At 36.1% G+C, this 57,346-nt stretch carries 66 protein-coding genes and 1 pseudogene (1 of these 67 cut by a window edge); 52 read left to right on the forward strand and 15 right to left on the reverse strand.

What is annotated here, in order from left to right:
• Positions 1-591 precede the first annotated feature (591 nt).
• Positions 592-2,136 (forward strand): sensor domain-containing diguanylate cyclase, encoded by a 1,545-nt coding sequence (locus tag FG383_RS12285; protein ID WP_142607687.1) that lies wholly within the window; start codon positions 592-594, stop codon positions 2,134-2,136.
• Positions 2,137-2,177: 41 nt separating this feature from the next.
• Here the strand turns inward: FG383_RS12285 and FG383_RS12290 are convergent, their stop codons facing one another.
• Positions 2,178-2,546: a hypothetical protein gene (locus FG383_RS12290; protein ID WP_142607688.1), complete on the reverse strand. Its 369-nt coding sequence runs from the start codon at positions 2,544-2,546 to the stop codon at positions 2,178-2,180.
• An 88-nt stretch (positions 2,547-2,634) separates the two neighbouring features.
• On the opposite strand from FG383_RS12290, the gene FG383_RS12295 reads away from it, so the two are divergent.
• Positions 2,635-3,081 (forward strand): OsmC family protein, encoded by a 447-nt coding sequence (locus tag FG383_RS12295; protein WP_142607689.1) that lies wholly within the window; start codon positions 2,635-2,637, stop codon positions 3,079-3,081.
• A 389-nt stretch (positions 3,082-3,470) separates the two neighbouring features.
• Here FG383_RS12295 and trhA read toward each other — a convergent pair whose 3' ends face one another.
• Positions 3,471-4,118, reverse strand: coding sequence for a PAQR family membrane homeostasis protein TrhA (trhA, locus tag FG383_RS12300; protein ID WP_142607690.1), 648 nt, complete (start codon positions 4,116-4,118; stop codon positions 3,471-3,473).
• Positions 4,119-4,251: 133 nt separating this feature from the next.
• Here trhA and FG383_RS12305 point away from each other — a divergent pair, with 133 nt between their 5' ends.
• The 6 genes from FG383_RS12305 to FG383_RS12330 all read left to right on the forward strand — a co-directional run bounded on the left by FG383_RS12305 (position 4,252) and on the right by FG383_RS12330 (position 8,475).
• Positions 4,252-4,821 (forward strand): DUF1836 domain-containing protein, encoded by a 570-nt coding sequence (locus tag FG383_RS12305; protein WP_142607691.1) that lies wholly within the window; start codon positions 4,252-4,254, stop codon positions 4,819-4,821.
• Entirely contained in the window at positions 4,818-6,329 is a 1,512-nt protein-coding gene (locus FG383_RS12310) for an amidohydrolase (protein WP_142607692.1), read from the forward strand. Before FG383_RS12305 ends, FG383_RS12310 begins: the two co-directional genes overlap by 4 nt.
• 63 nt (positions 6,330-6,392) lie before the next feature.
• On the forward strand, positions 6,393-6,701 hold the full coding sequence (locus FG383_RS12315) for a magnetosome magnetite crystal formation protein family (protein WP_142607693.1): 309 nt from the start codon (positions 6,393-6,395) through the stop codon (positions 6,699-6,701).
• Positions 6,702-6,728: 27 nt separating this feature from the next.
• Positions 6,729-7,550: a type II pantothenate kinase gene (gene coaW / locus FG383_RS12320; protein ID WP_142607694.1), complete on the forward strand. Its 822-nt coding sequence runs from the start codon at positions 6,729-6,731 to the stop codon at positions 7,548-7,550.
• 165 nt (positions 7,551-7,715) lie between these two features.
• Positions 7,716-7,916 carry a cold-shock protein gene (locus tag FG383_RS12325; RefSeq protein ID WP_053589685.1) on the forward strand — a complete coding sequence of 67 codons (201 nt, stop codon included), beginning with the start codon at positions 7,716-7,718 and terminating at the stop codon, positions 7,914-7,916.
• Positions 7,917-8,010: 94 nt separating this feature from the next.
• Positions 8,011-8,475, forward strand: coding sequence for an SRPBCC family protein (locus FG383_RS12330; RefSeq protein WP_142607695.1), 465 nt, complete (start codon positions 8,011-8,013; stop codon positions 8,473-8,475).
• Here FG383_RS12330 and FG383_RS12335 read toward each other — a convergent pair.
• Positions 8,472-8,870, reverse strand: coding sequence for a reverse transcriptase-like protein (locus FG383_RS12335; RefSeq protein WP_142607696.1), 399 nt, complete (start codon positions 8,868-8,870; stop codon positions 8,472-8,474). The two genes, FG383_RS12330 and FG383_RS12335, sit on opposite strands and share 4 nt — an antisense overlap.
• A 118-nt stretch (positions 8,871-8,988) precedes the next feature.
• Between FG383_RS12335 and FG383_RS12340 the strand changes: the two genes are divergently transcribed.
• The gene (locus FG383_RS12340) at positions 8,989-9,165 is read left to right on the forward strand and encodes a zinc-finger domain-containing protein (RefSeq protein ID WP_142607697.1); all 177 of its coding nucleotides are present in this window, start codon (positions 8,989-8,991) and stop codon (positions 9,163-9,165) included.
• Between the two features lie 38 nt (positions 9,166-9,203).
• Here FG383_RS12340 and FG383_RS12345 read toward each other — a convergent pair whose 3' ends face one another.
• Complete coding sequence (locus FG383_RS12345; protein ID WP_142607698.1) at positions 9,204-9,407, reverse strand: cold shock domain-containing protein; 204 nt, start codon at positions 9,405-9,407, stop codon at positions 9,204-9,206.
• Positions 9,408-9,719: 312 nt separating this feature from the next.
• On the opposite strand from FG383_RS12345, the gene FG383_RS12350 reads away from it, so the two are divergent.
• The 4 genes from FG383_RS12350 (at position 9,720) to FG383_RS12365 (ending at position 15,201) form a co-directional block, all read left to right on the forward strand.
• Entirely contained in the window at positions 9,720-11,399 is a 1,680-nt protein-coding gene (locus tag FG383_RS12350; protein WP_142607699.1) for a formate--tetrahydrofolate ligase, read from the forward strand.
• A gap of 143 nt (positions 11,400-11,542) precedes the next feature.
• The gene (locus FG383_RS12355; RefSeq protein WP_185907929.1) at positions 11,543-12,178 is read left to right on the forward strand and encodes an HD domain-containing protein; all 636 of its coding nucleotides are present in this window, start codon (positions 11,543-11,545) and stop codon (positions 12,176-12,178) included.
• Complete coding sequence (locus FG383_RS12360; protein ID WP_142607701.1) at positions 12,175-14,064, forward strand: ABC-F family ATP-binding cassette domain-containing protein; 1,890 nt, start codon at positions 12,175-12,177, stop codon at positions 14,062-14,064. The genes FG383_RS12355 and FG383_RS12360 overlap by 4 nt, the downstream gene beginning before the upstream one ends.
• A 24-nt stretch (positions 14,065-14,088) precedes the next feature.
• Positions 14,089-15,201 carry a conserved virulence factor C family protein gene (locus FG383_RS12365; RefSeq protein ID WP_142607702.1) on the forward strand — a complete coding sequence of 371 codons (1,113 nt, stop codon included), beginning with the start codon at positions 14,089-14,091 and terminating at the stop codon, positions 15,199-15,201.
• 241 nt (positions 15,202-15,442) lie between these two features.
• Here the strand turns inward: FG383_RS12365 and FG383_RS12370 are convergent, their stop codons facing one another.
• A complete protein-coding gene (locus FG383_RS12370) occupies positions 15,443-16,330 on the reverse strand; it encodes a LysR family transcriptional regulator (RefSeq protein ID WP_142607703.1) in 888 nt (295 codons plus the stop codon).
• Between the two features lie 127 nt (positions 16,331-16,457).
• On the opposite strand from FG383_RS12370, the gene FG383_RS12375 reads away from it, so the two are divergent.
• The 4 genes from FG383_RS12375 (at position 16,458) to FG383_RS20930 (ending at position 18,511) form a co-directional block, all read left to right on the forward strand.
• A complete protein-coding gene (locus tag FG383_RS12375) occupies positions 16,458-17,222 on the forward strand; it encodes an alpha/beta hydrolase (RefSeq protein WP_142607704.1) in 765 nt (254 codons plus the stop codon).
• A gap of 194 nt (positions 17,223-17,416) precedes the next feature.
• Complete coding sequence (locus FG383_RS12380; RefSeq protein ID WP_142607705.1) at positions 17,417-17,668, forward strand: hypothetical protein; 252 nt, start codon at positions 17,417-17,419, stop codon at positions 17,666-17,668.
• Positions 17,669-17,797: 129 nt separating this feature from the next.
• Positions 17,798-18,223 carry a hypothetical protein gene (locus FG383_RS12385; RefSeq protein ID WP_142607706.1) on the forward strand — a complete coding sequence of 142 codons (426 nt, stop codon included), beginning with the start codon at positions 17,798-17,800 and terminating at the stop codon, positions 18,221-18,223.
• A gap of 150 nt (positions 18,224-18,373) precedes the next feature.
• Positions 18,374-18,511 carry a hypothetical protein gene (locus FG383_RS20930; protein WP_185907930.1) on the forward strand — a complete coding sequence of 46 codons (138 nt, stop codon included), beginning with the start codon at positions 18,374-18,376 and terminating at the stop codon, positions 18,509-18,511.
• Positions 18,512-18,901: 390 nt separating this feature from the next.
• On the opposite strand, the gene FG383_RS12390 is transcribed toward FG383_RS20930, so the two are convergent.
• Positions 18,902-19,453 (reverse strand): BclA C-terminal domain-containing protein, encoded by a 552-nt coding sequence (locus tag FG383_RS12390; protein WP_425467647.1) that lies wholly within the window; start codon positions 19,451-19,453, stop codon positions 18,902-18,904.
• Positions 19,454-20,295: 842 nt separating this feature from the next.
• Here FG383_RS12390 and FG383_RS21655 point away from each other — a divergent pair.
• Positions 20,296-20,532 carry a RusA family crossover junction endodeoxyribonuclease gene (locus FG383_RS21655; protein ID WP_142607745.1) on the forward strand — a complete coding sequence of 79 codons (237 nt, stop codon included), beginning with the start codon at positions 20,296-20,298 and terminating at the stop codon, positions 20,530-20,532.
• A 105-nt stretch (positions 20,533-20,637) separates the two neighbouring features.
• On the opposite strand, the gene FG383_RS12400 is transcribed toward FG383_RS21655, so the two are convergent.
• Both FG383_RS12400 and FG383_RS12405 read right to left on the reverse strand, forming a co-directional pair.
• Positions 20,638-20,751, reverse strand: a complete 114-nt coding sequence (locus FG383_RS12400; RefSeq protein ID WP_142607707.1) for a YjcZ family sporulation protein — start codon at positions 20,749-20,751, stop codon at positions 20,638-20,640.
• 196 nt (positions 20,752-20,947) lie between these two features.
• Entirely contained in the window at positions 20,948-21,127 is a 180-nt protein-coding gene (locus tag FG383_RS12405; protein WP_142607708.1) for a hypothetical protein, read from the reverse strand.
• Between the two features lie 170 nt (positions 21,128-21,297).
• On the opposite strand from FG383_RS12405, the gene FG383_RS12410 reads away from it, so the two are divergent.
• Positions 21,298-22,080, forward strand: coding sequence for an alpha/beta fold hydrolase (locus FG383_RS12410; RefSeq protein ID WP_142607709.1), 783 nt, complete (start codon positions 21,298-21,300; stop codon positions 22,078-22,080).
• A 225-nt stretch (positions 22,081-22,305) separates the two neighbouring features.
• Here FG383_RS12410 and ku read toward each other — a convergent pair whose 3' ends face one another.
• Complete coding sequence (ku, locus tag FG383_RS12415) at positions 22,306-23,127, reverse strand: non-homologous end joining protein Ku (RefSeq protein WP_142607710.1); 822 nt, start codon at positions 23,125-23,127, stop codon at positions 22,306-22,308.
• A gap of 111 nt (positions 23,128-23,238) precedes the next feature.
• On the opposite strand from ku, the gene FG383_RS12420 reads away from it, so the two are divergent.
• The 4 genes from FG383_RS12420 to FG383_RS12435 all read left to right on the forward strand — a co-directional run bounded on the left by FG383_RS12420 (position 23,239) and on the right by FG383_RS12435 (position 27,349).
• Entirely contained in the window at positions 23,239-25,068 is a 1,830-nt protein-coding gene (locus tag FG383_RS12420) for a DNA ligase D (protein ID WP_142607711.1), read from the forward strand.
• Positions 25,069-25,291: 223 nt separating this feature from the next.
• The gene (locus FG383_RS12425) at positions 25,292-25,729 is read left to right on the forward strand and encodes a BrxA/BrxB family bacilliredoxin (protein ID WP_142607712.1); all 438 of its coding nucleotides are present in this window, start codon (positions 25,292-25,294) and stop codon (positions 25,727-25,729) included.
• Positions 25,726-26,505: a class I SAM-dependent methyltransferase gene (locus tag FG383_RS12430; RefSeq protein WP_142607713.1), complete on the forward strand. Its 780-nt coding sequence runs from the start codon at positions 25,726-25,728 to the stop codon at positions 26,503-26,505. Before FG383_RS12425 ends, FG383_RS12430 begins: the two co-directional genes overlap by 4 nt.
• 259 nt (positions 26,506-26,764) lie before the next feature.
• Entirely contained in the window at positions 26,765-27,349 is a 585-nt protein-coding gene (locus FG383_RS12435) for a YpjP family protein (RefSeq protein ID WP_142607714.1), read from the forward strand.
• Between the two features lie 915 nt (positions 27,350-28,264).
• Here the strand turns inward: FG383_RS12435 and FG383_RS12440 are convergent.
• The 3 genes from FG383_RS12440 to FG383_RS12450 all read right to left on the reverse strand — a co-directional run bounded on the left by FG383_RS12440 (position 28,265) and on the right by FG383_RS12450 (position 31,119).
• Positions 28,265-29,320: a hemolysin family protein gene (locus FG383_RS12440; RefSeq protein ID WP_142607715.1), complete on the reverse strand. Its 1,056-nt coding sequence runs from the start codon at positions 29,318-29,320 to the stop codon at positions 28,265-28,267.
• 69 nt (positions 29,321-29,389) lie between these two features.
• Positions 29,390-30,694, reverse strand: a complete 1,305-nt coding sequence (locus FG383_RS12445; protein ID WP_142607716.1) for a hemolysin family protein — start codon at positions 30,692-30,694, stop codon at positions 29,390-29,392.
• A gap of 38 nt (positions 30,695-30,732) precedes the next feature.
• Positions 30,733-31,119, reverse strand: a complete 387-nt coding sequence (locus FG383_RS12450) for a MerR family transcriptional regulator (protein WP_142607717.1) — start codon at positions 31,117-31,119, stop codon at positions 30,733-30,735.
• Positions 31,120-31,407: 288 nt separating this feature from the next.
• Here FG383_RS12450 and FG383_RS12455 point away from each other — a divergent pair, with 288 nt between their 5' ends.
• From FG383_RS12455 to FG383_RS12495, 10 genes and pseudogenes are all read left to right on the forward strand, one after another.
• Entirely contained in the window at positions 31,408-31,587 is a 180-nt protein-coding gene (locus FG383_RS12455) for a hypothetical protein (RefSeq protein ID WP_142607718.1), read from the forward strand.
• A gap of 57 nt (positions 31,588-31,644) precedes the next feature.
• Positions 31,645-31,989, forward strand: coding sequence for an ArsR/SmtB family transcription factor (locus FG383_RS12460; RefSeq protein ID WP_142607719.1), 345 nt, complete (start codon positions 31,645-31,647; stop codon positions 31,987-31,989).
• A 14-nt stretch (positions 31,990-32,003) separates the two neighbouring features.
• The gene (locus FG383_RS12465) at positions 32,004-33,299 is read left to right on the forward strand and encodes an arsenic transporter (protein ID WP_142607720.1); all 1,296 of its coding nucleotides are present in this window, start codon (positions 32,004-32,006) and stop codon (positions 33,297-33,299) included.
• A gap of 14 nt (positions 33,300-33,313) precedes the next feature.
• Positions 33,314-33,715: pseudogene (arsC, locus tag FG383_RS21340) on the forward strand (arsenate reductase (thioredoxin)); the annotation flags it as partial.
• Positions 33,716-33,733: 18 nt separating this feature from the next.
• Positions 33,734-34,006 (forward strand): helix-turn-helix domain-containing protein, encoded by a 273-nt coding sequence (locus FG383_RS21345; RefSeq protein ID WP_246096992.1) that lies wholly within the window; start codon positions 33,734-33,736, stop codon positions 34,004-34,006.
• 46 nt (positions 34,007-34,052) lie between these two features.
• The gene (gene arsC / locus FG383_RS12475; protein WP_142607721.1) at positions 34,053-34,472 is read left to right on the forward strand and encodes an arsenate reductase (thioredoxin); all 420 of its coding nucleotides are present in this window, start codon (positions 34,053-34,055) and stop codon (positions 34,470-34,472) included.
• A 91-nt stretch (positions 34,473-34,563) separates the two neighbouring features.
• Positions 34,564-34,926, forward strand: coding sequence for an arsenite efflux transporter metallochaperone ArsD (gene arsD / locus FG383_RS12480; RefSeq protein WP_142607722.1), 363 nt, complete (start codon positions 34,564-34,566; stop codon positions 34,924-34,926).
• Positions 34,927-34,946: 20 nt separating this feature from the next.
• On the forward strand, positions 34,947-36,716 hold the full coding sequence (gene arsA, locus FG383_RS12485) for an arsenical pump-driving ATPase (RefSeq protein ID WP_142607723.1): 1,770 nt from the start codon (positions 34,947-34,949) through the stop codon (positions 36,714-36,716).
• Positions 36,717-36,732: 16 nt separating this feature from the next.
• Complete coding sequence (locus FG383_RS12490) at positions 36,733-37,161, forward strand: protein-tyrosine phosphatase family protein (RefSeq protein ID WP_142607724.1); 429 nt, start codon at positions 36,733-36,735, stop codon at positions 37,159-37,161.
• Between the two features lie 21 nt (positions 37,162-37,182).
• On the forward strand, positions 37,183-37,458 hold the full coding sequence (locus tag FG383_RS12495; protein ID WP_142607725.1) for an iron-sulfur cluster assembly accessory protein: 276 nt from the start codon (positions 37,183-37,185) through the stop codon (positions 37,456-37,458).
• A gap of 104 nt (positions 37,459-37,562) precedes the next feature.
• On the opposite strand, the gene FG383_RS12500 is transcribed toward FG383_RS12495, so the two are convergent.
• Complete coding sequence (locus tag FG383_RS12500; RefSeq protein ID WP_425467646.1) at positions 37,563-38,843, reverse strand: MFS transporter; 1,281 nt, start codon at positions 38,841-38,843, stop codon at positions 37,563-37,565.
• Between the two features lie 439 nt (positions 38,844-39,282).
• Here FG383_RS12500 and FG383_RS12505 point away from each other — a divergent pair, with 439 nt between their 5' ends.
• Entirely contained in the window at positions 39,283-40,338 is a 1,056-nt protein-coding gene (locus FG383_RS12505) for a flavin-containing monooxygenase (RefSeq protein ID WP_142607726.1), read from the forward strand.
• A 327-nt stretch (positions 40,339-40,665) separates the two neighbouring features.
• Here FG383_RS12505 and FG383_RS12510 read toward each other — a convergent pair whose 3' ends face one another.
• On the reverse strand, positions 40,666-41,229 hold the full coding sequence (locus FG383_RS12510; protein ID WP_142607727.1) for a recombinase family protein: 564 nt from the start codon (positions 41,227-41,229) through the stop codon (positions 40,666-40,668).
• Between the two features lie 93 nt (positions 41,230-41,322).
• Here FG383_RS12510 and FG383_RS12515 point away from each other — a divergent pair, with 93 nt between their 5' ends.
• The 12 genes from FG383_RS12515 (at position 41,323) to msrB (ending at position 50,700) form a co-directional block, all read left to right on the forward strand.
• Entirely contained in the window at positions 41,323-42,759 is a 1,437-nt protein-coding gene (locus FG383_RS12515) for a SulP family inorganic anion transporter (protein ID WP_142607728.1), read from the forward strand.
• 13 nt (positions 42,760-42,772) lie between these two features.
• Positions 42,773-43,192 carry a universal stress protein gene (locus tag FG383_RS12520; RefSeq protein ID WP_142607729.1) on the forward strand — a complete coding sequence of 140 codons (420 nt, stop codon included), beginning with the start codon at positions 42,773-42,775 and terminating at the stop codon, positions 43,190-43,192.
• Between the two features lie 214 nt (positions 43,193-43,406).
• On the forward strand, positions 43,407-43,853 hold the full coding sequence (locus FG383_RS12525; protein WP_142607730.1) for a MarR family winged helix-turn-helix transcriptional regulator: 447 nt from the start codon (positions 43,407-43,409) through the stop codon (positions 43,851-43,853).
• Between the two features lie 102 nt (positions 43,854-43,955).
• A complete protein-coding gene (locus tag FG383_RS12530; RefSeq protein WP_142607731.1) occupies positions 43,956-45,335 on the forward strand; it encodes an NAD(P)-binding domain-containing protein in 1,380 nt (459 codons plus the stop codon).
• A gap of 12 nt (positions 45,336-45,347) precedes the next feature.
• A complete protein-coding gene (locus tag FG383_RS12535; RefSeq protein ID WP_142607732.1) occupies positions 45,348-45,551 on the forward strand; it encodes a hypothetical protein in 204 nt (67 codons plus the stop codon).
• 315 nt (positions 45,552-45,866) lie between these two features.
• Positions 45,867-46,811, forward strand: coding sequence for a thymidylate synthase (locus tag FG383_RS12540; RefSeq protein ID WP_142607733.1), 945 nt, complete (start codon positions 45,867-45,869; stop codon positions 46,809-46,811).
• A gap of 19 nt (positions 46,812-46,830) precedes the next feature.
• Positions 46,831-47,319 (forward strand): dihydrofolate reductase, encoded by a 489-nt coding sequence (locus tag FG383_RS12545; protein WP_142607734.1) that lies wholly within the window; start codon positions 46,831-46,833, stop codon positions 47,317-47,319.
• Between the two features lie 148 nt (positions 47,320-47,467).
• Positions 47,468-48,307, forward strand: coding sequence for a DegV family protein (locus FG383_RS12550; protein ID WP_142607735.1), 840 nt, complete (start codon positions 47,468-47,470; stop codon positions 48,305-48,307).
• Positions 48,308-48,365: 58 nt separating this feature from the next.
• On the forward strand, positions 48,366-49,172 hold the full coding sequence (locus FG383_RS12555) for a GDSL-type esterase/lipase family protein (protein ID WP_142607736.1): 807 nt from the start codon (positions 48,366-48,368) through the stop codon (positions 49,170-49,172).
• A 12-nt stretch (positions 49,173-49,184) separates the two neighbouring features.
• Positions 49,185-49,757 (forward strand): YpmS family protein, encoded by a 573-nt coding sequence (locus tag FG383_RS12560; protein WP_142607737.1) that lies wholly within the window; start codon positions 49,185-49,187, stop codon positions 49,755-49,757.
• A gap of 11 nt (positions 49,758-49,768) precedes the next feature.
• Positions 49,769-50,293, forward strand: a complete 525-nt coding sequence (gene msrA / locus FG383_RS12565) for a peptide-methionine (S)-S-oxide reductase MsrA (protein WP_142607738.1) — start codon at positions 49,769-49,771, stop codon at positions 50,291-50,293.
• Positions 50,290-50,700: a peptide-methionine (R)-S-oxide reductase MsrB gene (msrB, locus tag FG383_RS12570; RefSeq protein WP_142607739.1), complete on the forward strand. Its 411-nt coding sequence runs from the start codon at positions 50,290-50,292 to the stop codon at positions 50,698-50,700. Before msrA ends, msrB begins: the two co-directional genes overlap by 4 nt.
• Positions 50,701-50,769: 69 nt before the next feature.
• On the opposite strand, the gene FG383_RS12575 is transcribed toward msrB, so the two are convergent.
• Positions 50,770-52,629 (reverse strand): methyl-accepting chemotaxis protein, encoded by a 1,860-nt coding sequence (locus FG383_RS12575; RefSeq protein WP_246096990.1) that lies wholly within the window; start codon positions 52,627-52,629, stop codon positions 50,770-50,772.
• 121 nt (positions 52,630-52,750) lie between these two features.
• Here FG383_RS12575 and FG383_RS12580 point away from each other — a divergent pair, with 121 nt between their 5' ends.
• The 6 genes from FG383_RS12580 to FG383_RS12605 form a co-directional block, all read left to right on the forward strand.
• A complete protein-coding gene (locus tag FG383_RS12580; protein ID WP_142607740.1) occupies positions 52,751-52,969 on the forward strand; it encodes a YozE family protein in 219 nt (72 codons plus the stop codon).
• Between the two features lie 75 nt (positions 52,970-53,044).
• Positions 53,045-53,749, forward strand: coding sequence for a purine-nucleoside phosphorylase (gene deoD / locus FG383_RS12585; RefSeq protein WP_142607741.1), 705 nt, complete (start codon positions 53,045-53,047; stop codon positions 53,747-53,749).
• Positions 53,750-53,832: 83 nt separating this feature from the next.
• Positions 53,833-55,293 (forward strand): S41 family peptidase, encoded by a 1,461-nt coding sequence (locus FG383_RS12590; RefSeq protein WP_142607742.1) that lies wholly within the window; start codon positions 53,833-53,835, stop codon positions 55,291-55,293.
• A 56-nt stretch (positions 55,294-55,349) separates the two neighbouring features.
• Positions 55,350-56,255: a CobW family GTP-binding protein gene (locus FG383_RS12595; RefSeq protein ID WP_142607743.1), complete on the forward strand. Its 906-nt coding sequence runs from the start codon at positions 55,350-55,352 to the stop codon at positions 56,253-56,255.
• Entirely contained in the window at positions 56,248-56,508 is a 261-nt protein-coding gene (locus FG383_RS12600; RefSeq protein WP_142607744.1) for a hypothetical protein, read from the forward strand. The genes FG383_RS12595 and FG383_RS12600 overlap by 8 nt, the downstream gene beginning before the upstream one ends.
• 159 nt (positions 56,509-56,667) lie before the next feature.
• Positions 56,668-57,346, forward strand: the 5' portion of a protein-coding gene (locus FG383_RS12605; RefSeq protein WP_246096991.1) for a CAP domain-containing protein. The gene runs 197 nt beyond the window's last position; the window shows 679 of its 876 coding nt (coding positions 1-679); it begins with the start codon at positions 56,668-56,670; its stop codon lies off the right edge, out of view.

Here is a 57,346-nt window from a genome sequence, read left to right on the forward strand (position 1 = left end):
GCTAGTGAAAGCAACCAATTCTTAAAATAACAAGTTTACTTGGAGTGAGACGACGATGAATACGAGGTCTCATACCAATAAATAGTTGTATGAAACGAACTTTATCCTAAGTAAATGCTCTACTTATTTGGAGAAAGCATTTTCTAATTAGCTTTAGTAAATATTGCGTAGGGAATCTGATCAATTTAAAGCTCTGATAACAGTAGACGCAAAATTAGCAAGCAATTCCCATGGATTTTCGCTGCTGGGAGGCGACTCCAGTGGAGGACAACAGGATGTTGGTCACGAAGGCGTTGCCACACGATGTGGCGTTTTTAGCCTTTGTTCCTCTGTGTGAGCAAAATGAGACTTCTCAGGCGGACGCGCGCAGGCGCGGCGGGGATGGCTCATCGCTCACCCGGCGGAAAGCGTTCGACTGCAGCGGAAATCCCAGCGGACACTCATTTTCAACGCACTACCACGTAGTATCCCTATTTTGTGAAATATCTCTTTTATGGATAGTTTTTTTATTGTAAAAAATATTCATTGGGAAGGTAAAGTAATAGTTCAAATGGTATAATCATTTGGAATGCTTTTTGAAGGGGAAATTAAATGAATAAAACACTCAAATTTTGGATACTCACACTGATCACTTTTACAATGATAGCCATTTTAAGTAGTTCCCTTTTTTCTAGTTATCTTGTAACGAAAAAAAGTCTAATCGAAAAATCATTAGAGCAAAACGAAATGTATGCGTTAAAATTAGCGAAAATGTCCGAAGAAGTTTTTAAAGCAATGGAAGCCAACCTAGAAGCAAGAAAACCAGATGTAATTGATCATATTGAAAATCCAGAGGAACTAACTAAAATATTGGACCAGTTATTAATTAGTGGGAAAAATTTCAATTCACTTTCAGTTATTGGAAGTGATAGCATTGCTATAGCTACCTCACCAAACATAGGAATTACAGGTAATAAAATCGAATCTGAAGGAGTAGAAGAAGCACTTCGTAAAAAAGAAAGCATTATTACGAAGCCGTATAAAGCGGTAACAGGCAGGCTTTTAATACTAGTATCCACGCCATTATTTGATGATTCGAATACATATCTTGGTATGTTAAATGGTACGATTTATTTACAAGAAGATAATTTCATTCAAAATATTTTAGCGGAGCATTTTAGTGAAGATGGTTCCTATGTTTTTGTAGTGGATGAACTAGGCACATTAATCTATCATCCAGACAAAATGAGAATAGGAGAAAATGTGAGTGAAAATAGGGTAATTCAAAGTTTATTGAATAGAAAAAGTGGAGCTCAAGAATTATATAATACACAAGGTACACATTTATTGGCAGGATATTCATATATTCCTGAAAGTAAGTGGGGCGTTGTTTCACAAACCCCTTATGAAAGTGGTCTACAACCACTAAGTGGGATCATGACTAAAATGTTTTTTTACACGTTGCCATTTGTTATTCTATTTTTCGTGTTAGCTTATTTATTATCGGAAAAGCTTGCTTCCCCATTGAAAAATTTGGCGATTTCAACGATGAATTCTAATTTAGGAGACGTATCTGTACAAAATTTAAAAGTTTCTACATGGTATTTTGAAGCAAAGCAACTGACAGAAACAATTGAGAATTATCGAAAACTGCAAGAAGAAGTGGTTGCCAATTTTAAGGATTTGTCGTTAACAGATCCACTTACTCGATTGAAAAATAGAAGATATTCAGAGTTGTTTTTTGCTGATTTATTGGAACAAAAGAATTCTTTTTCTATCATTAGCATTGACATTGACCATTTTAAAAAAGTGAATGATGAATTTGGACATCAAATAGGCGATGAGACATTACAATTTTTAGCGAGTAAAATGATGTCAAGTGTTTCGGAAAAGGATGTTTGTGTCCGACTTGGAGGAGAAGAGTTTGTTATCATACTACCAAATTCCTCTTTGGATGAGGCGTATATTCAAGCAGAAAAGTTAAGAAAGGAAATAGAAAACAGCATCCTTTCGATGAATAGAAAAATAACGATTTCTGCCGGTGTTGGGGAGTATAAAGTGAATAAAGAAAATGTGATTGAACTTTTGCATCGAGTCGATGAGGCTTTGTATGTAGCCAAATCAGAAGGAAGAAATAAAACAGTTATTTCTCCTTAAAAAAAGAAGTTTTTCTCGCTAGTTGCGGAAAAACTTCTTTTTTACTTATTTTTTTTCATCAAATACAAAATACCTTCTACGATCAATCCAATGACTAAACCGAATGAAGTAAAGATGAATAGTGATAGAATTCCGACAAGATCACCAAATTCTTCTGTTCCAACAAGAAATGAACGAAATAATTCGATGAATCCAATGGCAAGACCTATCGCAAATATGTAAAACCCTTTATGTAATTTATACATTAACAAGGCACCAGCTATTACGCCGACAGCAACCGAAAATGCAGCAAATGCGACGAAGTTCATAATGACTAAATCTTGACCAAGAACATATTTTACACCTAAAATAAGTAAAAACATAGATAACACGATCATAATACCAACAATTCTATTATTATTTTTCAGCAAGAGGGTTCCCTTCTTTCTCTTACCTAATCATACTGGAAATCTTTTATTTTTCCAACTACTGAATAATTCTATGAAAGGAATGATATATATGGCAGAACATTATTTTCATTTAAAAGCAAATTGGCCTGGAAACCGAAACGATATAGGAGAAATTCAGGCGGAACATTTACATACAAAAGTGTCGATACCGATAGAAATGGACGGACCGGGAGTTGGGACAAACCCAGACGAAATGCTACTAGGAGCAGCTGCGACTTGTTATATTATTACACTTGCAGCGATGCTTGAAAGGAGTAAAATCGCGAAAATTTCTCTCGACATGGAGTCAACTGCAGTAGTCGATGTGACGAACGGCGTGTTTACATATAAAAAGATTATTCATCGTCCAGTAATTGTTATTGAAAATGAAAACGATCGGGCAATGACTCTGAAATTAGCTAAAAAAGCCGAAACGTCCTGTATGATTAGCCGTGCAATACAAGGAAACGTAGAATTACAACTAGAGCCAACTATTTCAGTAAGTTTGGAACAATAGACGCAAAAAGCGACCGTTTTAATAGAATGGTCACTACTTCCGATGAATTACCAACTTTGCATACGAAAAAGGACTATGACCGTCTTGGTTTTAGTCCTTTTTTGTGTAATTTTCCTTGGAGATGTGTTTTAGTTGGAATTTTGAAAGGCTTAGTTGGAATTTTGGTGCATTTAGTTGGAAAAAATTCGAGTTTAGTTGGAAAAGGAGATTTTTCCTACAAAAAAGCGATCAATTTTCATTGAATGATCGCTATTTCTAATGAACAAAGTCTATTCTGTTGTTTTCACTGTTTCAAAAAGTGATCTCTTCTAGTTGAACGCTATGATTTTCACTGTTGACGGCAGCTACAGCGGTCACCTGTTGATACATTAGCCCTTTGTGTTTTATTCTTAAATAACATAAACAAAAACACAGATGAAATGACTAATCGTTCCTAATAAAATGAATATATGAAAAATCTCATGGAACCCTAACTTTTTAATAAAAGGTATATTTGGTTTCACACCGTAAATAACTCCACCAATGGTATAAAAAATTCCCCCTAATAGTAGAAAAAAGAGCCCTTGTGTCCCAAGCACTCCTGCAAGCGGAGAAGCCAAAAAGACGATAATCCATCCCATTCCAATATATAAAACAGTAGAAATCCATCTTGGACAATTAAACCAAATCATCTTAAACAATATCCCGCTAATTGCCAAAAGCGAGATAATGCTAAACAGCATATAACCAGTTGTGCCTTTTAATGCGATTAAACAAAATGGGGCATATGTACCTGCTATTAATAAATAGATCATCGAATGATCCAATCGTCTTAATACATGAATCACATGATCTTTTGCGATAACCATATGATAGGTTGCTGACGAGGTGTACAGTAAAATCATACTCAAACCAAATAGCACGAGCGCAGTAATCGTTAAACCTGATACATCTAATGAGATGCCTTTCGTAATCATTGCGATTAAAGCGAAAATACCAAGAATAGCGCCAAAAAGATGTGATAATGCATTAAATGGTTCTCTCATAAACTTTTCCAATGAAATACCTCCATAACATCATGTAGTTTAGATAACTACTTAATATAATATACTCATTACAATAGATAGTCAATGTTTACTGAAAACTCTTTTTAGGATACGATAAGAACAAGCTAGTAACGGAGGAATTTACATGAATAAATCAAAAGAACTTATTAATAAACTTGGACTGGATGCCACGATTCATGCTGAAGAGATACCCGATATCGATTTATATATGGATCAAGTAATTCAATTATTTGATTCGAAATTTGGTCCAACCCTTCGAAATACGGATGAAAAAGTATTAACAAAAACAATGATCAATAACTATGCCAAAGGAAAATTATTCATCCCAATCAAAAACAAAAAATATTCCAAGCAACATATAATGTTAATAAACTTAATCTATCAATTAAAGGGAGCTCTTTCCATTAATGATATTAAGACGACGATGGATCCAATCAACGAAAAAATAGACAATGAGGATTTTAATTTAGAAGATTTTTATACACACTCGGTTGCATTACAACAAGCGAATGCGAAAAGTTTTTTTACTGAAATGCAAGCACATGAACAAGAAATTGCCGAAATGGAGATGGAGGATGATTTGAAGCATTTATTATTAATAACGTCACTTGCCAATATGAGCAATGCCTATCGCAAGGCAGCAGAACTACTAGTGGATGAATTAATCTCAAATAAAAAGGAGCCTAAAAAATGAAGGTACTCTGGACAGACGGAACTATTTTTACAATGAATGCAGAAGGAGAAAAAGTAGAGGCTGTATTAGTAGAAAACGGAAAGGTTATACAAACTGGAACGAAAGAGCAATTAAGTCTTTTAGCAGATCAAATTCAATCCTTACAAGGTGCCGTCATGTATCCGGGTTTTGTAGATAGTCATATCCACTTAATTGGCCATGGAGAAAAATTAAGTTATTTAGATTTGTCTTCTTTTACTTCCATTCAAACACTCGTGACGGAAGTAGCCAAACGGGTGAAAGAAGGGGAATGGTATGTTGCGGAAGGTTGGAATGATAATATATTAGTAGAAAATAGACCGATTACATGTAAAGATTTGGGTGGATTAAAAGAAACTCCAATCGTCCTAAAGCGAATTTGTAGACATGTGCTTGTAGCAAATACAAAAGCAATGGAATTAGCAGGAATCACCAATGACACGCCAAATCCGGTAGGTGGTATTATCGGAAAAGATGAGGATGGCAATTTAAACGGACTATTTTATGATGAAGCACAGCAATTAATCACGTCCCATATTCAAGCTGTTACAACAGAATATTTACAAAAGGTCATTCAGGCGAGTGTCGCCGATTTGCAAGCAAAAGGACTAACGGGCGTGCATACAGAGGATATGGCCTATTATGGTCCATACAATACACCGCTAGAAGCGTATCGCCGTACAATAGGAAGGAGTTTTCGAGTCCATTTACTTCGTAATCACGAAGTATTTGAGCAAATGCAAGGGGAAGAACCTGCCGACTTTATCGAATTTGGGGCGATGAAAATATTTATCGATGGTTCACTTGGGGGACATACAGCTTTATTGGCAGAAGATTATTCAGATTCTCCTGGAAATAAAGGAGTTGCCGTTCACGATAGGGAAAAATTAGAGAATCTCATCAAGCTAGCAAGAAAATATAACGAAAATATTGCTGTACACGTCATAGGAGATAAAGCGGTAGAAATCATTTTAAATTTAATCGAAAAATATCCTGCCCCGATTGGTAAAAAAGACAGGCTTATTCATGTCAATGTGCTTACGAAAGAGTTAATAGACAGAATGGCCAAATTACCAGTAGTCTTAGATATTCAACCGATGTTCGTTCCTTCTGATTTTCCTTGGGTAATAGATCGTTTAGGAAAAGAACGTTTAACATGGGCATATGCTTGGAAAACGCTACTAGATAAAGGGTTTGATTGCTCAGGTGGCTCTGATTCACCAATTGAACTTGCAGATCCATTACTAGGGATGGATGCAGCGGCAAATAATAAATACTTGCCTAAGCAGGAACTAACTACGTTTGAAGCAATCTCGTTATTTACAACTGGAAGTGCTAAGGCAATTGGAAAAGAACATATTCGTGGCAAAATAATGAGTGGTTTCGATGCTGATTTTACGATTGTCGACCAAATGTTAACAAAAGAGTCGTTTACTACCTCTAAAGTAATACAAACAGTTGTGAATGGGGAAATTGTATTTAGTAAATAAAAATGAAACTTTTTGTTACTTTCTGTCGTAAATAAGTAAAAGTAGAGAGGAGTTTGATTTTTCATGGAAAATAGAGGATTAAAAGTTCTGCTTCATGCGAGTACTTGGTTTGCACCATTTTTAGTTCCTTTCATTTTATATTTGGTTGTAGATAATGACGAGATTAAAAAACTCTCCATACAAGCTGTGCTATTTCAACTAGTGATGTCGGTATTAATAACTATCTCTATATTTTTAATTATTTTATTAATAGGTATCCCGATGCTCATTATTTTTGGTATAATGACATTTGTTGTTCCAATAATCGGAATAATTAAAGCGATTAATGGAGATGAGTTTAACTATCCCATCGTTGGGTCATGGTTTAAATAAGTCTCTTAATATAAAAGGGGAATTCGTATGACTACTAGAATTGGTATAGATGCAGGTGGAACGTTAACGAAAATTGCTTATTGGGATGAAACAAAAGAAATTTCGTTTCAAAGTTTCCTTTCATCCGATTTTAAAGCTGTAAAGGATTGGCTTGATACAAACCACTCGTTAGCCTCTATCTGCCTCACTGGTGGTCGAGCGGAACAATTAAAGAAATATCTTTCTTCGGAAAATGAAATCCCTTACATCGTGGAGTTTGATGCGACGATGAACGGAGTCATGTACCAACTAAAAGAAGAAGTCATTTCCAGTGATTCAGCAATTATTGCCAACATCGGTACTGGAACGTCTATACATATAATGAATGGGGATACACATAGTCGCATAGGAGGAACTGGCGTTGGTGGAGGAACACTTGTCGGTTTAGGAGCCGCTTTAACAGGTATTTATGACTACCAAGATATAATCGAGCTATCGAAAGAAGGAAATCGAACTTCTATCGATATATTAGTGAGTGACATCTATCAACACAATAAACTACCTATTAAAGGTTCATTAACGGCGAGTAATTTTGGCGGAGTTGCATTAAAATCAAATGAAGCTAGAAACAGTTCTGATCTGTTAGCTGGAGTACAAGGAATTATTGGAGAAGTAGTTGCTACGCTATGCATTCAAGCAGCGGATGCGCACCACGTAGAAGATATTATTTATATTGGTTCCACCCTAGAAGAAAATGAATTACTACAAGCAATTATTGAATCTTATACGATTTTAAAACAGAAAAAACCAATCTTTTTAGACAAACATGGATACAGTGGAGCGATTGGTGCATTGTTAGAAAATAAATAAAAAGAATCGTGTATATCTGTTGCGTTATTGGAGAGCCCGTGTTATATTTAAAGAGGATTATTTTTGTTCGGTTAGTTAGTAGGTGGCAACACTTTTACTTAACAGTGTTGAGCAAGGATAGTAACAAAATGTGTGCGTCAAATTGCACACGAGGAGGAAACACACATGGAACAAGGTAAAGTAAAATGGTTTAACTCAGAAAAAGGATTCGGATTCATCGAGCGCGAAGGCGGAGACGACGTATTCGTACACTTCTCAGCTATCCAAAGCGAAGGTTTCAAATCTCTTGACGAAGGTCAAGAAGTAACTTTTGAAATCGAGCAAGGCCAACGTGGTCTTCAAGCTACTAACGTAGTTAAAGCTTAATTTTAAACCTAAACTTTAACAGGCTCTCTTAGGGGAGTCTGTTTTTTTGTGTTATGATAAAAACTATACAATTTTAGTTTTAGGAGCAGAAGAAATGAAAAAGTGGAAAAAAGAAATTAACATAAACGTTCCTATTGAATTTGCTTGGCCCTATTTTTATGGTGATACGGAAAAAAAGAAAAAGATCTTTCCAAAAGTAGTAGAAGAGGAATATGTGGAGCAAACGGAGCAAGTAGTTGGATCCATTATCCATCAGACGTATCAAATTGGTTCATTAACAGAACAATATGAAATAACGATAAAAAAATATGTAGACGAACAAAATTATAAAATGATTCAGGAGAGCTTTCTATTAAATGATCGCTTTCGGATGACAATTGACTACGAATTACAAATGGAAGATAGTGCCGCAACTAAGTTCATCTACACATCGATTAATAAGCCTAAAAACCCGCTCTTTAGTATCTTTCAATTGTTTGGAAATGACGATGTAGTAATGAAGTTTATGAATCGCACAAAAGAGACGATGGAAGCTGCATACAAAACAACTGCCAATTAACTTTTAGGCAGTTGTTTTAATACGGCTTCTCTAGCGAGCGCATGCGCTGCTTTGTTTTGATCATCGGGAATCCATTTCATGAAAAACAAATCAAATGTATCGCTAATTGCTAAAATGTTTTCTAATATAGCTGCAAATTCAGCGTTTTTCGCATATCGCTTCTCAACAGCAGCAAGCACGATTTGAGAATCTGTTCGTACAGACACGATAGCTGGAGACAATTTTTGTGCTTCTTCTAATCCTCTCAAGAGGGCGATAAATTCTGTCGTATGATTCGAGTAATGGCCAATGAACTCGCTAAACCTCAAATGATGACCTTCACCTTTAATGAATACGCCTATTCCACTTGGCCCTGGATTTCCAGTCGTCGAGCCATCAATATAAACTTCTAACATGTCAATCCCCTTTTATTAAATGAATTAATTGTCTGTTTTAGTTTGAACGATTTATAGCATACTTGCAATCAAAAGAAACATAATAGTACAATTATGCAATAGTGAGGAGTGTAAATGAATGAAAAACACACAAATTATAAATGAAATCGATCATATACTTCAAACGTATTGTGATGGGTGTTTTGTCCGAACCCAACTTAGAAAAGAAAAGGGGAAGGCGACAGCACACCATTTTTGCATTCGTGGCTGCACGGTTGGAGAAGAGATAAAGCGAAAAGGGGAGAAACTTCGATAAAAAAAACCTACGACCATTTGTCGCAGGAAGAATCGTTTCTAACTATTTTTAATAACGTTTGCAGCTTGAGGTCCACGGTTTCCTTCAACAATTTCGAACATAACATCTTGTCCTTCTTCCAGTGCTCGAAATCCATCTCCTTGAATACCTGTAAAATGGACAAATACATCTTCTCCATCATTATACTCGATAAATCCATAGCCTTTTTCATTATTAAACCATTTTACTTTCCCCTGTTGCATAAACGTTCCTCCCTCAGTCCATTAAAAATTCTGATAATGGATAATTATACTATACATTAAATGACATCTACGGTCAATAATATGTCGAATTTCAACTTGACTCAGCAAAAGTACTTCTCTTTTAAAAGTGAAGGGATGAACGGCAGAATTCATTTGAAACAAAAGAGAGTTCAACCCCTCTGCTCCTGCGCAAAGCTCGTTGCATCTATGCGACAACTTCTAACTAACATGCATCACGCAGGCCAAAGCATAATCGATTTGTTTTATCCCATTGATCCAACGTATAATAAAAGAAAAAAGGTTGGGATACATATGAAAGTTAACGTAGAAACGCTATCCGATTTAAGTATAGCCAAAAATGCCAAAATGCAACCGATTCGGAAAATTTCGGATGAATTGGGAATTCCAGAAGACGCTGTAGAGCAATATGGTCACTACAAAGCTAAAATTGATCCAACGAAGATAGCAGTTAAAACAAATTTAGGTAAAGTTGTACTCGTAACAGCAATTAGCCCGACAGCAGCCGGAGAAGGTAAATCAACGGTGACCGTTGGATTAGCAGATGCGATGAAAAAAATTGGACAATCTGTTGTAGTAGCGCTCCGTGAACCATCATTAGGTCCGGTAATGGGTGTAAAAGGCGGTGCAACTGGCGGTGGCTTTGCACAAGTTTTACCAATGGAAGAAATAAATCTTCACTTCAATGGCGATTTACACGCGATTACAACAGCGAATAACGCTTTAGCTGCAATAATAGACAATCATATTCATCAAGGAAATGAATTGCAAATAGACCCTAGAAGAATTATTTGGAAGCGCGTTCTTGATATGAATGATCGTGCACTACGCCATATTACGATCGGTCTTGGAGGTCCCACGCAAGGAATTCCGCGTGAAGACGGGTTTGATATTACCGTAGCCTCTGAAATCATGGCCATTCTTTGTTTAGCAAAGGATTTATCGGATTTAAAAGAAAGGCTAGCGCAAATCGTCATCGGTTATACATATGCAAAAGAACCTGTAACTGTGCGTGCTTTAGGAGTAGAAGGTGCACTTACTTTATTATTAAAAGAAGCACTCAAACCAAACTTAGTGCAAACGATAGAAGGGACACCTGCTCTCATACATGGAGGACCATTTGCAAATATAGCGCATGGATGTAACTCCATAATTGCGACGAAAACGGCGATGAACTTAGCGGATGTTGTTGTGACAGAAGCAGGATTTGGTGCCGATCTAGGTGCGGAAAAGTTTATGCATATTAAATCGCGTCAAGGAGATTTATCACCTGACGCAGTCGTTATTGTTGCGACGATTCGAGCACTTAAAATGCAAGGTGGAAAACAAAAAGACTTGTTAAAGGAAGAAGATGTAACCGCACTACTCAAAGGAACGAACAATCTAGAAAAGCATATTGATACGATTCGAGCATTTGGTATTGAGCCGGTTGTCGCGTTGAATAAATTCTTCACGGATACAACAGCGGAACTAAACGCATTACTATCATGGTGTGAAGAGAGAAGTATAGCTATTGCTTTAACCGAAGTATGGGAAAAAGGGGGAGCAGGTGGTGTGGAGCTGGCAAAATTAGTGTTGAACGAACTAGAGAAGCCATCTAACTTTGCCCCTTTATACAGTGTTTCGGATACGATTGAACAGAAAGTTCGAACGATTGTCCAGCAAGTGTATGGTGGAAAAGATGTTGTATTTACAGATGCTGCTAAAAAACAAATCGATCAAATAACGGCATATGGTTGGGATGCTCTTCCGATTTGTATGGCGAAAACACAATATTCTTTATCCGATCAACCCAAATTATTAGGAAGACCAACTGACTTTACCATTACCGTTCGCGAAGTAATTCCGAAACTAGGTGCAGGGTTTTTAGTATGTTTAACCGGAGATATTATGACCATGCCAGGACTACCTAAAAAACCAGCTGCATTAAATATGGACGTTTCTGAAGATGGAAGTGCTATTGGATTATTTTAACTACATTCAGTACTTTTTTTGGACGATGAATGAAGAGAAGTGGAAAATTTATTTGATTAAACTAGAAAGACTGCTCAAATAGCGGTCTTTTTTGGTTTTATTCGCTATAATGGAGAAGGTAGAACATATAAGGGGTAAAAATGATGAATCCAATACAGCAATGTGAACTATTAGTGAAAGATGTATATAAGCATTTTGATGCCAGTCATGACTTCCAACATATCGAAAGAGTACGCAAAAATGCGTTCGAAATAGCTACTTCTGAACCTACAGCGGACTTAGAGCTTATCGAGTTAGCAGTACTTTTACATGACGTCAGCGATCCAAAATACGCTACTGGTGAAGAAAAGCAGGAAGAAGATAGAATCCTCCGCCTTATTGGCTTGTCTGATGAAAAGGTGGATCTACTAAAAACGCTTATTAAATCCATCTCTTTTAACGGAGGAAATGAACTCCTAGCCGAAACAATTGAAGCTCAAATCGTTCGGGATGCAGACCGATTAGATGCAATAGGAGCAGTAGGAATTGCTCGTACATTTGCTTATGGTGGAGCAAAAGGTAGAAAATTATACGATGCAGATGAAACGCCAAGAGACAATATGTCCGTGGAAGAATATCGCACCAAAGAAACAGCATCCGTTACGCATTTTTACGAAAAGTTATTAAAACTGACAGACGGAATGCTAACGAAAAAAGGAAAAGAACTTGCAAAAGAAAGACACGCGTTTATGGAATTATTTTTGCAAAACTTGAGAACGGAAACAGGGGAACATATATGAGCCATTTAATCATTTCAAACTTAACAAAAACAGTCGGAGAGAAAACACTGTTTGAAAATATAGCATTTACGATTAACGATCAAAATAGAGCAGGATTAATAGGGATTAACGGGACTGGTAAATCCACTTTTCTATCGATCATTGCGGGACAGCTAGAGGCAGATTCCATTGATCGTGATCACCCAAACAAATACCGAGTTGCTTATTTAGAGCAACAACCAGTATTTGATAAAGATGAAACAGTTTTGCAAACAGTATTTAGTGGAGATTCTCCTATTTTAAAAATCAACCGAGAATATGAAGAAGCACTACTAGCTTTGATGGAAGATTCAAGCTCAACGGAACGTCAAAATAAATTAATGGATTTGCAACAAAAAATGGATGATTTGCAAGCATGGGATGTCAATGCACTTGCAAAAACGGCATTAACGAAACTTGGAATAACGCAATACGAAGATTCTATTCTTCATCTATCTGGTGGCCAACAAAAAAGAGTGGCACTTGCAAAAGTATTAATTGAACCAGCAGATCTACTTCTTCTAGATGAGCCTACAAACCATTTAGACAAAGAATCAACGGATTGGTTACAAGATATGCTTCAACGAGTGGAAGGCTCTATTATCTTTGTCACACATGATCGCTATTTTTTAGATGCTGTTGCAACACATATATATGAACTTGCCGATAAAACACTTTACACGCATACAGGGAATTATGCAGATTATTTAGAGTCAAAAGCACTACGAGAAGAAATGAATGTCGCATCTCAACAAAAGCTCCAAAACTTATACCGCAATGAATTAAAATGGATTCGAAGAGGAGCAAAAGCAAGATCGACTAAACAAAAAGCAAGAAAAGATCGATTTGAAGAAATTGATTCAAAAATTGATCGTAATAATTCTAATCAAAATCTAGATTTAGAAATAGCGACAACTAGACTTGGTAAACAAGTATTAGAAGGTGTAAACATTTCCAAAAAATTTGACTCAAAGAAAATTGTAGAAGACTTTTCGTTTTTACTACAAGCCGGAGATCGTATTGGAATTATTGGACCGAATGGGGTAGGGAAAAGTACTTTACTTAAAATGCTAGCGAGAGAAATTCCGATGGATTCTGGAGAAATAATTGTAGGTTCAACCGTTAAATTGATGCACTTTTCTCAGCAGTTACCGAAGTTGGACGAACAGACAAGAATGATAGAATATGTACGAGAATCTTCGAATTTAATCGAGACCGGCTCTGGTGAAAAATTTTCAGCAGCGCAAATGCTAGAACGATTTTTGTTTCCTTTAAATACACACGGTACACAGATTGGAAAGCTTTCTGGTGGAGAGAAAAAACGATTAGTCTTACTAAAAATGTTAATGGAACAACCGAATGTTCTATTTATGGATGAACCTACGAATGACTTAGACATTCAAACTTTGTCTGTTTTAGAAGACTTTATGGAATCGTTCCCAGGTGTTATTGTGACGATTTCCCATGATCGGTTTTTCTTGGATCGCATAGCGAAAAAGCTATGGATTTTAAATGGAGATGGCTCTGTCAAGGAGTGGTTAGGAGTATATTCCGATTACTTAGACGTAAAAAAAGAAGCCCCAATCGAAACTGTGGTAGAAGAAGTGAAAGTAATAGAAGAGCCTCCTGTTAAAGTGACGAAAGAGAAAAAGAAAATGTCCTACAAAGAACAACGAGAATGGGAAACAATCGGTAAAGAAATTGAAAAAACGGAGCAGTTAATTGCAGAATTAGAAGAAAAGATGTTAACTACTGGATCCGATTTTACCCTGCTACAGGAACTAACAGACAAGTTAGAACAAGCAAACAGCACATATGAACAACTAATTGAAAGATGGTCTTATTTAGAAGAAATCGCTTCTTCTTAATCTAATTTACTGGAGGTATGCGCAATGAAAATAGTTACAATTGAACCAACACCAAGTCCAAATACGATGAAAGTAGTCATCGATCAGGAGCTACCATTCGGAAAGAGTTATAATTATAAAAAAGACAATATTCAAGGTGCACCAAAAGAAATACAAGATCTATTTACAATAGAAGGTGTAAGAGGGGTCTATCATGTAGCTGACTTTTTAGCAGTGGAGCGTATTTCTAAATTTAGCTGGGAATCTATTTTAGCTTCTGTGGAAAATGTATTTGGAGCAGACAATGAAGAAAACGCGAGCGAAAAGCCTTTAGACCATTACGGCGAAGTATACGTACACGTACAACAATACAAAGGGATCCCACTTCAAGTAAAAGTATTTGATAGTGAATCAGAGTCACGTTACGGCTTATCCGATCGTTTTACAAAAGCGCTAGATGAAGCGATGGCGGGCGATAAAGAGAACTATATTATGCTGCGGAAATGGGTAGATTATGGTGTTCGCTACGGCGATCAAAAAGAAATTGGAGAACAATTAGTAAAAGAATTAGAAGCAACTTTCCCAGAAAGTAAACTGCAACAACTAATCGAAGAAAAAGATACTAACGAAGAAGAAAAAGCAGCAGTTCGTGTTCCTTTCACTTTAGAGCAGTTTGAAGTAAGTGAATGGGAAGAAAGATTCCAACTGCTAAATAATTTGATCAATCCTGAACTAGCGGACTTGCCGATTTTGGCAAAAGCAGTAGAGGACGAACAAGTATCCATTCGTCGACTAGCGACTGTATATCTTGGATTAATAGAAGATGAAGCAGTTATTCCTTATCTAGAAATAGCATTAAAGGATAAGAGTGGTGCAGTACGTAGAACAGCAGGAGACGCAATGAGTGATTTAGGTTTTGAACAATTCGCAGATGCGATGAAAGTTGCCCTCTCTGATAAAAACAAACTCGTTCGCTGGAGAGCAGCTATGTACTTCTATGAAGTAGGCGATATGGATGCACTTCCAGCATTAAAAGAAGCAATGGAAGATAAAGAGTATGAAGTAAAGCTACAAATTCGTATGGCGATTGCACGAATTGAAGATGGGGAAGAAGCAAAAGGATCCGTTTGGAAGCAAATGAGTGAAGCGAGAAAATAATAGAACCAACTACATCTATTATTAATGTTAGTACATGTATTTCCAATCATGGTTAATATGGGTTCTATATGCAATAATTAAGCATAGAACTTTCGAAAATATATGGTACTCTATTGTTGTAAGGAAAACAGGCTTGGTAACCTGTTAGAAGATCTCCCTTCGAATTTCTTACACTATCGCTTAATTATAAAAGCCTCACGTTGAAGAGTGAGGCTTTTTTTGTATGCTCAGATAATATGCATTACATCTTCTTTTCAAGAAAATAATCTAGAATGAATTGTTGGAAATTTACCGCAGCTGGTGATAGATAACGATTTTCCACCCTAGCTATACCGATTATACGTTCACATGTCCTATCTTCCATGCGCAATTTAGCAATTTTGTTCGGATTAATTTCTTCCCCATCAGGTAATATCGAAAAACCAAGCCCTGCTGATACAAACCCAGCGACTGTAGCAACTTCATCACCCTCAAAAGCAATATTTGGCAACAAGTTTGATTCAGAAAATATACTATCCGTAGTTTTTCGTAGAGCATATCCTTTTTTCATCGAAATAAAAGACTCCTGCCCTATTTCAGTTAACGAAATGCTTTGCCGATGTGCGAGCGGGTGATTAATCGGAACAATTACAAATAACTCATCTCGCCATAATTCTGTCCAGATAATTGGTTTTTCATAGGCAATAGATGCGACTAAGCAAAGATCCAACTCGCCCGATTTTAGCTCTTGTAATAGCGTATGTGTATGGTTTTGTTTAAATTGGAATGTAATATGTGGATATTGATCATGAAAAGCACGAATAATATTTGGTACGGTACTTATACCTAACGTATGTAAAAAGCCAAGTGATATTTCTCCATGTTCTGGGGCGATTAACTGCTGAATATCATTTAACCCATCATTCATTTCGTTCATAATCCGGTTAACTCTCTCTAAAAACATCATCCCATACCGATTTAGAATGATGGAGCGACCTTGACGATCAAAAAGTGGAACGCCAATTTCTTCTTCTAAACTTGCGATGGACCTGCTTAATGCAGGTTGGGATATAGATAATAGTTCAGCAGCACGGGTCATATGTTGAACCTTTGCGAGTGTTTGAAAATATTCTAATCGTTGCCATTCCATAAACATATCATCCTTTTTAATTGATACCTTTTATGCATCTTTATGATAGGAATAATAAATTATACTTTATGGATTGTCAATGATAGGATAAGTATTAATAAGCTATCAAACTAAAGGGGATATTAAAATGAAACTAGTCGCACCTAAATCTTTTACATTCAAAGGGGGAAATCGAGCTGTACTTTTACTTCACGGATTTACAGGAAGTACGAAAGATGTAAAACGATTAGGAGAATATTTGCAAAAAAGAGGATTCACTTGTCATGCACCAATGTACCGCGGGCATGGTGGGACGCCGGAAGAATTATTACAAACAACGCCAACACAGTGGTGGGAAGATGTTGTAGAAGGTTACAACTTTTTGAGAAACCAAGGGTATGAAGAAATTGCTGTAGCAGGTATTTCTTTAGGAGGCGTTTTTTCTCTGAAAGTAGCGGAAGAATTCCCGGTCAAAGCGATCGTATCTATGTGTGCACCGATTAAACGAAGTAATACAGATGGTTTGTTTGATCGTTTATATAATTATGCAAAAGTATATAAATCATTTGAAGGTAAATCGAGAGAAGTCATTATTCAAGAACTAGAAGCATTAAAAAATAGTCCTTTGGATTCTTTGAGTGATGTCCAATCATTCATTGAAGACGCTTGTGTGGATCTACCAACGATTTCTTCACCGACACTTGTTTTACAAGGCGCATTAGATGGAGACATTTATAAAGAAAGTGCATCATTTATATTGGAGCAAGTCGAAACCGATACAAAAGAAATCATTTGGTATGAAGAATCTGGACATATTATTACTACTGGAAAAGAAAAAGATAAAGTATGCGAAGACGTGTACGCATTTCTAAACCAATTAGACTGGACAGAATCTGTACGCGCTGTTGTATAAAATAATGCAGCCTATTAACCATTATGGCTACTTATCATATATTAAAAACATCATTCATTTTATTTGAATGGTGTTTTTTGGCTTTCTTTATGTATTTATTTTCCAACTATTATGACATGTAAAAGTGTTTAAATAATGCGTAATAAGTAAATAATAAGAAAGATAAATGATGCTATGATGAACGGGGGAGTAATATGCGCGAAGAAATAATTGAAAAAGAAGCAACTCTAAAAGATGAAGTACATATCACGTATTATTTTTCAATTTTGTTCACCATATTAGGAACACTCTCCATTCTTTTATTGTTGTTTTATAAAATGGACAGTCTCAGTTTGTTTACTGTACTACTTTCTATCTCTGCAGGTGGATTACCCTTCGGAGTTATCGGAGCGTTTATTGATTATAAAATATCTGAATTCAAAGTAAAGAGCAGTAAAATTATATAGAGGTTGGTTGCTGCAATTAGGCAGTGAATAATATGAAAATGACTATAAAGCATCTTGGAAGGTGCTTTTTCTATGTGTACAATTAGTATAGTCCATCCATTAACAAATACAGTAGAAGGAGGAATTGAGTTGAAGTTTTTGAAAATACTTTTTAGTTTCGTTGTCATCATCGGAATTATCGGCTTTGCCGTATACTATTTTGCTCCAAAAATAATTGCGGATCAAGTAATGGAAAAAGTAACAGTTGAACTAGAAGATAGTGGCCAATTGGAAAATATTAAACAAGAAATAAAGAAAGACCCGCAGTTACAGGCGTATATAGAAGAAGGTAAAAATGTAGATAGTAGTCAACTACCATTCCAAACAAAAGAAGAAGCAACAAGAGTATTGCTTAAAAAGTTTAATATAAGCGAATTGCAAGAGATACAAACAAAAGCTAAAAATGGAATGACGGAAGAAGAAAAGCAAGCCCTTTTTAATCAGATCGAAAGTAAATTAACAGAAGAAGAAATGCTAGCGTTAAAGGCTTTAGCCTATAAGGAATTGTCCAAGTAATGGTTTTGAACTATCTCCACTCCTCCTCAGTTGGAATCTTGATCGAGCTACGAGATGGCTTAAGAAATATTTATTTAGCTGTTCATAAATATTTTTCAAGAAACAGGACAACATGAATAAGAAGAGATACGGAGTGGAGGGATTAATAGGATGAAGCATAAAAGACATATTTTTGCGCTAATGACTGGTATTTTATCAGTAAGTTTGTTGTTCGGTTGTGGTGTCGATGAAGATGAGCCAGACCCAAGTGAAGAACCTTCAGAACAGCAAGAAGATAATAGTCAATAAAACAGGATACATGCGTATACGAACATCGTTCAAAAAAGAACGGTGTTTTTATTTGATTTTTAAAAGTGCCCTTTTTTTTGCCCGTTCGTGGCTGTTTTTCAGTTCATCCCGAGTATAGGCGGTATTCATAACGTATTTCATGTATATCAAAAATTAACTTAATTCATTCCAAGTGAATTGGCTGTTGCCACATATGATTCATTTTCATCTACATAGTGCTGAACAGCAACTGTTTTTTTGATTTAGAGAATTTTCTCATATAAAAAAGCACCTCTAATTATTAGATTGTATCTAATAATTGGGGTGCAGTTCAATGTTATCGGTGTTGCTTTTTCTTATAGTGGGGGATAGCTAGTTTTGAAATAGACTATGTGATTCTATTTTCCAAGTTTATTGGAGGCGCGTAATGACAAGGTGTGCTGAAACAGGTGTTGTACCGTCTGGTGCTCCAGCGAAAGGGGTAATGGTTAGTGCCGTAGGATTGGCAGCAGGATTTCGTACAGTGAGTGTTGAATTCATGATTGTCGTTGTTACAAGAGCCATTCCTACTATCTGAGCAGTACCGGTTGCCCGTCCGACCACCGTATAGGGTAGCTCAGCGTTATTGAGAGTTAAAACCAGTTGGCCCGCTTCGGTAACACTCACCTGAAACAATACCTGATAGGTGCCAATTGCTGCCAAGGTAAATGAATCGGCGGAAGCTCGGACAATATCCATCCCACTAGTAGGTCCATCTTGCGGGAAATCCACATCACCACCAACAGCAACAGTTGCTTCATTATCAGGAGGCATCAACGCAAAAAAATCTGCAAATGAGGATACTCCTCCTGGTGGCCCTGGAGGTCCTGGTGGTCCTTCAGGACAGATGCATCCTTTCAATTTAACTTTTGGAAGCGAACGATTTCCACAACCACATTTTTTACAATTTGACAAATTAATCACCTCCTCCACTACTATCTCTATAATATGTGAGTAATAGCATATCTGTTTGGGAAAAAAAGAGTGAAGGTCTCTGAATGGAGAGTAAAGGCAATTGGTTTTACAGATGATAAATTCAAAGTTTATTTTTTTCGCGAAATTTAGAATAGATAATGTATTTGCATTTACAAACTGCCAAAGTAAAGGTGCAGATGGAATATTACACAAATGGAAAAAGGATCCTGTCAATAACCTAGAACAACTAAATGTAAAATGCATGAGGGAGGATTAGTGTCTAGAATATAGAGATACAGAAGTTGTTTTTAGTCATACAGAAAAAGTCGGTTTTGCCTTCTTCGACATCTATAAGGATTGTGTATGTCGTGAACGCAGTACGGGGGATGACACTTTAAAAATGCGCTAATTCCAGAAAAATTCGTCCACGCGAATCTAGATAGCTATCAGCCAAATACAAATATTCAACGATCAATGTGCAAGCTGGTGAACAAATTCATGAACAATTTTCCAAGTGATTATGGCGAGCCACGAACTGTAGGGCAAAGAATTTCGGTTTTAACGCAACTATGGGAGAGCAATGAATCAGAGCTTGAAACCTGAGGATCATTCTGAAATTAGACATAAACACAATAATTTTGGGATTAGCGACATATAAAAGCATCCTCATCTACAGGTGGGCAATGAAAATACCATAGTTGTTTGTGAAAAAGAACAATGTGAAAAAACTATAAACAAAGGCGACCAAGATCTTCTTCATGTGGATTTACGTTAGAGCATTAGATCCAATCAAATCATGAGACTGTAAACATTTTATAAAATGACTGCAGCAGAACATGCACTAGCTATTAATTGAAACTGAATTAATTTTTTATGTATATATTTTTAGATCGATACCTAAATCTTCTAATAAATTGAAACTTGCTGTAGCAATAGAAGGACAGATAAGGCCTACTAAGAAACCCGATCTTGATAAACTAGTGCAGGGTATAAAGGACGGCATGAGTAAAGTTGTAAGGCATGACAATGCACAGACTTTAATATGGAAGTTCGCAAGTTCTATTCAGACAATCCAAGTACTGGGGTGAAAGTAAAATAATCACTGACGGACTAGGCTGACTGATAAAAAGCTAAAGACAGGTCAAAAACCTGTCTTAGATTGTAGTGTGAATTTAGGTTCTAAGCTCTTTGCATCAGCAGTAACCGCCACCTAAGAAACTTGCGCCAATAATAATCAAAAGAATAAACAGAACAACAATCAAAGCGAATCCTGAACCGTTTCCGTATCCGCCAACCGCTTCTCCCATACTATACACCTCCTATATTTGGGATAGTACATGTAAAACCACTGGAGGCACAGCAAGGCTGTTATGACGTGCTCTTCAGTTATAAAGTAGCTTATTCATAATGTGAAAAAGCACCGGGGCAAATGTCATAGGGAGATTAATTCAACGAGAAAGCGTTGCTTTAAGACCAATAAATATGCACAAAAAAAGACCCTTTTCAAGGTCTAATACGTTTTATTTCACTACTCACATGTTCTCGAACGATTAGTAATTCAATAACATCTTGAGCAGAATATGAATAAGAAGCATGCTCAGGAACAAGTTCATTGAATTGTTTTACTAGCTGGTTAAGGGTTTCAACATAAAAATCGTTGATGGTTAACTCTAATTTTATCATATTTTTCTCCTTCTTTTTCATAAGCATTAACCAAATTACATTTATTTATTCAATTAACAATATGACATTTCGATTGAGATATATTCCAACTTTCTACCGCAAAAGCACCTATATATCCTTAAAAGAGTATCTTAATGTAGAAAACACTTTGAGAAATCGGAGGGGATAGCATGGGATACTTTGTGGAAGTAGAACAAGGAGTAAAAATATATGTAGAGGATATCAACCCAGCGGGAAAGAAAACAATACTGTTTATCCATGGTTGGCCATTAAGTCATAAGCAGTTTGAATACCAATTTAATGTTCTTCCAGCAATGGGATATAGATGTATAGGCATTGACTGGAGGGGTTTCGGTAATTCAGACAAACCAATCAGTGGCTACAATTTCGACAGATTGGCAGATGATGTTTATGCAGTAGTAAGAGCCTTACAGTTAAACGATTTCACACTCGCCGGACACTCCACTGGAGGGGCGATCTCGATTCGTTATATGGCTCGATATCAAGGTTATGGAGTATCAAAACTTGTCTTAATAGACGCCGCTTCTCCGTCTAGTGTTGAGGAAGGAGTAGCTAATATGTTCATTGCTGAAACACTTAATGATCGCCCTAAAATGCTGCGAGGAGTAACGGATATTTTTTTCTTCCAGTATATTTCTGTCCCACTAGCTGACTGGTTTTTTCAGATGGGATTAGAAGCTGCGGGTTGGTCGACTGCCGCCATTATGATGACATTAAGAGATGAGAATGTGTACAGTGATCTTGGAAAAATATTAGTTCCAACGCTAATTATTCATGGCATACATGACAAAGTTGTTCCGTTTAGTAAAGGACAAGAAACAAACAAGTTGATAAAAAATTCACAGCTTGTTCCATTTCAATACAGTGGTCATGCTCCTTTCTTGGAAGAACGAGACAAGTTTAATCAGCAATTAATACAATTTATTGGCTGATAGTTTCCTCATTTGAAGTATTGGTTTGCCTAATGGGGAATTACTATTCAATTTAACTGATGCAGAAGATTTTGGGGATATTGCTACTAAGGATAAAATTCAGGATTATCATGATAAAAAGCCCCAATTGTAATTCCAGTCCTTCGAAAGTAGCTGAACTTAAAGAGAAAATGAAAAAAAACTAAATGCGACCTTCTCTGAATTAAGTTGGTCGCATTCTTTGAATTATGATGTTTTAGCTACTTTTTTCTTTCTTGTAGCTGGTTTCTTTTTAGATGTCTTATCAAGTGAGGCTTGAAGTGCTGACATTAGGTCAGTTACATTATCAGGAAGGGGTTGTTTATCACTCACCGAAACTGTATTGTTACTTGCTTTTTTCTCCTCTATTAACTCCATCAACGCAGTGCGATATTCATCCGTATACTTTGCTGGATCAAAGGCAGTGGTTAATTGGTCAACAAGCATAAGAGCTGTATCCAATTCTTTTTGGACAACTGTCTCTTCACTTGGGATATTCGGGACATCTGCAGTACTTCGAACTTCATCTGGGAAATGGATTGTCTCCATTACTAACGTATCTTCATAAACTCGTACAACCGCTAATTGTTCTTTGGATCGTATTATTATTTTCGCGACACCTATTTTGCCTGATTCTTTTAATGTTTCCCTTAAAAGGGAATATGCCTTTCCGCCTGTTGTATCGGGTGACAAAAAATAAGAACGCTCAAAATAAATAGGGTCGATTTCTTCTAATTTCACAAAATCAATTATCTCTACGGCTTTATCTTCATTTTCCTTCTTCAGTCTTTCGAGTTCTTCTGCTTCTAACACTACAAACTTATTTTTGGCATATTCGTACGCTTTTACGATATCCTCTTCTTTAACTTCTTGTTCGCATCCTTCACACACTTTTTTATAACTAATAGGTGCATGACACTCTTTATGAAGCTGTCTTAATTTAATATCTTTATTTTCAGTTGCAGAATGCAATTTAATTGGAATATTAACTAATCCAAAGCTGATGCTGCCTTTCCAAACCGTATGCATATTTTCACCTTCAATTCATTTTCTTATTACTATGCAATCTTTTGTGCCCTTTTATGTATTAGAAAACAATATTTACGAATCCTATACAAAAAGGAAGTGGGCTGAAGATATTTGAAACCGATGCTTTTGACAGTAGCAGATGAAATTCCAAATGGGGATGAGTGGATTTATGAAACAAAATACGATGGTTTTAGATGCATGTTAGAGTGGGAGGAAAAGACACCCATTTTGAAAAGCAGAGGTGGAAAATCACTAAATCATATATTTCCTGAAGTTATTGAATATTGCCATGGAATATATGATAGGATTCGATCAATCTTACCGTTAAGACTTGATGGAGAAATTGTGTACTTAATAAACAATTTCAAAAGTGATTTTTCAGTAGTGCAATTAAGGAACAGAATGCAAAATCAAGATACTATTACAGCACATGTAAATAATTTTCCTTGTCATTATATAGTGTTCGATATCTTAGAATATAAAAGTGAAATACAAACTAACCGACATTTAAATACTCGCAAACAGTTATTAGAAAAATTATTTAAATCATTAAAAATACCTAGTCATGTTAACTACGAAAATTCTAACAGAATCCAAACTATAGATGTTTTTGAAAACAGCGAATTACTGTGGAATAAGGTTAAAGTATGTAATGGAGAAGGGATTATTGCCAAGAAAAAGACGAGTAAATGGGTAGGGGGTACACGTTCTCTTAGTTGGGTCAAAATAAAAAATTGGAGATACGTGGATGTCATCCTTACGAAATACGATAAAAACAATGGCTATTTTAATGGTACTATTTATCAAAATAATGTGCTTATAGAAATTGTTTCTGTTCGTCATGGTCTTACAGATGAGGAATCTAAGACGCTGAAAGCATTCTTTGAAGCTAATGGGACAAAGCAAAAAGGAGAGGTTTGGTCAATAGAGCCATCCATTTGTGTCAATATAGCTTGTATCGATTTTCAAGGGGACAAATTAAGAGAGCCACGATTTAATGGATTTAAATTTGGAACGACCCCAAGGGAGTGTAATTGGGAAAGCATGCGTCGGCAGCTGAACCCACTTCCTGAAAGAGTAGAAGTAACTCATCCAGAAAAGCCTATATGGCCAATCATCCACTATACAAAAGACGACTATCTTTATTATTTGCAAAAAATATCTACCTACATGCTTCCTTTTCTAAAAGACAGACTGCTAACAGTTATCCGTTACCCACACGGGATGACTGGAAACAATGACAGATTTTTTCAAAAACATGCACCCGATTATTCGCCGAACTTCATTAAGACTAAGCTTGTTGATGATATTAACTATATTTTGTGTAACGATATTGAATCTTTGCTCTGGTTAGGTAATCAACTTGCACTAGAGTTTCATATACCTTTCCAAACGATTCATACTAATAAACCAACTGAAATTGTATTTGACTTGGATCCGCCTTCTATTTATGAATTTCCCTTGGCTGTTGAAGCCGCATTACGAATGAAAGCTATATTTGACCAATTCGAGTTGACGTCCTATATAAAAACATCGGGCGGAAAAGGCATGCAAGTGTATTTACCAATACCTAGTGATACTTTTTCCTATGAAGATACTGGAATATTCACTAAATTTGTTTGCAATTTCTTAGTTGAACAGTATCCTAAATGGTTTACAATGGAGCGGCTTAAAAAGAATCGTGGAAATAAATTATATTTGGATTACGTGCAGCATAAAGAAGGAAAGACGATCATCGCCCCATATTCGCCAAGAGGTAGTGAGTTAGGACTTATAGCCACTCCTTTAAATTGGAATGAAGTTAATGATTCACTAAATCCTTCTTCGTTTAATATTCCTGCGATATTAGATCGGATTAAAGAACAATCAAATCCATTTCGAGATTTTCGACAGAATATTAACACAGAAATGTTTAAGGATGTACTTAACCAACTGAAATAACTCATAAATGTAGAAACTATCATTCACTATTTTATTAAAACGTTCCTATGTAATAGGATTTTCAAGATTTGTATAACATGTATTACAAAAATATTTTGGTTTTACATAAAAATCACAAAAATACTGAAAAGGCATGAAAATATACGAAAACAGTATAATAGCAAATGTAAGAGAAGTCCTGTTATAATAGGATTTGTGAATATAAATGAAAGCAGGCGAAACCATGAACGCATACGATGAATATATGCAAGGCATAGTAAAACCAATGAGAAGTGAATTAACAAACGCAGGATTTAAAGAATTAGTAACTCCCGAAGATGTACAAGACCATATGGCAACTGCAGAAGGAGTCTCATTAATCGTTATAAACTCCGTATGTGGTTGTGCAGCAGGATTAGCAAGACCAGCAGTAATAGCAGCAGTGGAAGAATTAGAAACGAAACCTAATAACTTAGTAACTGTATTTGCTGGACAAGATCAAGAAGCAACTGCAACGATGAGAGGTTATTTTGAAGAAGTACCGCCAAGTTCACCGTCTATCGCGATTTGGAAAGATGACCAATTAGCATATTTCATTCCACGTGAACAAATAGAAAGCAATTCGATGGAAACGATTAAAGATCATCTATCTGGTGTTCTTACTCAAATTGTTTCTTCATGAAAACAATCGTAACGACAGCTGGTCGAACGAATGATTTATTTATTCAAAAAGCTAAAGAAATTGCTAGTGAACTAACTTTGTCCTATGTTAGACGGCAAAAGAAGTCTATGCAAAAGTTGCAAGAAGAGCAGCAGGCGAATGTACTAGTTGTGAGTAAGGAGAGATTGGAACTGTATGTTTACGGTTCTACTTCTCCTTTTTTCTTTCACCCAAATTCTGCGGCATTTCGTATGAAGCGCATACAAAATGGTGAAAAGGACTTACTATTAGAAGCTTTAGATTTACAACAAGGAGATCGCTTTTTGGACACAACTGCAGGATTATGTTCGGATAGTATAGTTGCTGCATATGCGGTTGGTGAGAACGGGGTTGTCGATGCTTGTGAGAAGGATGCAATGATTGCTTATATAGTTGAGCAAGGGTTAAAGGTGTACGAAACAGAGAATATGGAAATGCAAAAAAGTATGCGACGGATACAAATAATTCCCCAAGATGCAGTGGACTATTTAAAACAGATGGATGCTAATTCCTATGATGTGGTTTACATGGATCCTATGTTTGAAGAAGTTATTGAAGAATCGTCCAATTTCCAAACACTTCGAGAAGCTGGAGTGCATGACTCTTTGTCGGATGAATGGGTAGAGGAAGCAAAACGTGTAGCGAAGAAACGAGTAGTTCTAAAAGCTCATTTCCGATCACCCATGTTTGAAAAATATCAGTTCGAGCAGTTAACGAGATTATCTTCCAAGTTTCATTACGGTATTATCGACATATAAAAAAGCTGTCAGTTATGACAGCTTTTTTATTAATGTGTAAAGTTAAGTGACGTTAAATATCCTAATAAAAATAAAAAGCCGATGCCAATGATTAAATCTGTGTCCATAGTGACTTTCCTCCTTACTTTAAAAAAGCTACTGAATATCTACAGTTTTTATTGTACAATGAATACATAGAAGAAGAAACCTTTAGTTCGTAAAATCGTTACAATATAGTAAGAAGCATTATAAAATTGGTCATAATTGAAGGTGATAATGGATGAAAAAGTGGTTTCAAAAGACGATAATTATTGCGGTCGCTTTCTTAACATTTGGACTTATATCTCCTAACCATCTTATTTGGGAGCAGTTATTAGATAACAAAAATCCGACAAAATCCATAGCTTCGGATGCGAATACGAGTGAATTTGAACAAGTAACCATTATAGATTCACTGGATTCACCAAATTTAAGCGAAACGATTTCAAAAGCAGCCAGAGAGCAAGCATACATAAAATTTGGTAATCGAATTGGTCCAGTTATACAGGATGAATTTGACGATGTTATTTTCCCACGAATGCAAGAAGTGATCGATACAACCATTGCTAAAGTAGAAAGTGACAAAATAGCGAATCTATCGATTACAGAACATCCTTCTGGGGAATACCATGAAAAAATATTTCATATTTACAATGAAAATACGAGAAAAGATTTCATTCGATTTCATGTAAGAACCGATAAAAAGCCACAAGATGGTTATTATTTTAATTTTCATTATCACCTAGCAGAAGATAATTATTCGAAACATTACGCATTAGGTGAAATTTTTTGGTCGAAAAATACACCGCCTAAATGGTTATCCTAATACACCCATGACACTCATTTTGTAAATGAGTGTTTTTTTTTATAGAATTGAAAACCCCTTGCTGTGCGAGGGGCTCCAAAGAGCTCTTAGCTATGGATAAGAAAAAAGAGCCGATCGTACAATGCTTAGTTATGTCTTTTGTTGGTGGTAGGTATTAAAATTTATTAAAGGACTTCCTCATAGGATTTTTATTTATATGGAATAGTGAGGTTTTTAAACTACGATGGGCTTGTTATAAAAAGGATTAACGCAAAAAGGGCTGAAAATCGGGCAAAAAAGAAGATATAAATGAAGATAAGGTCATTTTCAATCGAGTTGAACATGAATAAAGGGTTTTTGAAGAAACTAATAAAGTAAATAGGAGCGTTGATCCCTTCTACTCGACTAGTTTAATAAAAGATAAAGACAACAACAAGTAAATCACTAGAGCGGAGTGTTGTAATTGAAAGTTTTTTCTAAACTTTTTACTAGAACAAATATTAGTAGTATGGCTATGTTTCTTGGGTTTTTGACTTTATATACTATTATTTCAGATATAGATCCTAACATATTTATTATTGCAATCATTACAATACTTTTTTGGGTAGCTAATTCATTGCAAGTTATCAAAGAAAACAGGAAGTAGAACTATACGAATCACAATTATGGTTTTATATAATAATGAAGGCAGCGAAATTGGATTATAGTCTGAGTATGTAGGGCAAGCGCCTAAAGTAAGTAGTAAATTTCGAACATAGTGGTGATAATATTAGTTTTCATCCCCAAAGAGGCGATAGTGGGAAGAATCTCAGTTTACTTAAAGCTACAGTGAAAAAGGTAGGAAAGGTACATAGCCATATAGTCCAAAAGAAGAGACGCCCGCAGGCAGTCTCTTCTTGTTAATGCAATAAACGTTCATATAATAAAACTTTTTCCTTAAGTGGTTTGAACATCCGGATATTCATCACTAATTTCACCGACAATTTCTTCTAAAATATCTTCCATTGTCACAAGACCGGTAGTGCTACCATCTTTATCTGTGACAATAGCCATATGAACCCTGCTTTGCTGCATTTTAGACAGTACTTTCTGGATAGAAGTTGTTTCAGGGAAACGCGGCATTTCATGAATAAACGATTCCGGTTTCTCTGTTCTTCCAGCTGCCATGCTGGTCAACAACTCTTTTGTATTGATATAACCGATTAGCTTGTCTTTGTTTCCGCCTACTGTCACCGGATAACGCGTGTATTCATGGTCAGCTAATGCTTCAAACAATTCGGATTGCGACAGGTCTTTGTCCACAGTTACGATTTCTGATCGCTGTATCATGATGTTTTTCACAGTCCTGTCGTCAAACGCAAAAATATTTTTAAGATAGGTCAATTCGGTTTGATTGATCTCGCCACTTTGGAAGCTTTCAGTCACGATTAATTTCAACTCTTCTTCCGAATGGGCCTCTTCATGTCCAGCAGGCTCTACTCCGAATAGTCGTAAAAAGACCCGCGCGGCACCGTTCAGTAACCAGATGAACGGATTCATTACTTTTCCGAACCAATACAGCGGGGGAGCAAGTAGCAACGTCATTTTTTCTGCGTATTGAATAGCTAATGTCTTTGGTGCCAATTCTCCAATCACCACATGTAGGAACGTGACTATTGCCAGGGCGATGGCATAGGATAGTGCAGTCGCCAATGCTTCTGGAATAGCAAAATACTCAAATAATGGATGCAGCATTCTTTCAACAGTCGGTTCACCCAATGCACCAAGGCCTAAAGCCGTTACCGTAATTCCCAGTTGACAGGCAGATAGGTAATAATCCAATTCGTTCGTAACTTTCTTTGCAAGTGCGGCCTTCTTATTTCCTTCTGATATCAATTGGTCGATCCTTGACATACGCACCTTTAAGATGGCAAATTCAGCCCCAACGAAGAAAGCGGTCAAGAGTATGAGCAATGCTATTAATAACAAGTTTACTATGGTCTGTCCATCCAAATTTTCTCCCTCAAGAGAGGGATTCACCTCCAGTAATGTTTAACTCAGTTATATCGAATTACCTTTTTGTTAAGTCTCTTGATGAAACATAACCCGCTTTATTTGTTGATTATCCATTTCAGTAACCGTCCATAGAAAGTTATCTTTGGAGATTATATCACCCGTTTGAACTTCTTCTCCTGGGCTTTGGGAATGAATCCAGCCCCCAATGGTATCGATATCTTCGCTTTCATCAAAAACTAAACCAAAGCGGTCTTGAAGATCTTTTAAGAGTACACGGCCATTGATGAGGTATTGCTTTTCATCAATCTTGCTGATATCCGGTACTTCGTCAGCATCGAATTCATCGCGGATTTCACCCACAATTTCCTCTAGAATGTCTTCCATCGTAATCATGCCGGCAGTTCCGCCATATTCATCAACTACTAATGCGATATGAACATGGGTATTCTGCATTCTGAGCAAAGCATCCTGTAGTCCAGTGGTTTCAAAAACAATAGGGAGTTTCCGTATGAATTCTTCGAGTTTTCGCTTCCGTCCAGCTACAATATGGGGAAGCATCTTTTTGGCACTGACAAAACCGAGGATAAGGTCTTTGTCCCCGTTTTCCGATACCGGATAACGAGTGTAGTTGTTTTCATCCAAAGTTTTAATGATCTCATCCAATGGCATGTCTTTATCCAGGGTAACCAGTTCCGTTCGTGGAACCATGATGTCCTTGACCATCCGTTCATCAAATGTGAAGACATTCTCCATATAGGATAGTTCTGTTTGATTGAGCGCGCCACCCTCGTAACTTTGGGCCATAATGATTTTCAGTTCCTCTTCCGAGTAAGCCTGTTCATGTCCAGCAGGTTTAACGCCAAATGATTTTAACAGAACGCCTGCTGATCCATTCAAAGTCCAAATAAACGGCTTCATGATTTTTCCAAACCAGAAAAGCGGTGGTGCGAGAATCAAGGTCATTTTTTCAGCATATTGAATGGCCAATGTTTTTGGGGCCATCTCCCCAATAACGACGTGTAGAAACGTTACCAGTAGAAAGGCTATGGCATAGGAAGCTGCGGATGCTATAGCATCGGAAACAGCAAAAAAATCAAAGATCGGGTACATCAGACGTTCAACAGTTGGTTTCCCCAATGCCCCTAATCCTAAAGCAGTAACTGTAATACCCAGCTGGCAGGCTGATAAGTAATAATCCAAATTAACGGCCACTTTTTTTGCAAGTATAGCTTTTTTATTTCCTTCGGCGATCAGTTGATCGAGCCGAGACATCCGAATCTTTACTACGGCAAATTCCGATCCGACGAAAAATGCCGTCAAGCCAATTAATATCACTAATAAAACTATATTCATTATGGTTATTATATCCACTTATGTTCCCTGGTAAAGGGATTCACCTCCAAAATTAATTACATCAAAGTCAATAACGAAGCAATCGACAACAACCGTGTTTCTAGCGTTTTATGAATATTTACTTTTAAGTGAGTAGGCGCATCTTTCAGTTGTTCCTCCAACCGTGCTAATTTTTTTTGTAAACAATCAAATTCCTCGTGAACTTCTCTCATCAGGAGTTCGGTTTCTAGATTTTCATTTGTGACGAGAATTTGTTTGATTTCCGCAATCGACATGCGCTGTTTTTTCAATAGCTGAATCCGTTCGATCGTCTGAAGGACAGTCGCAGGGTATAGCCGGTAGTTGGCTTCTGAACGCTCAACAGGAAATAACCCGCAGTTTGTATAGTAATCAATTGTCCGAGTCGATAATCCGCTAAGTTTCGCAACCTCGCCAATATGCATTAATTCCTTCCCAATGTAAGCGCCCCCTTTCAATATATTAAGAAAATAGTAACACAATTTACATAAAAGCATACAGTAGTACGTCCTGCTTTGGGGAAGAATTCACTCGTTTTATTGAAAAATTGTTCTTGTTTTCGACATAAAGTCTATAATACATCCAATGAGTTTAATTCTTTTTATCCAGACGAAGTTATAGATAGAGCACTTTTATTGGCACAAAATTATGCTGAAGGCATGATTTATTAAATGTTTAAAGGATTAGAAAGAAAACATAGAGGAAATAAATTCATGAATATCAAAGCTGGTAAAAGACCTGTTGTTTCTGAACCTGAGCTTTATGCATCTGATAACCAGTTAGTAATAATAAATAAAAAATGTTGTGATTCACATTTTAAAGTGACCGAACTAGACAAACACCGTTTTATTTACAAAGTGTTTACAAAAAATAAAGTTGCAAATCGCATATAAGTAGAATATTATATAAGCAAATGGTTATATGTTAATTGAGAAGGAGGTATTATAAAAATGGAATTACCATCGATTGATATAGAAAAGGCTGCCACAATATTAAAACTGTTGGGTGATAAAACAAGGCTAACAATGATTAAAATGCTTGATTCGCATGATTATTGTGTTTGTGAATTTGTTGAAATATTTAAAGTAAGTCAACCTGCTATTAGTCAACACGTACGTAAATTGAAAGATGCTGGACTAGTGGGGGAAACAAGAAGAGGTCAATGGATTATCTATTCATTGAACAAGAAAAGTGATGTTTTTCCATTGGTTCAGAACTTGATGAATCATCTTCCAAATCAAGATTTTAAACTACAAGAATTAGAAGCACAGGGATTACGTATCTCTTGTGATTAAAGGAGGTTAGCACTATGTCACCAGTCATTTTAGCATCAATAATATTCATAGTAACGCTTATCTTCGTTATATGGCAGCCAAAAGGTTTAAACATCGGTTGGTCTGCATGTGGGGGAGCAATTATTGCGTTATTAGTAGGAGTTGTCGATTTTAGTGATGTGATAGAGGTAGTAGACATTACTTGGAACGCAACTTTATCCTTTATCGCGATTATCTTAATTTCTTTAATTTTAGATGAGATCGGATTATTTGAATGGGCCGCCTTACATATGGCAAAGGCCGCAAAAAGCAATGGTATTAAAATGTTCGTTTATGTCAGTGTTTTAGGAGCCATTGTTGCTGCCTTTTTCGCTAATGACGGGGCCGCATTAATTTTGACCCCAATTGTCTTAGCGATGGTTCGTAATTTGAATTTCAAAGAAAAAATGATCTTTCCGTTTATTATGGCAAGTGGGTTTATTGCGGATACAACTTCACTACCATTTGTCGTTAGTAACCTAGTTAACATTGTATCAGCTGATTTCTTCGATATTGGTTTCGTGGAATACGCTTCTAGAATGATTATTCCTAACATATTTTCTCTAGTTGCAACTATTAGCGTTTTGTTATTTTATTTTAGAAAAAGCATACCAAGAACGTATGATTTATCTAAGCTAAGAGAACCAAAGGAAGCAATTAAGGATATAAAAATGTTCCATTTATCTTGGTATGTTCTTGCTATATTGGTTGTTGGTTACTTTAGTAGTGAATTCATCAACATTCCTGTTTCCATTGTTGCCGGTATAATAGCTATTTTCTTTATTATAATGGCAAGAAGAAGTAGTGCTGTCGATACAAGAACAGTTATAAAAGGAGCACCATGGAATATTGTATTTTTCTCAATCGGTATGTATGTTGTTGTTTACGGACTGGGGAATGCAGGACTTACAAGCGTTTTAGCTGGAGTTATAGAAGTAGCTGCAGAACAAGGGCTATTCGTAGCTACGATGTCGATGGGCTTCATTGCAGCTTTCCTATCATCCCTAATGAATAACATGCCAACTGTTATGATAGATGCTTTAGCAATTGCAGAAACGAATACTTCCGGTACTATCCGTGAAGCACTTATTTATGCCAATGTCATTGGATCTGATTTAGGCCCAAAAATCACACCGATTGGATCACTTGCGACGTTAGTATGGCTTCATGTCTTATCTCAAAAAGGTGTAAAAATCTCCTGGGGAACATATTTTAAAACTGGTATTGTCATAACGATTCCTATTCTTTTCATTACACTTCTAGGTCTATATATTTCATTATTATTTTTCTAAAGGAGAATAAAATTATGGATAAAACATCAATCTATTTTTTATGTACAGGAAATTCATGCAGAAGCCAAATGGCAGAAGGATTTGCCAAAAAATATGTAGGAAATAATTATGAAGTTCATAGTGCAGGAATTGAAGCTAGAGGAATACACTCATTAGCAATTAAAGTCATGAATGAAAAAGGAATAGATATATCAGGCCAAACATCAGATCTAGTGAGCGTAAAATTACTAAACAAAGCTGATATTGTTATTACATTATGTAAAGATGCGATGGAAAGATGTCCAATTTCTTTACCAAGATCATCTCATTATCATTGGCCATTTGATGATCCTGCAAAGGTTCAAGGAACTGAAGATCATATTATTAGGAGTTTTAGACAAGTAAGAGATGAAATTGAAACAACTATTCAAAAATTCATTACTGGAAACTCCGGTGTGGTTTTTAACTCTAAAGACAATAAATATGATCATCTAATACTCCAAGAAGACTTCGGAGAGCAAATAAAGCATCTTCGTGAGTCTAAGGGCTTAAATATAACAGGATTAGCTATTCGCTCTGGTTTATCGGAAGATTATCTTACTAAAACGGAGAAGAATCTTACTAATCCTTCAAGATTTTTCATGCATCACTTAGCGAATGCTTTTCAAATGGATTTCGATGAATTAATAAACCATCTTTATACCGATAATAGCAGTAAAGTAAATTAGATTATATATACTAATAAAAGCATAGAACAGAGGAGACTACTTAGAAATGACAAAAAAAACTTTATACTTTTTATGTACAGGAAATTCATGCAGAAGCCAGATGGCAGAGGGTTGGGGAAAAAAATATTTAGGTGATGAGTGGGAAGTTATGAGTGCAGGAATTGAAGCACATGGTTTGAACCCTAATGCTGTTAAAGCGATGAATGAGGTTGGAGTTGATATTTCTAATCAGACTTCAGATATCATTGATATGGAAACATTAAATAATGCAGATTTTGTAGTTACACTTTGTGGGGATGCTGCGGATAAATGTCCAATGACACCACCTCATGTGAAACGCGATCATTGGGGCTTTGACGACCCTGCTAAAGCAGAGGGAACTGATGAAGAGAAATGGGCTACCTTCCAACGAGTTCGTGATGAAATTGGGCAAAGAATCAAGCATTTTTCTGAAACAGGCGAATGATTTAACATTACCAAGAGAAAATTTTCTCTTGGTTCTCTTTTCACCAGAATATAAGTATATGCTTATTTGATATTGTAACGGGGGTTTTATCATGAAAAAAGTAGAGATTTATGATCCTGCGATGTGTTGTTCAACAGGTGTCTGTGGACCAAGTGTGGACCCAGAATTAACAAGAGTAGCTTCGGCTTTGTATTCACTTGAGAAAAAGGGATTTAATATTACACGATATCAATTAACCAATAATCCGGATAAATTTGTGGAGAATGATGCAGTAAATAGTGTTTTACATGAAGAAGGAATAGATGCTTTGCCAGTAGTTTTAGTAGATGGTCAGATTGTAAAACTTGGTTGTTATCCAACAAACGATGAACTAGCAGAATGGTTTAACGTAGATTTAGAAGAATTAAAAGAAAAGCCAAAAGTTCGACTTTCGATTGATTTAAATTCACTTTAAAACGGAAAGAAGCGATAAACATGTTTCAAGCTTTTCAGCCAAAGAATGTAATAAATACCCCGTTTTTGTTTTTGACGGGAAAAGGCGGGGTAGGAAAAACGTCCACAGCATGTGCTACAGCTGTGTCATTAGCGGACAATGGAAAGAGGGTTTTGCTAATCAGTACAGATCCTGCTTCCAACTTACAAGACGTATTTGGTATTGAATTAACTAATAGGCCAAAAGTAGTTCCAAATGTTGAGAATCTACATGCATGTAACTTAGACCCAGAGGCTTCTGCAAAAGCCTATCGTGAAAAAGTTGTTGGTCCATATAGAGGAAAGCTTCCTGAGTCAGTAGTATCTTCAATGGAAGAACAATTATCAGGTGCTTGTACTGTAGAAATAGCCGCATTTGATGAGTTTACAAGCTTGCTTACAAACACAGAAATAGTAAGTCAGTATGATCATATTATTTTTGATACAGCACCAACTGGCCATACTTTACGACTTTTACAACTTCCAACAGCATGGAATGGGTTCCTAGAGGAGAGTACACATGGAGCATCATGCTTAGGCCCATTATCGGGCTTAGCAGATAAAAAAGATCTTTATTCCAAAGCAGTAGAGGTTTTAGCTGCCCCAGACAAAACTACATTAATTTTGGTTACAAGACCTGACGTCTCCTCCCTTTTAGAAGCTGATCGTGCCTCTATAGAACTAAAAGATATCGGGGTTAAAAATCAAATTGTTATTGTAAATGGATTACTTAGCGAATATAACCAGGAGGATGAAGTATCATCCGCATTTTATCAACGACAAAGAAATGCTTTAAAACAGATGCCAAAAAGCTTAAAACAAGCTATGACATATTCTCTCCCTTTTGTTTCATATTCCTTGACAGGTATAGAAAACCTTCGTTATTTGTTTAAATTGTACACTTTACCTGCTACGCTATCTAACAACCAAACTGAAACAAATGATCATCTTAATTTAAAGGATGTTATAGATGACTTTTCCCTCTCGGATACAAAGTTAATCTTCACTATGGGTAAAGGTGGGGTAGGAAAAACAACAGTCGCATCTGCAATTGCAGTTGGATTAGTTGAAAAAGGACATCGTGTCCACTTAACAACGACAGACCCTGCTGCCCATCTCAATTATCAATTTCAAAGTAGTTTAATGAATCAAAACCTAAGTATTAGTAGTATTGATCCTAAACAAGAAGTAGAAAAATATAAAGCAGATATTTTATCAAAAGCTAGTAAAGATCTGGACGAAGATGGAATTGCATACCTACAAGAAGACCTAAATTCACCTTGTACAGAGGAGATTGCAGTATTTCGTGCTTTTGCAGAAGTAGTAGCAAAAACGGATAACGAAATCGTAATTATCGATACAGCACCGACAGGACATACTTTATTGTTATTAGATGCAGCACAGTCGTATAGCAAAGAAATAGAGAAATCTACTGGTGAAGTGCCAAAAAGCGTGGAAAACCTTCTTCCACTACTTAGAAATCCAAAAGTAACAGAAGTAGTTATCGTAACACTTGCTGAAGCAACTCCAGTATTAGAAGCATCTCGCCTACAAGAAGACCTTAGAAGAGCAGAAATAAGTCCAAAATGGTGGGTTATTAATCAAAGTTTATATGCAACCAATACGACTGATCCTGTGTTACGAGGTAAAGCAATTGGGGAATTGGAATGGATTCATGAAGTAAGTGACAATAAGGCGATAAACTGTGCAATAATTCCATGGCTACATGAAGAAAAAGTTGGATATGACAAACTAAAAGACTTTATTAACTAATTGGTGGGTGAGTGTAATGACGAATAAGAATTACCATGAATTGATTAAAGATCGTATTTATATCGGTGGTGCAGATGATGTAGATGAGGTAATGGAAAATGAAAAAGTGGGTAGAGTATTTGATTTAAGAGCAGAATCATCTAATGTAAACTTTCATGATAAAAGAGTACACAGTCCAATAGTTGATGATGCAGATCAACAAGACATTTCTATAAAGAGTTCAATTGAACAGGTAGTAAGAGCGTATAATGAAGGAGAAAGTGTTTACTTCCACTGTCAAGGTGGTAGTAACCGTACTGGCACTGTTGCTATTGGAACATTACTTTCTTTAGGTAAAGCAGACACTATTGAAGAAGCGGAACAAATGGCAAAAATAGTACGGCCGAAAATTAGCGTAAAACCAGAGATGAAAGAAGCATTGAGAAGAATCTTTCCAAATGCATAAAAAACTTTAGGAGGAAGATAAATGAATATTACTGACGGAGCGAAAAAATTATTAGAAAATGTACTTAGTGAAAAAGGTGCTGAAGCAATTCGCCTTTTTACTAATGCTGGTTGTTGTGGACCACAATTTGCATTGTCTTTAGATGCACCGCTAGAATCCGATACAATCCAGACTATCAACGGTATTAAACTAGCGATCGATTCGCAAGTTAATAATACAGAAGGTCTAACTCTTGATATAGAAGAAAATGACAGAGGTACAGGGCTGGTTCTTATAGGTGGAAGTAGCTGTTGTTAATGAAAAGTAACTGAACTCAATAAACAGATTTGTTCAGTACCATTATTTTATGAGGTTTAGTGCTATTTGAATTACAAATGAACTCCTCTGGTCACCAGAGGAGTTTATTGCTTTTCTAGAGCCACATTTGAAATCGAAATTGATTTTCCATGTCTTTTATATGAGTTTGACCAAAGAATCGCTAATAATAAAAATATAATTGCTCCTCCCCAGTAAATGTAGGAGAAACCATTTACTAATCCTATGATCAAGAAACTAATAAATGGACCAATGGATGCCCCAAGATCCTGAGCCATTGAATATGTAGTAATAAATGAAACTACATTTGAGTTCTTTGAAATGTCTAAGGCAATTGCATCAACTATTGTCGTAAGAGAGGTCGCCGCAATCATGACAAGAAAAGTAAAGAAAATCAATACAAGGATTGGTATTTCATTAGAAATGATTCCAAACGTCAAACTTGCAAAAATTAGTGAGATAATTAATACAGGCACTCTTCCTTTGACCCCATCAGACCAAGTTCCAAAACGTACTCCTAAAAATGGTCCCCATATCCATTGTAGAGATAAGATAATACCAGTTAGAAAAGTTGCACTGATCACAGTTCCGAACAAGATGACACTTTCTCCATGGTTTTGCTCAATTACAGAACTTAATGTTGATATAAATATCCCTTGAAATAATAAAGTGATACAGAAACCAGTAAAAATAATTCTTCCTCTGCCTTGTTTGAGACTGTTTATATATGAATTACCTTTAAATATAACCTTCTCCGTATTATCCTGCTCATGATCTTTTAAAGGAGTGGTTTTAACATACAAGAAAATCAAAGGTAGGGCTAATAGAGTAAGACTCCCGAAAATAATTGAAATAGTACTTAAACCCAATATTGGTACCAGCAGCCCTCCCGCTAACATGCCTACTAAGCTCCCTAATCGATATAGTCCATTGTATAGACCAATTGATTTCCCCCTATTATTTTCTTCCGTATTAAAGGCCACAATCGATAAACCCCCAATTCTCAAAAAGGACCATGCTATACCCCATACTCCTCGGAGAATAATCCAAGCTATAAATCCATTTAGTAATCCATAGCCTAATGTCGTAATACTACCTAAAATGATTGCAATTACTAATCCTGTTTTTAGAGATATTCTACTATATATCCATCCAACAATCGGATTAAAGGGCAGTCGGATAAAGCGGTTAATGGATAGAAGTACTCCAACTTGCCAAATCGAGTCGAGGCCCACTTCTTTCCAATATAAGGGCAAGGCAATGTATAACATTGAATCCCCGAACAAACTTATTGCAGTAATTAAGGCCACAATGACAATTACAGACGGTTTACTTTCACCTTTGCTTGATTCGGACAATACTATCACTCCTAACTCAGTGATGAATTAACTTAAGATTCTATACTTGTAAGGGTATGCTAATTGATTGTGAATTGCAACTAAATTTCATGTGGAATTTGAATTTTTTTACTCTCGCTTGTACAATTAACTTGTACGGTATTTGAACAAAAAAATCTCGCTTTCTTTGAAGAAGTATATAAATAATCACATATAATCTACATTATTATTAATCATTAAATATAAATCCAATAACTCAGTTTGTAGTGAGCACTTATTTTGTAGTCTTTTTTATACATTAATAATTATTGCGTTTTACAAATAAATAAAGTATAAATGTGTTAAGAGAGAAAATTCTGTCTTATTCAACATCTTATTATTTTCCAAAATGATGGTAGCTTAAATATTACATATTAGATACTTTTTCTCTGAATTTACTTGCATTTTACAAATAAAGGGGGATGTTAGCATGGAAGGGATACTAGATACAATAGTCATTGGAGGGGGGCAGGCAGGCCTTACTTCAGGCTATCACTTACAAAAAAGAGGACTTAGTTTTCTAATATTGGAGGCAAGTGCTCAAGAAGGGGGTTCTTGGCCACTTTACTACGACAGTCTTAAACTATTCTCACCAGCAGGTTTTTCATCGCTTTCAGGATTAAAATTTCCCGGAGAGCAAAATCGTTATCCGAATAGAGATGAAGTAGTTCAGTATTTAAAGGATTATAGAAGACATTTTCGATTGCCAGTTCGCACTAACCATCGCGTTGAGTCAGTTGAAAAGGGTGGAGAAGGTTTTATTGTTCGTACGATGGAAGGGGATATTTTTCAGGCAAGAACCATCATCAATGCGACCGGCTCGTTTAATAATCCATTCATACCAAGAATAGCGGGGCAAGAAGAGTTTAAAGGATTAACACTGCATTCCTCCGAATACAAAAATTCGCAGCGATTTCTCAATCAAAGAGTAGTGGTCGTAGGACGAGGAAACTCAGCAGTACAAATAGCAGTTGAGTTGTCCCAGGTGAGTCAGACATCATTAGCTGTGCTACGCCCTGTCCAGTTTGTGAAACAACAGATATGGGGTAAGGATTTGCATTTTTGGATAAAACTAATTGGCTTTGACTCATTTCCATTTTGGAGATTTAGAAAAACTGCACCGAGTTCTAGTGCAGTAAACGATACGGGTCGATACAAAGAGCGATTAACTGCTGGAAAACCGGATCAACAACCTATGTTTAAATCCTTTTATCAAGATGGGGTTATTTGGACAAACGGGGTAAAAGAACAGGTGGATACAATAATCTATGCTACTGGATACAGACCACAATTTCCATATCTTCAAGCGATTGGAGCGTTGGATATTGATGGGAAGCCGTCACATAAAGCAGGTATAAGCAACATTCCGGGGCTTTACTATGTGGGGGTGGAAGGACAGCGTTCCTTTGCTTCTGCAACTATAAGAGGGGTAGGACCTGACGCACGGTATGTAGTGAAAAAATTATTGCATTATCTTAAGTATTGAATGTAAATGGCAAAGTGGTCCTTTACGATAAAGATAGTCAACAGTTAGAAAGTGTGCTACTAGATAAGCCTTACCGATTATGTGGAGGGAGCTGTTGTTTCAAATGTAGCTAACCCCGTAGAAGTCCCAACTTCATAGATATATTTGATAACAGAGGCTGCCTATTGGGTAGCTTTTTCTAAAAGAACTAACGAAACAGTTAGTTGAATAAGTCGGTTTATTTGGAAGGTCGTCGAAGTAGTTAAGTTCATGTAAAGGTAAAGGGGAGAAAAATAAACCAAGCATTTCAAACAAATTAGATATTTAAAATGCTTGGTTTTTATAATATTAATCATGTTTATCTTGATTCTCAGTGTGCTCTAAATAGCGGTACAGTGTTGATTTACTTATTCCTGTTTCATTTTTAATATCAAGCAATGTGAAGTTACCTGAATGATACATGGAAAGAGCTTTTTTTATATTATCGTCTGATTTTTTAGGTCGTCCAAGGGACTTACCTTGTTCTTTTGCTTGTGCCAATCCAATAGCAGTAGACTGTTTCACAATATCCGATTGGAATTGTATCATATGCATCAAAATATCTTGCATTGAGAATGATAATACTTTATTACTATAAATATTCTCTTTTAGAAAATGAATGGTTACTCCATCTTTTTCACAAAGCTTCAACGTATCCATTAGATGTCTTGTAGTATCGGCTAATACAAACATACGGTCAACAACGATGGTATCCCCATCTTGTAATGCCATAAGCATTTCTTCTAGCTGTATACGTTTCTTGGGTGAACCATGTAACTCGCGATAAATGGTATCGCAATGTAAGGGCATGACATTTAATTGATTCTCACAGCTTTCATCATCATATAGAGGACGTATATAGCCATAAATCATATTTATCGCTCCTATCTAAGTCCTAAAAAGGTTCCTTTTTGGGACTATTAGTGATATAGTAATCATAGAATTTTAACAACAATAAAGGAGTTTATTATGCAAAAATTAAAACAACAATGGTTTGGCAATATTCGTGGAGATGTGCTAGCAGGTATCGTCGTCGCACTCGCTTTAATTCCTGAAGCAATTGCCTTTTCAATTATTGCAGGTGTTGACCCAATGGTTGGGTTATACGCATCATTTTGTATTGCTGTCATTATCGCATTTGTTGGCGGCAGACCGGGAATGATCTCAGCAGCAACGGGTGCGATGGCACTACTTATGATGCCATTGATAAAGGATTATGGTTTGGATTATTTATTAGCAGCAACCATATTAACGGGTATTATTCAAATACTTTTTGGTATATTTAAAGTAGCAAAAATTATGAAATTCATTCCAAACGCTGTAATGATTGGTTTTGTGAATGCATTAGCAATAATGATCTTTACTTCACAACTAGCCCACTTTATCGGAATTTCGACGATGACATATGTGTTTGTTGCGATTACATTAATTCTATTATACACATTACCGAGATTCATTAAAGTAATTCCAGCACCACTGATTGTATTAGTCGTACTAACGAGTGTTGCAATTTTCAGTGGGTTTGATTTACGAACAGTTGGAGATTTAGGAGCAATTACGCAAACGCTACCGTCTTTCTTCATACCGGATATTCCATTTAATTTTGAAACATTAAAAATTATTTTTCCCTATTCTTTAGCATTGGCTATTGTTGGTTTATTAGAGTCGTTACTTACTGCTCAAATCGTAGATGATATGACTGCAACAGAAAGTGATAAAAACAAAGAAGCCCGAGGTCAAGGGATTGCGAACTTTATCACAGGGTTCTTCGGTGGAATGGCTGGTTGTGCCATGATAGGGCAATCGGTTATTAATGTGAAGTCTGGTGGGCGTGGGCGTTTGTCTACACTTGTTGCCGGAGTATTTTTAATGTTTCTTATCATTGTATTAGGTGATTTAGTTGTACAAATTCCAATGCCTGTTTTAGTTGGAATTATGATTATGGTAAGTATCGGAACATTTGATTGGAATTCTTTTAAATACTTAGTGAAAGCCCCTCGAACAGATGCCATTGTGATGGTGACAACCGTTCTTATTGTCGTGTATACACATGACTTATCAAAAGGAGTTCTAGCAGGAGTATTGCTAAGTGCGATTTTCTTCGTTGTAAAGATTTCGACAGTGAAACTTTCGAAAAATGGCAATCAAATTGTTGTAAAAGGGCAATTGTTCTTTGCTTCTACCGATAGCTTTATTAACTATTTTAAACAAAATGTTTTTAATGAAAAACAAATTGATATCAATTTCTCTAGTAGCCATATTTGGGATGAATCCGCAGTTGGTGCTGTATTCAAAGTAAAAGATTCGTTGCAGGAAAAAGGGATTGAAGTGCAATTAACAGGACTAGATGAATCAAGCAAAAAGATGTTAAATCAGTTGGACGGAATATCATCATCTCATTAAGGGAGGAAAAGGAATGTATAAACATATTCTATTAGCGGCAGACGGTTCAGAGAATGCAGTGCGTGCTGCAAAAGAGGCAATCAAAATTGCTTCTCTTTCAAAGGAAACGTTAGTTGAAGTTATATATATTGCTGACTTCGATAAGGCAAAAACAGATATTCTACATGCTACTTCAACTGAAACATTACCAATTGAACGTCGTAAAAAAATTAAAAATGTGGAGCAAGTCTTATTTGATGCAAATGTGAATTACAAAGTAACGATTTTACATGGAATACCGGGTCCAGAAATTATAAAATACGCAAATGAAAAAGGTGTAGATTTAGTCGTTATTGGCAGTCGAGGTTTAAATGGTCTGCAAGAAATGGTGATTGGTAGCGTCAGCCATAAAGTGATGAAACGTGTAAATTGTCCTGCCTTGATTGTGAAATAGGCGAATTGTATGCTCTGACGAATTAAAGAATTGAAATTTTCTTATTTACTACTGGTAGCTACAGTTCAAGAACAGGGGGTTGCTTAGGCAGCTCTTTTTTAATTCAGATAACTGGTCAAGTTAATTTAAGAAGAACTATTAAAATCAAGAAGTTGAAAGTTAATTGTTGCACATTGCAAGTAAATGATGTATATATTATATAAGAGGTGAGAACATGGAAAACAAACGTGAGCTATTTCAAGTACTTACTCGTAGGTTCGGACTCCTTAATAAAAATTGTTGTTCTATTGGAGCCGTGGATATATCATCCGTACAAAGTCATATTCTTTACGAAATAGATAAACAAACTTCTCCATCTATGCAACAAGTTGCGGAGTCGATAGCAATGGATATAACGACTTTTAGTCGACAAATCCAAACGCTGATTAAAATGGAACTAGTAAAGAAAACACCATCCTCTGCAGACAAAAGGGTATATATATTATCGCTTACAGTACAAGGTAAGTTTGTAGCTACAACCATTGACGAATCGATGAATGCTTATTTAGAGGAAGTATTCTCGCATATGAACGAATTTGAAAGAGAAACAGTTATTCGTTCGATAAAATTACTAAATCAAGCCATGTCCAAATCAAGCGTTTGCTGTACCCCTCTACTTTAAGCAAGTTAAGTCTTGCTTAAAAAAATATATATTACTTGCAAAATGCAATTAACTAGAATATTAATACTGGTAATACAACTAAAAATTTTTGGAGGTAAAAGTATGAATAACATTGAACTGAAACAAGTAAAGACTGGTGGATGCTGCGTACCTGCTACAAAGACAAATACAGATGTTGTAAAATCTACAAACAAGGAGTTACCAATAGCAATTATAGGTGCTGGTCCAGTAGGTTTAGCGGCAGCTGCCCATCTAGCCAAAATTGGTGTACGTTTTATACTGCTCGAGTCAGGTGAAAGTGTTGGAAGTAATATTCTAAACTGGGGGCATGTGCGGTTATTTTCACCATGGCAATACAATATCGATAAGATAGCTAAAAAAACTCTAGAAAAACACGGTTGGAATGCTCCTGATCAAGAACAACTTCCATTAGGAAGTGAATTAGTTAACGAGTATATGAAGCCATTAGCAAATTTACCTGAAATAAAACCTTATCTATTACTGAATACAAAAGTTGTTTCTATAAGTAAAAAAGGATTAGATAAAATGAAGGACGCTAATCGTGAAAAATCCTCTTTTATTTTATACCTTGAACAAAATGGAATGACAAAAAGAGTAGAAGCAAGGGCAGTTATAGATGCTACAGGAACTTGGTCACAACCAAATCCAATAAATGCTGATAGTGTTTGGACAAAAGAGGAAAGAGAATTAAAACAACACATTTACTATGGCATACCTGATATTAATGGAGAGCATAAAGAAAGATACAAAGGCAAACGAGTTGCTGTTGTTGGTGGCGGTCATTCAGCAATTAACACGATATTGGAATTATCGCAGTTAAATGATGAAGTGGAAATTACTTGGATAATAAGAAAGAGAAGCGTAGAGGATGCTTACGGTGGAGAAGAAAAAGATGCTCTTGAAGCAAGAGGTGCATTAGGTAGCCGTATACACCAATTAGTTGATGCTGGTAAAGTGAAAGTCTTTACTCCTTTTCTCATTCAACAATTAATTAAGATAAACGATGAAATTGGAATTATAGGACAATCAGGCGGTAGAGAAATAACACTATCTCCTGTGGATGAAATTATTGCAAATACAGGTAGCCGTCCAGACTTCTCATATTTACGAGAAATCAGGCTCAGTATAGATACTGCTACAGAAAGTGTGGAAGCTCTTGCTCCTTTAATTGACCCAAACCTTCACAGTTGCGGAACAGTTCGACCACATGGTGAAGAAGTTTTAAGACAGCCAGAAAAAGACTTCTATATAGTAGGAATGAAAAGTTATGGTAGAGCTCCAACATTCTTAATGGCAACTGGTTATGAACAAGTTAGATCTATTGTGGCCCATCTGACGGGAGATTTTGAGTCAGCTAAAAAGGTTGAACTTGATCTACCTGAAACCGGTGTTTGCAGTATTAATTTAACTTCACCAAATTCTACTCCATCTTGTTGCGATACAGAAGCATCTAAATGTTAGGGGGGAAGTTACTTGACGGTCAATAATGGGGGGAATTTATCAATAGAATATTTTATTTCCTACCTAAAACTCGTTATGGAAGCAAGGTCCTACTCTCTAGAGGAAGCAAAAACCTTCATGTTTATCAACTTCTTTAAGAAGAATAATGATACTTACGGAAAAGAAAGTCACATCAAATTTATGCAGGCTATTGAAAGAATAAAAGAAGGTAATTGACCCTGTTCTCTAAAAAGTTAATGTTATTAACACTAAAAGAATCAAATAATTTATCAGTAAATAACACCGTTCTAATTTATAGGAACGGTGTTAAAAGCGTCTATTAGAGGAATTTTTACAAAACGAAGCCGAAATTGATATTGAGAAGTACATTGTCAATATCCCATCGATGCTCAACTTAAAACTAAATGTACTCCGATCAAAAAATACTCTGCCAAAATGCTTATCTTAAAAAACGATGAAATACCCTCTCATTTAGAGGACATTTTTTGTTATACTAAAGGGAAGTATAGAAAATGAAAACGAGGTATACAAATGGAACAATATTTAACATTATGTCGACATATTATGGAAAATGGTGTGGAAAAAGGAGATCGCACTGGAACGGGAACGAAAAGCGTATTCGGTTATCAAATGCGGTTTGATTTAGCAGAAGGTTTCCCACTACTTACAACGAAAAAAACTGCCTTTCGATTAGTTGTGAGTGAATTATTATGGTTTATAAAAGGAGATACAAACGTAAAATCACTAATTGAAGCAAATAACCATATTTGGGACGATTGGGCGTTTGAAAAATGGGTAAAAAGTGATGATTACACTGGTCCTGATATGACTGATTTTGGTAGACGTGCAGCGAATGACCCTGTATTCAAAGCAATTGTGGACGAGCAAATGGAAATCTTCTGTTCTAAAATTGTAGAAAATGCCCAATTTGCGGCAGATTTTGGCGATTTAGGGCCGGTTTATGGAAGACAATGGAGATCTTGGCCAGCTAAAAATGGAGAAACAATCGATCAATTGCAAAAAGTAATTGAACAACTGAAGACAAATCCAGATTCCAGAAGACATATTATTACAGCTTGGAATCCTGCAGAAGTAGATGATATGGCTTTACCACCATGCCATGCATTTATGCAGTTTTATGTAGCGAATGGGAAATTGTCTTGTCAATTGTACCAACGAAGTGCGGATGTTTTTTTAGGCGTACCTTTTAATATTGCTTCTTATGCTTTGTTAACGCATCTCATCGCAAAAGAATGCGATTTAGAAGTAGGAGAATTTGTACATACACTCGGAGATGCGCATTTATATGCGAATCATATGGAGCAAGTGGAAACTCAGTTAGCACGCACACCGCGGTCATTACCTACTTTATCTTTATCAAATGAAAAAGAATCTATCTTTGATTATGAAATAGAGGATATTTCAATAGAAGGATATGATCCACTTCCGGGTATTAAAGCACCTATAGCAGTTTAAACAGAAATGGGGGATAAACATGATTTCATTAATCGTAGCGCATGATCCGAATCGGGTAATTGGCCAAGAAAATAAAATGCCTTGGCATATTCCAGGAGATCTTGCTTATTTTAAAGAAAAAACAATGAACAAAGCGATTGTAATGGGGAGAAAAACATTCGAATCGATTGGTCGTATTTTACCGGGGCGAAAGAATATTATTATTACAAGAAACTCTTCTTACAAAGCAGAAGGTGCAGACGTAGTATCGAATTTAACAGATGCTGTAGCCTTAGCAAAAAGCTTTCATGAAGAAGTGATGATTATTGGCGGGGAGCAAATATTTCGAGCAATCCTGCCAAAAGCGGATCGCTTATATGTAACTTTTATAGAGCAATCGTTTGAAGGGGATACATTTTTCCCGCCATACGGTGAGGAATGGGTTCTCGTAGACACATCGGAAAAGTTGGAAACAGCGGAAGGAATCCAATACGCGTATTTGGTTTATGAAAGAAAAGAAAATTTATAAGCGTTTGTTGGGATATTTGAACAATTTCCATGTTATTGTTCAAGTATCCTTCTTTTGTTCATATAGTATAGTACTTGACTGTTAAATCAGTTTACAATGGTCGTCACTTCTTCTTATAATAGTACGTATAGAGGAAGGAAGAGATACAGTGCCTAAAGTCCATATCGTAACCGATTCGACAGCCGACTTAACAAAAGAGCTGATAGAACAATATAATATTCACATTGTGCCACTTTCCATACATATAGATGGAGAATCATACATCGATGGTGTAACCATACAGCCAGAAACGTTTCTAGAAAAAATGGCTACATCCAAAGAATTGCCAAAATCATCGCAGCCAGCAGTTGGCGTTTTTAAAGAGCTATATGATGAGCTAGGAGCAAATGGAGATCGAATTATTTCCATCCATATGACAGGTGCTATGAGCGGGACGGTGAAATCTGCTCAAGCAGCAGCTGAAATGACCACATCTGATGTCACGGTGATAGATTCACAATTTATTTCTTTTGCGTTAGGTTTTCAAGTGGAAGAAGCAGCTAAGATGGCTGAAAAAGGAACTTCTGTGGAAGAGATTATTCAAAAAGTGGAAGAAGCTTGTGTCAAAACAAAATTATTCGTCGTAGTAGACACGTTAGATAATCTAGTAAAAGGTGGACGTATTGGAAAAGGAAAAGCGATGTTAGGATCTTTGCTTTCCATTAAACCGATCGCGAGTTTAACAGACGGTGAATATACACCTGTTGCGAAAGTACGAAGCCACAAACAGGTTGTCAATTATTTGTTTAATGAGTTTATGAAAGATACGAAAGGCAAAATTGTAAAAGCGGTAGGCATTTCCCATGCGAATGGATTTTCTATGGCTGCCCCTTTAAAAAACCTTATCGAGGAAACTGGATTTAAGCAGATTCGCATGTCTTTTACATCACCTGTAATTAGTACACATACAGGACCTGGTGCTATTGGTTTTATGTATATGACAGAATAGTGAAAAGGCAGGGAAGAGAAGATTCCCTGCCTTTAATGATAATTTAAAGGGGTTTAGAATGAAATATATTGTTAGTTTTTTATGTATACTCATGCTTTCCGCATGTTCGACCAATGAACTGAAGGAAGTGAACTTCTCAGAAAGAGAATCCGTGTTGTTTGAAGAATATATTGTTCCTTTTTCCTTTTTTCCAAGAACGATCGAACTAGTGGGACTTGGAGATTCACTCACGCAAGGTGTTGGAGATGAATTAAAAGGAGAAGGATATATTGGTCGTTTGCAAAAAGAAATTTCACAGTATAAAGGAATAGAAGAGGTTAATCTAACCAATACTGCGAAAAGAGGACGTCGAAGTGATCAACTATTAAAAATGCTAAAAGGCGGAGAAATCGATCATCAGCTACGAAAAGCGAATATGATTACACTTACTATTGGTGGTAATGATATGATGAAAGTAGTGAGGAAAGATTTATTTAATCTCCGTGTAGAAGCGTTTGAAAAAGAATTAGTAAAGTTTGAACAAAATTATGATCAAATATTAGAGGAAATTCGAGAGATTAATAGCAACGCTCCTATTATTCTTCTTGGTCTTTATAATCCAATTACTGCCGTAACAGATGAAAAAAGTGAATTGGATGAGATTTTAGCAGATTGGAATAATAGCATTGAAACAATTGCCTTTAGCGATGTAAATGCATGTTTTGTACCAATTGATCAACTTTTTGTGACGAATGCGAATTTAGTCTATCATACGGACTTTTTTCATCCAAATAGTAGAGGATATGAACTGATTGAAGAAGCTTTAGTTAATTCTTTAGAAGAATGTGGTTTAATTGACGAACGAAATAGGGAAATGTTGTTTTGAGGAGTTGTTTAAATGAATAAGTGGAAGATTGCATTTTTTTTGTTGTTGCTCGTTATTATAGGTAGTATAGGAACATTTCTATACTGGGTAACGACTCCAGCCGAAACAATGCCAATAGAAGTACCAAAAGCTACGCCAGAGGGAAATGTGCTAACGGTACATGCGACAAAAGAAGATTTTGAAGGAATCGCTAATACGTATTTAAAAAAAGCGATGAAAGGCAAGCCTCTACCAATACATCTTACAGTGGATGATCAAATAGTGTTGTCTTCAGAGCTTACAATCTTCTCACTTAACTTTCCAATTAAAATGTATTTTGAGCCGTATGTGGAAGAGGGCGGGAATATTAGGCTAGAGCAAACTTCCTTAGAGGTAGGTCAAGCGAAACTGCAACCAGAAGCCGTGTTAAAATTATTAAGGGATTCCATTGACTTACCGGAATGGATTGTTGTTATGCCAAAAGAAAAGGAAGTACATATTCAGTTAGCGAGTATACCGATGTCTTCTGGAATACATGTCCGAGCAAAAGAGTTGAATTTAGAAGAAGATATTATAACATTAGAAATAGTTATACCATCGAAATGAGGTGCTAAAAAATGGAGAAAGCTACTTTTGCAGGAGGTTGTTTTTGGTGCATGGTCAAGCCCTTTGACTCATATGAGGGGATAGAAAAAGTGGAATCGGGTTATACAGGTGGTCATTTGGAAAATCCGACGTATGAACAAGTTTGTTCCAATGCAACAGGACATTATGAAGCAGTTCAAATTACATTTGATCCAGATAAATTTTCATACGATCAGTTATTAGAAATATTTTGGATGAATATTGATCCAACAGATGATAATGGTCAATTTTTTGATCGTGGTTCTTCCTATCAAACAGCCGTATTTTATCATTCCGAAGAACAACGAGAAAAAGCGGAAAATACAAAAGAAGCATTGAATGCATCCGGTAAATTCAATATGCCAATTGCTACGAAGATTTTACCAGCTACGAGCTTTTATGCTGCAGAAGACTACCATCAAGACTATTATAAGAAAAATCCAGCTCATTATAATCGATACTTTGTAGGTTCTGGAAGAGCAGCATTTGTAGAGAAAATGCGGGAGGTATTTAAATGAAAGAGAAGCTAACAGAAATGCAATATTACGTAACACAACAAAATGGAACGGAGCCACCATTTCAAAATGAGTATGACAAACATTTTGACGAAGGCATTTATGTAGATATCGTTTCAGGTAAGCCATTATTTCATTCAAAAGATAAATATGATGCAGGTTGCGGTTGGCCAAGCTTCACTAGACCTATTGAAGATCAGGAAGTAGTCGAAAAATTCGATGATAGTCATGGAATGAGACGGGTGGAAGTTAGAAGTAAAACAGCAAATTCTCATTTGGGACATGTATTCCCAGATGGTCCGAAAGAAGAAACAGGACTTCGGTATTGCATCAATTCTGCATCGATGCGTTTCGTACCGAAAGATAAGTTAGTAGAAGAAGGTTACGAAGAATATACTAAATTGTTTTAACCAATAGTTCGTTGAATAGTTACATGTAAAAAGCACGAAAGAGGTAGATACTCTTTCGTGCTTTTTCCGTTATAATTTAAACTCATTTACTACTTTTCTTAGCTCATCCGCCTGATGGGAAAGCTCAATCGCAGATGCATTGATTTCTTCCATTGCAGCGGAACCTTGCTCTGCAGCAGCAGCTGAAGTTTCGGTATTAGAAGCTGTATTTTCAGCAATTTGTGTAACTTCCACAAAAGATGCTGCAACCTCTTGGCTAAAGTTAAGTGTTTTCCCAATTTGATCGACCATTTTATCAATAATTGCAATCGTATCATTTGTTTGATTCATAATTTGATCTAGAGAGGCGTTTGTTTCATTTGCCACTTCAACGCCTTTAATAACATTTTCAACACCTGCATGATTTTGTTGCACAATCGATATTACTTCGGTTTGAATGGATGTGACAATTCCTGTTACTTCTTTAGCGGCATTTCGAGATTGTTCTGCTAATTTTCGTACTTCATCTGCAACTACAGCAAAACCTCGACCATGTTCTCCTGCTCGAGCAGCCTCGATTGCGGCATTTAATGCAAGTAGATTTGTTTGTTCGGCTATGGACGTAATCGTTTTAATGATTGATGTAATTTCGTACGATTTAGTTCCAAGAGACTCTACTGTTTGAGATGTGTTCGCCATCGTTTCTTCAATGTTCATCATCACATTGGAAGAATGTTGAACGGACTCGCTTCCTTTGCGCGCAGCTTCAATCATCTGATCCGTCGCTTCTTTTACAGATTGTGCATCGTTGTTTAAGTATCTAGTCGCTTCTTCTAAAGAATTCATTTTTTGAATAGCAACGGTCATACTGCGCATTGTATGTTCACTACCTGAAGCGATTTCATTTGTCGTGTCCGCAATAGATTGAATCGTTACAGCAGTTTCATCCGACGAGGCCATTAGTTCTTGTCCACTTGCCGATACATTTTCAGTTAGCATGCTTACTCGTTTAACCAAGTCGGCAATCGAACCGATTAAAATATTGGTGCTTTCTGCAATTTCTGAAAATTCATCTCTCGTACGGATCTTCACACGTCTCGTTAAATCTCCACCTGCTTGTGCAATTTCTAAAATGGAACGATTGATAGAGTACGTGCTTCGCTTAATAGAATAGAAAAGATAAATTCCGAATGATAATGTTAAGAGAACTGAAAAAATCGTTAAAGCAACAAATAAGTATAGGGAGTTATTATTTTCTTTCTTTAATAAAGCAATTTGTTCGGCATTATTTTTAGCTAATAATTCATTCATTGAAGCAATATGAACATCTACATAGCTCATAGCCGTTTTACCGTTACCAGCGTTTACAATTTTTTGAGCGGCTTCAATACCTTGGGCATCTCTGAGCTCGATTACTCTTTCCGAATATTGTAGATAGGTCATAAAAAATTGGTCAATTGATTGTATCTTTTGCAGTTCCTCTGGTCGATCTTTATATGTTTTATGTAATTCTTTTAAGTGTGTAACAATCAAATCTTTATTTTGTCTGTAAGTTGTCATATAATTTGTCTTACCTGTAATTACATAACTTTGTTCAGCGTTTGCGAGTTGTGCAATTTCAGTGGCGATTTTATTGACCATCATTTGCTCTTTCATTTCCACATTTGTAAACGCTTCAAATGCTCTTTGTGAAGAAGACATTTTGGTGGAAGTTAAGACAAGCATCGAAACTAAAATAATAATTAGTACGGAAAATATTAATAACACCCGTCCACGAATGGAATGCAATATAGTTGGATTAGATGTTCTAATCGTACTTTTATCCTTTCTTCTACCTTTTTTAAAGAGGGATAAAGTAGGGTTTTTCGTTTCTGTATTATCGTTCTTTTTCCTTCTTTTTTGTTGAAGCCATCGTAGTGATTTTTTCTTTTGTTTAACACCTTTTACCAAACAAACCAACCCCTTCTTGATGTGTTACATAGTAATATCATTAAGTTTACTTGTTTTGTCTTATATTATCTACATTTTTATGAATTTTCTATGTCCTTGTGACTAAAGGAGGAGGAACTATATGAATCAGTCCTTTTATTTATTTGCATTAAAATATCGTGGGGGTCAAAAGGAGGATAAGAAATCTCGGTTTGCGGAAAGTATGTTCGAACAACATGATTTTCCAAAAACAGAAACTTCTTTTCATGCACTTTCCCAATATATTGAAGAATTAGCGCATCCGGAACTTACGGCAAGTATTTTTGATGAACTTTGGGAGCATTATATAGAAGGTTATTAGTAGCTTGTTCGTTGCAATTGTGCCAAAAAAACTGTATTATTAACACGATGCATATTGAGAAATGAGGTTATTTAAATGAGTATTCATATTAGTGCAAAAAAAGGTGAGATTGCGGATACAATTTTACTACCAGGAGATCCGCTTCGTGCGAAATATATCGCTGAAACATTTTTTGAGGATGTTGTTCAGTATAACGAGGTTCGTAACATGTTTGGATATACTGGTACATATAAAGGAAAAAGAATTTCTGTTCAAGGTACTGGAATGGGAGTTCCTTCAATTTCAATTTACGTTCAAGAGTTAATGAATGACTATGATGTGCAAAAACTAATTCGTGTTGGTACTTGTGGAGCTATTCAAAAAGACGTAAAAGTACGCGATGTAATTCTTGCGCAAAGTGCTTCAACAGATTCTTCGTTGAATAAAGTACTTTTAGATGATCTTAATTTTGCACCAACTGCAAACTTTGATTTATTATACAAAGCTTATAATGTTGGAAATGAAGCAGGTTTAAACTTAAAAGTTGGTAACGTATTTACTGCAGATTTATTCTACAACGAAAATGCTCAATATGAAAAATGGGCAGATCATGGAGTTCTTGCAGTAGAAATGGAAACTGCAGCTTTATATACATTAGCTGCTAAATTTGGACGCCAAGCACTTTCTGTATTAACAGTTAGTGACCATATTATTACTGGGGAAGCTACTTCTTCTGAAGAACGTCAAACAACTTTCAACGACATGATCGTTGTAGCGTTAGAAGCAGCAATTCAGGACTAAGAGAACTAAAGTGAGAATAGACTGTCATAAATGGCAGTCTTTTTTTTAAAGGTTTAAAGCTACTTTTGAAGAGGGTGAAAAATTTGGACGAACAACAGCAAAACAATGAAGAACCAAGACGATTAGAAGATACAAATCCATCTCGTTTTATTAAGATAAAACCATTTGTTTTTCTATTAACTATTTTCTCCCTAGTTATCGTAACAGTTGCAGTGACCATGCTTTATTTGACATGGGGAAATGAACCACAATCCGAACGCTCGGAGTTTTCTAAGTTATATATGGCATATGACAAACTAGAAGCAGAATACTATAAGGATATTGATGAAGAAGCAATTATCAATGGTGCGATAAACGGAATGATTGATGCGTTAGATGACCCTTATTCCGATTATATGAACGAAAATGAAGCTTCCCAGTTCAATGAAAGTATTTCTTCTAGTTTTCAAGGAATTGGAGCTGAAATACAAGAACGTGATGGAATTATTACAGTAGTTTCTCCTATAAAAAATTCACCTGCTGAAAAAGCAGGGGTATTACCGAATGATAAAATTATGGCGGTAGATGGAAAAGATATTCAAGGATTTAGTGCATCCGAAGCTGTTTTATTAATTCGTGGGAACAAAGGAACAGAAGTGACGCTGTCTATTAAACGTGGTGAAAATGCTGCGATGGATGTCACGATTACACGAGACGAGATTCCTATTGAGACGGTTTATGCGGAAATGATAGATGATCAAGTGGCACATATTATTATTTCTAGTTTTTCACAAAATACGTATGAAGAGTTACTCACTGCCATTGATGAAATGAAAAGTGAAGGTATGAAAGCGTTAGTACTTGATGTAAGGCAGAATCCAGGTGGACTATTAAATTCTGCTATCGATATTTCGAACCTGTTTGTTGAAGATGGAGAACCACTACTTCAAATAGAAGATAAAGGGAATACGATTGTAACGCCAGCAACTCCTGGTATGCGCATAGATGTTCCAGTAACTATTATTATCGATGAAGGAAGTGCTTCTGCATCGGAAATATTAGCAGGTGCATTAAGTGAATCAGCGGATGTGCCGTTAGTAGGTTTAAACTCATTTGGTAAAGGTACTGTACAAACAGTGAATGATTTACCAGATGGTTCGAATATTAAAATTACTACTGCTAAATGGTTAACACCAAAAGGAAACTGGATTCATGAAAAAGGAATTGTACCTGACTATGTCGTGGAATATCCTAGTTATGCGATGTTATCACCTTTAGATCCGTCCACTACTTTAGAAGAAAATCAGTCCTCTGAAGCTGTTCAAAATGCGAAAGAAATGCTACAAGCTATTGGCTATGAAGTAGGAGAGATAGATGAGAAGTTCGATGCCCAAATGACGACGGCGGTGAAAAAGTTCCAGTCAGACAACAAGCTTGAAACGACTGGAAAACTTGTAGGGGACTCCACTTTCGTTTTAATGGATAAAATTCGTGAGAAAATTGTCAATGACGATCCACAATTGCTAAAAGCAAAAGAAGTAGTAACAGAGTTATTAAATAAATGAAAAAAGCTGGCCATTTTGGTCAGCTTTTTCAACACGCCTAAAGGAGCTAACATACGATGAAAGATGTCTATTTATTGAGCGGTTTTCTAGGAAGCGGTAAAACTTCGCTATTAGCGCACATAATCGAGCAATTTAAAGCAGAAGGCATAAAACCTGCTGTTATTATGAACGAATTAGGGAAGCTTGCTTTTGATAGTAGAGCTGTAGATAATGAAGTCCCTTTAAAAGAAATGCTAGAAGGGTGTATTTGTTGTACAGGATCTGAAAAAATGGAGGCACAGCTCCAAATGCTTCTAGAAGGAGAAGATTTTGACGTTTTATTAATTGAAACAACTGGTGCTGCACATCCGGTCGAAGCAATGGATGCAGTTCTTTCTCCTTTATTTGCAAACAAGTTGAACATGAAAGGGATTATTACGGTTGCAGATTGCAAAAGATGGCTAGATCGTGACAACATGACCCCGCAAACGAGAATGCTCTTTTTAGAGCAAATAAAACATGCGCACTTAATAGTAGCAAATAAAATCGATTTGCTTACAGAGGAAGAAACTTTAACGGTTACGATGCAAATACAGGCGTTAAATGATGTAGCACCTATTATACAAACTTCTAATAGTAAACTTCCTATAAAACTGTTAAAAAACATGGAAGCAACGTTCCATGATAAAGAGGTTCATGAAGCTGCAATTGGAAAACAACTAACACTCTCATCCCGACTACATACATTTCAAGAAGGGCTACATCAAGAAGAATTTGAAGAATGGGTTCGAAGTCTGCCGGATACAGTTTATCGGATGAAAGGATATGTTCCATTAAAAGGACATAAAAATCCATTTCTATTCCAATATGCTTATGGTATGGTCCAGTGGCTCCCTGAGTATATGAAAATGCCACCGCAAATCGTTATTATAGGAGAACAAGTGGACAAACTAGAGATAATCGGAAGTGGACGAAATGATTAACGCTTTTCGTACATTATATAAAGATCGCAAGTTTACTACTGAACTTCAAACAGAAGAACAAGTACGCGAAGTGATAAAATCCGAACTTTTAGATGAATTTACACATCCAAGAGCAAGATTGTCACCAGAAAAAAAGTTGAAACTTGCTTTAGATAGAATAAGTGTATGCACGTTGTCGGATGACGAAAAGAAATGGATAGAGAATGTCTATAAAGAAGAATATATAAATCTGTCAACAGAAGATAGAACGTAATATTTAAGTATAGTGGGTAAGTTATCCAATTATCTTGCAGGAAATAGTCGTTTCTAATAACATTTTCTTTAAAAATGGTCTCACTGGAATATTTTATCCTAATTTTTCTGCTGATTTTGTGTTTACAATAGGGGAGCACAAAAGAAGGAGGAAATGAAAATGAATAAAAAACATTCTATCATGGTTGGGTTACTTGCAGGTGGCTTATTACTTTCAACTAATACAGCAGAAGCAGCAATGACAACTGGAAATTCACAAACTACTTCTGAGGCAAATACATCCATTACGTATCAATGGCAGTCTCCGATTAACGTTATGTATAATTACAATATAAATGACTTAGATATTCAAAGTATATTAAATGGAGAATTAAAAGCTCTAGAACCAATTATTCTAAAGGAACTACAACAAGCTCAGAAACAACTAGTTTCAGAAAAAGAAAAAGTAGTTACAAAACCTGTCGTTAAAGAAAAAGCGCCAGTAGCTGAAAAACCAGTTATTAAAGAAGAAGCACCGGTAGTAGAAAAACCAGTAACACCACCAGTGGCTGAGAAACCAGCAAAACCAGTAACACCACCAGTGGCTGAGAAACCAGTAACACCAGCACCAACACCAGAAGTTAAAGAACCAGTAAAAGAAAATAACGAATCAGTACAAGTATCAGCTGAGATCCAACAAGTAGTAGATTTAACAAATCAAGAACGTGCAAAAGCGGGATTAAAAGCATTGCAAATTGATACAAAACTTACACAATCAGCGCAAGCGAAATCACAAGATATGAAAAACAAAAACTATTTTTCTCATACGAGTCCAACATACGGCTCTCCATTTGATCAAA

The sequence above is a fragment of the Psychrobacillus soli genome, from assembly GCF_006861775.1.
GTDB classification, from domain to species: Bacteria; Bacillota; Bacilli; order Bacillales_A; family Planococcaceae; genus Psychrobacillus; species Psychrobacillus soli.

Excerpts from the sequence above, each read along its gene's own strand:
- FG383_RS12285 (WP_142607687.1), top strand. The coding sequence starts at position 592 with ATGAATAAAACACTCAAATTTTGGATACTCACACTGATCACTTTTACA.
- FG383_RS12295 (WP_142607689.1), top strand. The coding sequence starts at position 2,635 with ATGGCAGAACATTATTTTCATTTAAAAGCAAATTGGCCTGGAAACCGA.
- FG383_RS12305 (WP_142607691.1), top strand. The coding sequence starts at position 4,252 with ATGAATAAATCAAAAGAACTTATTAATAAACTTGGACTGGATGCCACG.
- FG383_RS12310 (WP_142607692.1), top strand. The coding sequence starts at position 4,818 with ATGAAGGTACTCTGGACAGACGGAACTATTTTTACAATGAATGCAGAA.
- FG383_RS12315 (WP_142607693.1), top strand. The coding sequence starts at position 6,393 with ATGGAAAATAGAGGATTAAAAGTTCTGCTTCATGCGAGTACTTGGTTT.
- coaW (WP_142607694.1), top strand. The coding sequence starts at position 6,729 with ATGACTACTAGAATTGGTATAGATGCAGGTGGAACGTTAACGAAAATT.
- FG383_RS12325 (WP_053589685.1), top strand. The coding sequence starts at position 7,716 with ATGGAACAAGGTAAAGTAAAATGGTTTAACTCAGAAAAAGGATTCGGA.
- FG383_RS12330 (WP_142607695.1), top strand. The coding sequence starts at position 8,011 with ATGAAAAAGTGGAAAAAAGAAATTAACATAAACGTTCCTATTGAATTT.
- FG383_RS12335 (WP_142607696.1), bottom strand. The coding sequence starts at position 8,870 with ATGTTAGAAGTTTATATTGATGGCTCGACGACTGGAAATCCAGGGCCA.
- FG383_RS12340 (WP_142607697.1), top strand. The coding sequence starts at position 8,989 with ATGAAAAACACACAAATTATAAATGAAATCGATCATATACTTCAAACG.
- FG383_RS12345 (WP_142607698.1), bottom strand. The coding sequence starts at position 9,407 with ATGCAACAGGGGAAAGTAAAATGGTTTAATAATGAAAAAGGCTATGGA.
- FG383_RS12350 (WP_142607699.1), top strand. The coding sequence starts at position 9,720 with ATGAAAGTTAACGTAGAAACGCTATCCGATTTAAGTATAGCCAAAAAT.
- FG383_RS12355 (WP_185907929.1), top strand. The coding sequence starts at position 11,543 with ATGAATCCAATACAGCAATGTGAACTATTAGTGAAAGATGTATATAAG.
- FG383_RS12360 (WP_142607701.1), top strand. The coding sequence starts at position 12,175 with ATGAGCCATTTAATCATTTCAAACTTAACAAAAACAGTCGGAGAGAAA.
- FG383_RS12365 (WP_142607702.1), top strand. The coding sequence starts at position 14,089 with ATGAAAATAGTTACAATTGAACCAACACCAAGTCCAAATACGATGAAA.
- FG383_RS12370 (WP_142607703.1), bottom strand. The coding sequence starts at position 16,330 with ATGGAATGGCAACGATTAGAATATTTTCAAACACTCGCAAAGGTTCAA.
- FG383_RS12375 (WP_142607704.1), top strand. The coding sequence starts at position 16,458 with ATGAAACTAGTCGCACCTAAATCTTTTACATTCAAAGGGGGAAATCGA.
- FG383_RS12380 (WP_142607705.1), top strand. The coding sequence starts at position 17,417 with ATGCGCGAAGAAATAATTGAAAAAGAAGCAACTCTAAAAGATGAAGTA.
- FG383_RS20930 (WP_185907930.1), top strand. The coding sequence starts at position 18,374 with ATGAAGCATAAAAGACATATTTTTGCGCTAATGACTGGTATTTTATCA.
- FG383_RS12400 (WP_142607707.1), bottom strand. The coding sequence starts at position 20,751 with ATGGGAGAAGCGGTTGGCGGATACGGAAACGGTTCAGGATTCGCTTTG.
- FG383_RS12405 (WP_142607708.1), bottom strand. The coding sequence starts at position 21,127 with ATGATAAAATTAGAGTTAACCATCAACGATTTTTATGTTGAAACCCTT.
- FG383_RS12410 (WP_142607709.1), top strand. The coding sequence starts at position 21,298 with ATGGGATACTTTGTGGAAGTAGAACAAGGAGTAAAAATATATGTAGAG.
- ku (WP_142607710.1), bottom strand. The coding sequence starts at position 23,127 with ATGCATACGGTTTGGAAAGGCAGCATCAGCTTTGGATTAGTTAATATT.
- FG383_RS12425 (WP_142607712.1), top strand. The coding sequence starts at position 25,292 with ATGAACGCATACGATGAATATATGCAAGGCATAGTAAAACCAATGAGA.
- FG383_RS12430 (WP_142607713.1), top strand. The coding sequence starts at position 25,726 with ATGAAAACAATCGTAACGACAGCTGGTCGAACGAATGATTTATTTATT.
- FG383_RS12435 (WP_142607714.1), top strand. The coding sequence starts at position 26,765 with ATGAAAAAGTGGTTTCAAAAGACGATAATTATTGCGGTCGCTTTCTTA.
- FG383_RS12450 (WP_142607717.1), bottom strand. The coding sequence starts at position 31,119 with ATGCATATTGGCGAGGTTGCGAAACTTAGCGGATTATCGACTCGGACA.
- FG383_RS12455 (WP_142607718.1), top strand. The coding sequence starts at position 31,408 with ATGAATATCAAAGCTGGTAAAAGACCTGTTGTTTCTGAACCTGAGCTT.
- FG383_RS12460 (WP_142607719.1), top strand. The coding sequence starts at position 31,645 with ATGGAATTACCATCGATTGATATAGAAAAGGCTGCCACAATATTAAAA.
- FG383_RS12465 (WP_142607720.1), top strand. The coding sequence starts at position 32,004 with ATGTCACCAGTCATTTTAGCATCAATAATATTCATAGTAACGCTTATC.
- arsC (WP_142607721.1), top strand. The coding sequence starts at position 34,053 with ATGACAAAAAAAACTTTATACTTTTTATGTACAGGAAATTCATGCAGA.
- arsD (WP_142607722.1), top strand. The coding sequence starts at position 34,564 with ATGAAAAAAGTAGAGATTTATGATCCTGCGATGTGTTGTTCAACAGGT.
- arsA (WP_142607723.1), top strand. The coding sequence starts at position 34,947 with ATGTTTCAAGCTTTTCAGCCAAAGAATGTAATAAATACCCCGTTTTTG.
- FG383_RS12490 (WP_142607724.1), top strand. The coding sequence starts at position 36,733 with ATGACGAATAAGAATTACCATGAATTGATTAAAGATCGTATTTATATC.
- FG383_RS12495 (WP_142607725.1), top strand. The coding sequence starts at position 37,183 with ATGAATATTACTGACGGAGCGAAAAAATTATTAGAAAATGTACTTAGT.
- FG383_RS12505 (WP_142607726.1), top strand. The coding sequence starts at position 39,283 with ATGGAAGGGATACTAGATACAATAGTCATTGGAGGGGGGCAGGCAGGC.
- FG383_RS12510 (WP_142607727.1), bottom strand. The coding sequence starts at position 41,229 with ATGATTTATGGCTATATACGTCCTCTATATGATGATGAAAGCTGTGAG.
- FG383_RS12520 (WP_142607729.1), top strand. The coding sequence starts at position 42,773 with ATGTATAAACATATTCTATTAGCGGCAGACGGTTCAGAGAATGCAGTG.
- FG383_RS12525 (WP_142607730.1), top strand. The coding sequence starts at position 43,407 with ATGGAAAACAAACGTGAGCTATTTCAAGTACTTACTCGTAGGTTCGGA.
- FG383_RS12530 (WP_142607731.1), top strand. The coding sequence starts at position 43,956 with ATGAATAACATTGAACTGAAACAAGTAAAGACTGGTGGATGCTGCGTA.
- FG383_RS12540 (WP_142607733.1), top strand. The coding sequence starts at position 45,867 with ATGGAACAATATTTAACATTATGTCGACATATTATGGAAAATGGTGTG.
- FG383_RS12545 (WP_142607734.1), top strand. The coding sequence starts at position 46,831 with ATGATTTCATTAATCGTAGCGCATGATCCGAATCGGGTAATTGGCCAA.
- FG383_RS12555 (WP_142607736.1), top strand. The coding sequence starts at position 48,366 with ATGAAATATATTGTTAGTTTTTTATGTATACTCATGCTTTCCGCATGT.
- FG383_RS12560 (WP_142607737.1), top strand. The coding sequence starts at position 49,185 with ATGAATAAGTGGAAGATTGCATTTTTTTTGTTGTTGCTCGTTATTATA.
- msrA (WP_142607738.1), top strand. The coding sequence starts at position 49,769 with ATGGAGAAAGCTACTTTTGCAGGAGGTTGTTTTTGGTGCATGGTCAAG.
- msrB (WP_142607739.1), top strand. The coding sequence starts at position 50,290 with ATGAAAGAGAAGCTAACAGAAATGCAATATTACGTAACACAACAAAAT.
- FG383_RS12580 (WP_142607740.1), top strand. The coding sequence starts at position 52,751 with ATGAATCAGTCCTTTTATTTATTTGCATTAAAATATCGTGGGGGTCAA.
- deoD (WP_142607741.1), top strand. The coding sequence starts at position 53,045 with ATGAGTATTCATATTAGTGCAAAAAAAGGTGAGATTGCGGATACAATT.
- FG383_RS12595 (WP_142607743.1), top strand. The coding sequence starts at position 55,350 with ATGAAAGATGTCTATTTATTGAGCGGTTTTCTAGGAAGCGGTAAAACT.
- FG383_RS12600 (WP_142607744.1), top strand. The coding sequence starts at position 56,248 with ATGATTAACGCTTTTCGTACATTATATAAAGATCGCAAGTTTACTACT.